Below are 57,671 nucleotides of genomic sequence, written 5' to 3' on the forward strand. Positions count from 1 at the left end.
TAGGCGTCATTATACTTGTTGGCTTTAAAAAACCAATCTTTTAAACACGCATTCTCTTGAAATCCAACAGATTTCAAGCATTTATAAGATTTAGTATTATTCACATCAACATACGCATATATTTGGTGAAGATGAAAATTCTTCTGTGCATAGTCTATTAATCTAAGAATGGCAGCATAGGCGTATCCTTTGCCCTGATATTCTTCTAAGAGAACAATTCCGAGTTCTGCACGTTGATGTTGTGGATCATAGTTTACTAAATCTAATATTCCGATATTTTGTTTTGCATTATTTTCTATTATTAATCTAACTTGATTATCAGCAAAAAAATCATTCTTTGCGTTGGCTATGTAGTTACGAAGTACATAATGGCTATATGGAACATTTGTTGCACTGATATCCCATATTCTTTCATTGTTTTCTATTTCATAAAGAAAATCTAAGTCTTCTGGCTCCATAGCACGAAGATACACTTTTCTTATTTCCATTATTTCAGAATTTCATTTTCTGTTATTATGCAACCTGTCTGACTATTATATGTTCCAATTCTAATATTATTCTGCGGTTGAGCAGCAAATATAGAAAGCATATCTTCATACGAATAGGCATCTGTATCATAAACAATATAATTCATAACTTTTGGCTCTATTAATTCTTGTTTACCGAGATGCCCATTTGGGAGACTATGTTTATTTCCTACAATATATTTACCTATAACGCCTCTATTTTTTGCAATTTCTTTGCAGCGTTCTATATTTTTTTCATTTCCAATAAAAATATAGTTTGGACCTATTGTGTGTGGGTGTGGAATAAACCCTAAAAGTTTACGCGATTTGTTACAAAGCATTTGAAACAAAGAACTTGTTGCTTTCAGATAGATGGCAATCTTAATAGGAATGCTTAGTAGGAAACTCATACCGTTATAATGTTTTCGGAAGAAGATTAGCATTGCTGCATAAAAGACATGGACATACCGAAAGCTTGAGCGTTGTGTACTTTCGCCCTTGTAGTGTAATATTTGTGTAGGGAAAAACCAATTTTCAAATCCACCCTTTAGAAGTCTGTAACTTAAGTCGATATCTTCTCCATACATAAAGAAATCTTCATCAAGCAAGCCTACTTTATTTAAAGCAGTGTGGCGCATTAAGAAGAAAGCACCACTAATAACTTCAATCTTACCTGGTTTATCCCACGACATATTACTCATATAATAGTGTCCGAATTTTGGGTGATTTGGAAAACGGTCGCATAATCCCATCATCTTATAGAACGAAACCATAGGGGAGGGGAAACCTCTACGACTTTCTTTTGCTCGTTGTCCAGTGGTTGTGAGCATTGTAACCCCTAAGCCTCCTACATTTTTATGGTTGTCCATAAAGTCTAGAGTTTCTGTTAGGGTGTTTTCTCCAATGAAAGTATCAGGATTGAGTAATAGCACATATTCACTGTCCATTTGCTTTATAGCGAGATTGTTTGCTCGTGCAAATCCTAAATTATGTAGTGATGAAATACAAGTTACCCATGGAAATAATTTTCTAATATATTCCACTGATCCGTCTTTAGAATGGTTGTCTACAACTATAACTTCTGCATCAATACCTTCAATAGCTCGTTTAACACTCAAAAGACATTGTCCAAGATAGTATTTTACATTATAACTTACAATTACGATACTTAGTTTCATGGTTTATTTTATTATTCATTCTAATTTCTCATTTTTAGGATTTCTCTCTTCTTGACATCTATGCATTGTTGGAAAAATAAAGAAAACACTAATAGTTGAGATTAATGCAAGGTAGAAAAATCCTGTTTCTTCTCCATATAAATAGTAGAAAAGCATATTGAATAAGATAGGTATACAAAGAAGACAGATACGAACTATTCCCCATTTAAGAAATCCTTTATATGAATTAGGATTTGTAACGCTTTTGTTTATGTAGGAAAATTTAAACAAATAGAGAGCTATTGGTATTAGTGCCAATGTAGAAAGTTGCATAACTATTTGCACAAATATAAGACTCTTATTTCCAGAAAGCTTTCCTGGTATAAGAATTGTTGTTTCGTATGCGATGATGATTCCAATTAATAATAGGAAAAACGATATTAATAATATCAGAAGTGTCTTTCGTGTTTGTATCATAGTTTAAGTTGTCATTATTGTTCTGTTTAATATACTTCTGCCAAGTGTAACTTCATCGGTATATTCTAATTCATCACCAACAGATATACCACGAGCAATTACAGTTAGTTTCACTTTAAAGTCTTTTAGTTTACGTGATATATAAAAATTTGTAGTATCGCCTTCCATTGTACTTGCTAAAGCCAAAATAACTTCATTAATTCCACCTGCTTTTACTCTTTCTACAAGCGAATCAATCTCTATATCGTTAGGACCAATGCCATCTATTGGCGAAATTATTCCGCCTAACACGTGGTACACTCCATTATATTGTTGCGTATTTTCTATTGCAAGCACGTCTTGAACATTTTCTACAACACATATTATAGAAGTATCTCTATGTGGATTTGTACAAATAGAGCATGTGTCGGTATCTGAAATGTTATGACAAATATGACAATACTTTATATTATGTCGCATTGCAGAAATAGTCTCAGTAAAATTATCTACATCGTCTTTTGTTTTACGCAATAAGTGTAAAACAAATCGAAGGGCAGTTTTTCTACCAACTCCTGGTAATTTGGAGAATTCTTCAACAGCCTTTTCAAGTAGTTGAGAAGGGAATTGCTGCATATAATTAAATCTTCTTTATATGAACTTAATCGTCGAAAAGATAAATACCAAGACCAAGTTTAAATCCTACAGTAGAATAATTTGCATCTTTAAAAGAATGGTCGTAATACAATGCTGGTTCAATTGTTACAGAACGATTTATAAAAAATGCATAACCTATTTCTGTTCCTACCATTATATCGTTATAACTATGGTTTGCATGTATAAATTTACACCCTGCTCCTAAATATAAACCATTTTGTGTGATATAGTAACGACCTCCTGCACCAACAGAAATATGATCTGCAACGGCTTCCGAACCATTATGTTCTGCACTTACATTTGCTAACAACATAATATTATCCCAAGCAAAATAACCTAACTTTGCTTCGAGCCCTAAATTAAATTTATCGTGTGCATTATAATGTAAATTAAATCCTGTTAACGAGGCTCCTATATAGCCTTTACCTTCTTGAAATTGTGCGTGAATGCACAAAGAAAATGTTAAGCTTAGTAAAATAAATGATAGTTTCTTCATCATAATTTTGATTGTTAAAAATATAAAGTTTACTTCTTATTGAATATCATTGACAAAGGTAGTAGAATTATTTGAATTATAAAAATTATTGTATATCTTTGTGGCGCATTCACAATCAGATGTATTTTTTGCTACAATCATTGTTTAATAAATTATGAATAAAAGAAACTTTATATTATATTTATTTCTAAATTGGTTTACAATAACTTGCTTTGCACAAAAGAACGATATTTACCCAAATTGGGATACAAATTTTACACGAAAACGTGAGACTCGAGCTGTTTGGTTAACCACTTTAAGTAATCTTGATTGGCCAAAAACTTTGGCAAATTCAAATGATGGTATAGAGAAACAAAAAGAAGAACTTATAAATATTCTTGATAAATATGTTGCAGCTAATATTAATACTGTATTGCTGCAAACACGTGTACGTGCTGCAACTATTTATCCTTCTAATATTGAACCGTGGGATAAATGTTTAACAGGTAGAGAAAATGGTAATCCAAATTACGACCCATTGGCATTTGCTGTTGAAGAATGTCATAAACGAGGATTAGAAATACATGCTTGGATTGCAGCAATGCCAGTTGGTTCTTCTACTTCTTTAGGTTGTAAGTTAATGAGAAAGAAGGGATTTAATATACGAAATTTCTCAACTGGAGCTTATGTAAATCCTGCAGATCCTAAGTTTGCAAAATATTTGGGTGATATTTGTGCAGAAATAACTAAAAATTATGACATTGATGGAATTAACTTAGACTATATAAGATATCCTGATGGTTGGCCTAATCCGTCGTATAAAAATGGAGATACTCCCGATGCACGGAGAGAAAATGTAACAAATGTGGTTAAAGAAATATACCGAAGGGTGAAAACTCTTAAACCATGGGTAAAAGTTTCTTGTTCGCCTATAGGAAAGTATGATGATTTAAGTAGATTTTCTTCAAAAAATTATAATGCAAAGCATCGTGTTTCGCAAGATGCACAGTTTTGGATAAAAACAGAAATTATGGATCAATTATATCCAATGCAATATTGGCGTGATGATAATTATTATCCTTTTTGCGCCGACTGGGTAGAAAATTCTAATGGGCATGATATTATTTCGGGGCTTGGAACTTATTTTCTTGATTCGCGAGAAGGTAATTTAAGTGTAACAGAAATTAGTAGAGAAATGTATGTAAGTAGATGGTTAGGAATGGGACATGCCCATTTTCGTTCTAAATTTTTGTTAGATAATTATCAGGGTATTTTTGATTTTGAGAAACGTTTTAATGCAACACCTTCACTTACACCGGCTTTAACGTGGATAAGCACGCTGAAACCAGAAACTCCAACCTTTTATATTGGTAATTCGGTGGTTGTTTCTATAGATGCACAAGGAACAAAAACTATAAAATGGAGGGGAAATGCACCTTATTATAATGTTTATATGAGTAACACTTATCCTGTAGATATAAAAAATCCACACAATCTTGTTGTATCAAAATTTCGGGGAACTTCTTTTGTTCATAGGGGAGCAAAACAACAACATTATGCAATTACTGCTATGGATAGATATGGAAACGAAAGCAATGTTTTGCAAAGTAATATGGAAAAAAGAAATGTTGAAAACGAATTACTTCCAAACGATGGTGTAAACTTAACTCTACCAAAGAGTTTAGACGAAATGGACATAAACTATTTTATAGTCGAATCGGCTCTTGGTACTACTGTCACAAAAATATATAATGTTCCATTTACTACTACTATAAATATAGCAGGATTAAGAAATGGGGTTTATAAACTTTATGCGCATTCTGCAAAACGCAATATTAGGCACAAAGTTGGTTTCTTCTTTATAAAAAGATAGATTGACAAAAAATCCAAACACTTCTTATCAAATATATAAAAGCTAACCTCTACTTTTGGATATGATATGATATGAGAAGTGCTTAGGATTTTCTTTTGTATTATTCTCTGATAGAGTCAGAGTGTGCTCCAACTGCAAGACCGTTAATAGGAAGTGGACGATCTATGACTGCATTATAAGAAATTAAACTAACACTTCGAGCTAAACCCAAAGTCTGAAGCTTATTATGAATAATATTTAGAAGGTGATGGTTGTTTCTAGCATAAAGTTTAATAAACAAATCGTACTCGCCAGTTGTGAAATGGCATTCTACAATTTCTGGAATTTTCTTTAATGCTTCTACTGCTTCATCGAACTTCTCTGGATTTTTCAAGTTTAAGCCCATATATGCACAAGTTTCATAACCTATTTTTTCAGGATCTATTATGAATTGTGAACCTTTGAGGATACCTAAATTTGTTAGTTTCTGAATTCGTTGGTGTATTGCTGCACCACTAACCTTACATTCGCGCGCTACTTCTAAAAAAGGAATACGTGCGTCTTCTGCGATAAGGCGTAAAATTTTTCTGTCTAATTGATCTAAACTTCTATGTGCCATTTATGTTAAATTATTTTGAGACAAAGTTACAATAATCTTCTTAAAATACCAATTACTTTTTTTCAGAACGAGTTATAATTTGTACTTTTTTCTACAACCTTAACTCTGTAATACTTTGATTTAGATTTTTTATAGATTAGGAATAGTAAAACTTTGCAAATTGTATAAAGAAAGGATAACTACAATTAATTTTAGAGGTTATGCTATATATAAGGAATAATGATACAGCCTTATTTTTTATCTTGAATGAGGCTTTTACTCCTTAGTATATTTTGTTTTATTGCTGGGCAGATAGTTCAATTTTGTAATAATGATGTAATGGGGTATAGCAAGTTTCAAAGTTAATTAAGATACCAATAAGAAAACGAAAGAGGTGGGGGAATAATAGTGTAAACAAAATATATTATGAAGTTGCGAATAATAGCCTGTTTTGTTTAATTATGTACAATTATATTTCTACTAAAAGTGTTTTCATTCTATGTTATATTTAGCTATACTTTTTTCTTGCGATACTAAGAAAAGAATAATCTATATAATAGATATCAGAACTTTATATTAGAAATAAAAAAAATGTAATTACAAATTTTATTTTTGTAATTACAAAATAAAGAAATATAATAATATTTTTTGCCGAAAGAGGGTGTGTCAAAATGTACACATCCTCTTTTTTATGCACAAAGCCCCGACTTTCTCAAGCCAGGGCTTTGCTATTTCCTAAAGTTTTTGTACCTTTAGGCATTAAAAAAATCTCATTATGACAAAGATACACTTTCGTTCTTACATACACAAGAAAATGATTCTTTTTCCTCAAAGAATTGATAAGGATATCGCAGAAGATGATCCTGTTCGTCTTTTAGACGCCTTGGTGGATAATCTTATGTTGGATAATGTCTACAAGCTTTATAAGCCCAGTGGTCGCAAGCCTTATCATCCACAAATGATGCTCAAGGTGATTCTTTACGCCTATATGAATAATATCTATTCCTGCCGTCGTATAGAGTCGCTTCTCAAGCGTGACATTCATTTCATCTATCTGGCAGGATATGAGCAGCCTGATTTTATTACCATCAATCGTTTTCGTAATCGTGCGAAAAAGGAAATCAACAATATCTTTACACAAGTCGTATTAGTACTTGCAGCCAAAGGTTTGATAAGTCTTGACGTTGAATATATTGACGGCACAAAGATAGAATCGAAAGCCAACAAGTATACCTTCGTTTGGAAGAGAACCGTGGAAAAGAACCGCGCCAAGTTGCAGGAACAAATACGCACACTCTTGCTTCAAGTTGATGATGTCATAGCGCAGGACAATGCCGCTAAGAGAGAAGGTGTCGAGTTTACTGCAGCTCTGCTCGATGAGATATCCGAGGAATTGAACAAGTCTTTGGAATCAGTCCCTGAGCCTAAGACAAAAGAAGAGAAGCAGGCTGTTAGAACCAAGAAAAAACAGCTTAAAGAGCTAGAGAAGAAACGTAATAAACTCCAGGAGTATGACCAACACCTTGAGGTTATGGGCGAGAGAAACTCCTACAGCAAGACCGATCCTGATGCCACGTTTATGCACATGAAGGAGGATGCTATGCGGAACGGACAGACTAAGCCTGGATATAATCTGCAGATAGCAACTGAGAACCAGTTTATCACCGACTTTGCACTCTATGCTAATCGTACAGATACACTCACACTACCTTCTTTCTTGGAGTCTTTCAAATCACGCTATCATCGTTATGCCAAGACAGTCGTAGCCGATTCAGGGTATGGCTCCGAGGAGAACTATCTGTTCATGGACGTACATAATATGGAAGCCTATGTGAAGTATAACTACTTCCATAAAGAGCAGCGTCCACGTTACACACCTAACCCATTCAGTCCCGCAAGCCTTTACTATAATAAGGAACAGGATTTCTACGTCTGCCCTATGGGACAGCATATGAAACGTATAGGCATGAAGCGTTCCCTAACCTCTAACGGATTCGTTACTTACAGCGTACGTTATCAGGCAGAACGCTGTGATGGTTGTCCGTTGAGAGGCTCATGTTTTAAGGCAAGAGGGAACAGAATTATAGAAGTAAACCACCAACTACAGCACTATAAACAAAAGGCACGGGAACTACTGACCTCTAAAGAAGGCATCAAGCATCGAGGACAAAGGTGCATAGAACCTGAAGCTGTTTTTGGACAAACAAAATATAATAAGACCTACAAGAGGTTTAGGCATTTTGGAAAAGACAAGGTCAATATGGACTTTGCCTTCTTTGCTATAGCCTTTAACATAGGGAAAATGTGTAGAAAAACCAATCTCAAGGAACTAAAAGACATTATGGAGGTACTTTTAGGCACCTTCAGATGCTCTATACAAGTTTATATAGGCTATTTAAAGCCCAATAAATCATTTTATATGAAATTAGCAGCATAGCTGCAGTAATTAACGAATTATGTGGTAGACAAGGTAAAGGGAGAATAAAAAGAGGATGTATCAATTTTGACACACCCCCTATTCAGTTTTATTCATAATCGTCTATTACGCTGTTCATCATATCCATCATTGGTTTTCCTATTTCCACAATATTAATTAATTTCTTTTTCCAATCGCTATTTTTAAAGAAGTTGTCTGGAACTTTTACCCAGCAACAATAATCTTTCATACGTAAATATTGGGCAAACTCATAGTCGCGTGGAAATCCTTTAGGTATTGTTTTTAATGCTGATAGTCCGAAACCTTTCTCCGAAACAGTATCGTCTTCCCATTTTCCATCGTTAGGATATCCGAAAGTTTTTATAAACTTACCATTTTCAACAATTCTGCGCCATTTTTCTATATTTACCATTATCTCGTTTCGGCACGAAGTAAGAATATTAGTAGGCAACCAATAAGAACCTACAGCTATTAAGCAGTTATTTGGTTCTAAATGAATGTAATAACCACCTCTCAATGCTTTTTTTCCTTTTGCACAAATATAAGCTCCAAAATGTCGTTTATATGGACTTTTATCTGGCGAAAATCGAATATCACGATAGAAACGATAGGTACAATCTTTTACCTTCACGTGTGCAATTTCGTCATCGATAGTTGTTATAGCAGTGATGGCTTCTTCAATGCCAGTTTCAAATTCTTTTTTAGCAACTTCGTATTCCGACTTATGTTCGTGAAACCATTCTCGGTTGTTATTAGCTGCTATACCTTTTAAGAAATTTAGTATGATGTCTGTGTTCATTTTGTTTACTTGCTTAGTTTACTATTGGTTATATTTTTTGGACAAATTGAATCGAAAGGACACTCATTACACATAGGGTGTAAGCTCTTACATATATATCTGCCATGCAAAAGAATCCAATGGTGTGCAGAAGAAACTTCGTTCAAAGGAATATTTTGCATTAAATAATCTTCTACTTTACGTGGAGTGTTGGCATTGTCGGGCACTAATCCTAATCGATGACTAACTCGATAAACGTGTGTATCTACTGCTAAAGTTGGTTTTCCAAACCATACGGCTTGCAGAACATTAGCTGTTTTTCGTCCCACTCCAGGTAATTTTATCAATTTATTTGGATCGGAAGGAATATCTCCACCATATTCCTCTTCAATCATACGTGCCATTTCAACCAAATGTTTTGCTTTTGTGTGTGGATAAGACACACTACGTACAAATTCAAAAACATCTTCTACATCAGCTGTAGCCATTGTTTTTGCATCTGGATATTTAGAAAATAAAGCCGGAGTAATAGCATTTATACGTTTATCTGTACATTGTGCCGAAAGTACAGTTGCACATAATAGCTGGAAAGCAGAACCAAACATAAGTTCTGTGGACACTTCGCCAACGTTTTTCCTGAAATAATCTAATATATACTTGTAGCGTTCTTTTCTTGTCATCTTGTCGTCTCTTATTTCTTATAATGCGAGACAAAGGTACAAAAAGTTATTGGAAATTTGGAGTTTCGGTAAACTTAACGTACTTTTGCACCACAAATAATAAAAACGTAACATTATGACAACACCTATTATAGGATTATTTGTCTTACTCGTAATAGCATTAATTGGGTGGGCAATAGCAGAAACAAAAAATAAAGTAATAAAGTTTGAGCATTCTAAAGCTGAAGAAGAAGGATATGAAGAAATGCAAGAAGCTTTTGAACACGATGGTGGTAAAGAGCTTTCTTTAAAAGATTTGTTGAAAAGAAACTATACAAAAGGTTACCAATCTATATAATAAGACCTCCTTTTTCTCTTAATTCTACATTGCTCTATTAGTAAATAGAAATACAAAGAGCCAACTCTCTACTTGGGAATTGGCTCTTTGCTATTCTGAAAAATAGATGTTCTGTGTACTAAAATCAATTAGCTTTTTCATACGCAGAGCACTATATTTAAAAACTTAAAGCTTACTTGACGTTACTTTCTCTATTAAATCTTCTGGAGAAACAAGAATCTGTTCGCCTGTTGTCATATTCTTTAACGTAACTTTTCCTTGTTCTATTTCGTTATCTCCTGCAAGAACAACAAATGGAATGTGCTTTGCGTTTGCATAAGCCATTTGTTTTTTCATTTTTACACTATCTGGAAATAGCTCAGTTCTTATATTAGCTTGACGTGCTTTTGTAACAAATGGCAATACATAGTTTGTTTCTTTTTCTCCAAAGTTAATGAATAGTAACTGTGTATTGCTGATACTTTCTTTCGGATAAAGATCTAAAGCATTAAGAACATCGTAAATTCGGTCTGCCCCGAAGCTAAAACCAACTCCAGAAAGGTTAGGCATTCCGAAAATTCCTGTAAGATTATCGTAGCGTCCACCACCTGTAATAGAACCAATTTCAACGTCTAAAGCCTTAACTTCAAAAATTGCCCCCGTATAATAATTCAGTCCGCGTGCTAAAGTCAAATCAAGCTGTATTTCGTTCTTCAGTTCTATTTGCTTCAGGGTATTAAGAATAAATCTTACTTCCTCAACTCCTTTCAATCCGATCTCACTATTAGCAAGTACTTCAGCAATTGTATTCAACTTCTCATCGTTACTACCACTTAATTGTATAATAGGTTGTAGCTTTTCGATGGAAGTTTTCAACAATCCTTCTTTTTCAAGTTCTGCATTTACGGCATCAAGCCCAATTTTGTCGAGTTTATCTATTGCAGTTGTTATTTGAACAATTTTCTCTTGTTCACCAATTACTTCTGCTATTCCAGTAAGAATTTTACGATTATTTATTTTAATCTGTACCCGTATACCAAACTTCGTGAAAACGGTATCTATAATCTGCATCAATTCCACTTCGTTAAGCAGAGAATCGGAGCCAACAATATCAGCATCGCACTGATAAAATTCACGATAACGCCCCTTTTGTGGTCTATCTGCACGCCAAACAGGTTGTATTTGGTAGCGTTTGAAAGGCATTTGCAGCTCTTCTCGATGCATAACAACATATCTTGCAAATGGAACAGTAAGATCGTAACGCAATCCTTTCTCTGAAACTTTAGTTTGAAGTTTCAATGTATTACGCGATAAAAGTTCCTCATCTGTTGTGCTTTTAAGGAAGTCGCCAGAGTTTAAAATCTTAAAAAGTAGCTTATCGCCTTCGTCTCCATACTTTCCCATTAGAGTATGGAGAGTTTCCATTGCCGGCGTTTCTATTTGTTGGAATCCATAAAGAGCATATACGTTCTTTATGGTATTGAATATATAATTTCGTTTTGCCATCTCATCGGGACCAAAATCACGTGTTCCCTTTGGGATAGAAGGTTTATTTGTCATTATTGTTATTTCCTTATTATAGTTTGTTCTCTATCTGGTCCTATTGATATAACACCAATCCTTGTTTCTAAAAATTCTTCTAGGAACTTCACATAATCGCTAAATTCTTTTGGGAATTGTGCTTCGTTAGTGAATTGTGTCATATCAGTGTTCCAACCTTTCAATTCTTTGTAAATTGGTTTTACGTCACTAATATCGTAAGGCAACTCATTAGTTGTTTCACCGTTTGGCAGTTCGTAAGCTACACAAGCTTTAATGGTGTTGAATGTATCAAGTACATCACTCTTCATCATAATAAGTTCTGTTACTCCATTCAGCATAACAGAATAACGCAATTGCACCAAATCTATCCAACCACAACGACGCTTTCTGCCTGTAACAGCACCAAATTCGTGTCCTAATTTACAGAGCTTCTCGCCAGTTTCATCGAAGAGTTCGGTTGGAAAAGGTCCTGAACCTACACGAGTACAGTATGCTTTCATAATTCCAAATACATTACCTATTTTGTTTGGAGCTACTCCTAATCCAGTACAAGCTCCGGCAGAGATGGTATTAGATGAAGTTACGAAAGGATAAGAACCAAAGTCTATATCAAGCATAGTGCCTTGTGCGCCCTCGCAAAGAATATTTTTATTTGCACGAAGTATATGGTTTATTTCATGTTCAGAATCAACAAAGCGGAAGTTTTTCATATATTCTATCCCTTCCAACCATTGTTTTTCTGTTTCTTCAAAGCCTTCAAAATCAGTCCACCCCATAGCACTTAATTGTTTAAGGTGGCGTTCTTTATGTTTCTTATATTTATTATCAAAGTCTTCAAGAATATCACCTACACGTAAGCCGTTTCTGCTGGTCTTATCAGTATAAGTAGGACCAATTCCTTTACCAGTAGTTCCTACTAATTCTTTTCCTTTAGCCGCTTCGTTAGCCTTATCCAATATTCTATGTGTAGGCAATATGAGATGCGCTTTCTTTGATATATAAAGTCGTTCAAAGAGAGGGTGTCCTGATGTAGCTAATTCCTTTGCCTCGTTCATAAACAAATCAGGTGCAAGCACAACTCCATTTCCAATAATGTTTATCTTACCGCCTTGAAATATACCAGAAGGGATAGAACGCAATACATACTTTTGTCCTTCAAATTCCAAAGTATGTCCAGCATTAGGTCCTCCTTGAAAACGTGCTACAACATCGTAATGAGGTGTAAGCACATCAACTATTTTTCCCTTTCCTTCGTCGCCCCATTGTAATCCCAATAGGACATCAACTTTACCTGTTTCCATTAGTTTTTATCTTATTTCTAACTTTGTTACGTTCACGAGATAGTTTTGCCTGACAACGCGAACAAACACCATATATATATAAGGAGAAGCCATCTTTGCGGAAACGTGTAAATTTTGTTTCTGCAATAGCTGTTGTTATAGGTGTCGATTCTATTTCTGTAACTGCACCGCAAACTGTACATATCTGATGTATGTGCTCATCGTTATTGTAGCAAGCTTCATATTTGGTTTGTCCTATGAAACGATGGCGCACCACTAAGCGTAGTTCTATAAAGAGCCGCATAGTGTTATAGAGTGTGGCACGTGATACTCTAAAATTATCTTTTGACATTTTTTCTCCTAACTCTTCGAGCGAGAAGTGTCCTTGCATATCATAAACCGCATCGAGAATCGCAAATCTCTCTGTGGTCTTCCTGTGATTGTTTATCTCTAGATAACTATCAAGTATGCCCCTAACCTTTTCTTTGACTATATCTGTAGTCACAATATACCGATTAAATTTCCACAAAGTTAAGGCTTTTTTAGTATAAACTATAAATACGAAAAACAAAAAAAGTTAAAGCAAATGATTTAAAGGAATTATAAAAGACAATGGATGTAGTTATAATAGATGTATTTTCTCTTATTTCTTAGCAGATAATATGCTATTCCCAATCTTTTTCTTACTTTTGCAAAGGCTTCTAACGCCCATAAAGATAAGAACCTATGGAACCCAACAATTCGTTTACGTTATTAGATAAGTATCAAATACCCGTAGTAGAGGCAAGTCATGGATACCATCTTGTGCTAGCATCACCAGGATGTGGTAAGACACATATACTGGCAGAGAGGATAAGATATGCAAAGGAGAAGGGTGTGAGATACGAGGATATGCTCTGTCTTACGTTCACAAATCGTGCTGCAAGAGAGATGACGAATCGTATTCAGAAGGTTGTTGGAGGCGATAGCACAGAGCTGATGGTGGGTAATGTACATCGGTTCTGCTCTAAGTTCCTTTTCGAGCAAGATAAGATTCCTGCAGACTCCGCTATTATTGACGATGAGGAAGCCGTGAGTATCATTGCAGACTATCGTAACGAAGATGAGGAAGGAGTAACAAGAGACTTCAATAGATATAAAGGCTATCAGACGATTATCTTCTTCCAGCACTTCATCTATCAGATGGAACATCAGCATCCGTGGAAGTATTACCTCCACCCAGAGAGTTTCACGGATGATGACCGAGAGGCTATTAAGCAGATATGCAAGTCGCAGAAGAGAGAATATAACGAACAAGCGGTGATTGAGATCTATCATCATGCACAGCAATACATGGACGAGGCCAACGTGCCAGGACTAGATGCAAAGACTGCCGATAGGATTCGTGTGTTGCTTTGGAAGATGTATTATGCTGCTTGTTATGCTCAATACAAAGAAGAGAACCATCTGCTCGACTTCGAAGACTTGTTACTAAAGACTTACGACATCTACAGTACCGATGATACATGTAAGCGTTATAAGTGGATTCAGGTAGATGAAGTGCAGGACCTCAATGGTATGCAGCTCGCTATCATTGACTTGCTCACTGCCAAAGATAATCCAATGGTGATGTATCTGGGAGACGAACAACAAGCAATATTCTCTTTTATGGGTGCCAAAGTGGAGACACTCACCCTGCTCAAGATGCGGTGTAAGGGCAATATTCATCACCTACAACGAAACCATCGTTCACCAAAGTACCTGCTTGATGTCTTTAACGATTACGCAGAAAAACAACTGAAGATAGACCGTGAGTTACTTCCTGCCTCTGACAATGATGTGAAAGCTAAGCCCGATGACTTACGAATTATCCATAGTAGTACGATTGACTCGGAACGACAAGAGGTTACAGATGTAGCTTGTAACCTTTATGAACAAAACAAAGAAGAACGAACGGCAGTGATAGTCAGTTCTAATTCAGATGCAGATTATATTAGCGAGACAATGGACAAAGTAGGACTGACACACTTTAAGGTATCTGGTCGCGACCTCTTTGATACACCCGATGTTAAGCTCTTACTGTCTCATCTCAGTGTTCTTGCCAACGAACATAACTCTATTGCATGGACACGTATAATGAAAGGTGTGCGTGCTTTTCCTTCACATGCTTTGGCACGACGCTTCAATTGGAAACTGAAGCAACTCGCACTTTCGCCTTCCGACTTCCTTCTTTATCCTGACACTTGCTACACAGCAGAATTTCTTAAAGCTTACGATGAAGAAGAAATGGTTGTATTCGATACTGAAACAACTGGCTTAGACGTATTTGCTGATGACATTATAGAGATTGCAGCCATGAAGATTAAAGGTGGGGAAATAGTTGGAGAGCCGCTCGACCTTTATATAACGACTGACAAGCCTATCTTACCAAAGCTTGGCGACAAAGATAATCCTATGTATGCTATCTATCATGAGAAGCTCGCTGCAGAGGAACTTATCACTCCTCAAGAGGCCTTACAACGCTTTCTTGCCTACATTGGAACACGTCCTATCCTCGGACATAACGCCAATTACGATTACAATATCATTGACAATTGTCTGCAAAGATATTGCAACGACACACTGAAAGCCCATAAGAACCCATGCTTCGACTCGCTAAAACTGATACGACTTCTCTCTCCGAGCCTTCATTCTTATAAGTTAGAATCGCTCTTAGAGACGTTTCAACTGACAGGAAAGAATAGTCATCAGGCTATTGATGACGTGGGAGCAACGATGAGCCTCGTCCGTCTTTGTGCCAAAAAGGCACGTGAGAAGCAACCACAACAACAGTCTTTTTTCCAACATCCAAAGGTAAAACCATTCATAAATACCCTTCGCAACAACTATGGAGAGCTTTATTTGAATGGTGTCCAACATCTTTATGCATTAGCTACGAACGAAGAACCTGCCCTCGTTCAGGAATTATCGTCTGCTTACAACGCCTTGCATACAGATGGATTAATCAATGAGATTCCTCGGTTAGATTACGTTTTGCGTTATCTGCGCATAGATATGCTGACGGACAATGCAATGGAAAATGCGCTTGTTCAGCAACTCTCCCAATATATTATGGATATCAACACACTGAAAGAAGCTGACTTCTGCAATAGTAAGAGTATCCGTGAGCGTGTTTATGTAACGACAGTGCATAAGGCAAAGGGACTGGAGTTTGATAATGTTATTGTGTTTGATGCTGCCGACGGACGTTATCCCAACGCCTTCAATAAGAATAAAAAGCAAGACGAAGAAGATGCTCGCAAGTTCTATGTAGCAATGTCGCGTGCCAAGCGCCGTCTCTACATTGCTTATTCTCTACAAATGATTGACCGCTATGGTCGCGTGCATAACCGTGAATTAACACCCTTTATGGATGCAATACAGAGACGTTTCAATGGGTAAAAAGATTTCTTTCGAAAAGATATTATATAATTCATAATGACCCTATGTATGGTATAGAATAATAGGCAATAATAACCTTACGTTTACAATTACTTGCCAAGTAAATTGGCTGTTTCAGATATTTAAAAGAACCGTCAAATATAGCTACTCTTATTTCAGATATCTATCGCACTCGTCTTAGATATCTATCGCGTTCGTCACAGATATCTGCCAGTACCGAATTAGATATCATACCAGATAACAACCTTTATAGTGCTATATGATGGTACTTGAGAGATATCCATTCAACTGAAGATGTATGAATCTCATTATTCGTAATCTTCCAATTTAAGCATTATTATTATCTACTGAGCCACACAATATGTTGTTTAAGATTATATTATATAGAAGTGAAAATTTATTGTAATCGTCCTCTTTACGAAATAATCTCTCCGCTTTCTTCTATTGAGTATAAAGAAATATAATGTCATATTTTTTAAGAAATAAATATTACCTAACGAGATTCTTAATATATTTATAATTACAACAACAGAAAATGGTGAAAGCGATATGGTTAATTCCAACTTTATTACTATTTTTGCAGAAAATTAGAATTGCTATGGGAGATAGGATAAGAATTAAAGATATAGCAGCGAAAGCAGGTGTAAGTGTCGGCACTGTTGACAGAGTATTACACAAGCGCCCTAATGTCTCTAAATTGGCAAAAGAAAAGGTAGAGAAGATTCTAAATGAAATTAATTATCAACCTAATGTCTATGCAAGCGTATTAGCCTACAATAAAACCTATACCTTTTATTGCGTTCTGCCTAAACACACAAGCGAGGCTTATTGGGAAGAGATAGAGTTAGGAGCAATAAAGGCAGTTGAGCTTAGATGCGATTTTCATTTAAATATAAAACTAAGGCACTTCAGCCGCTTGCACCCAGAAACCTATCTGGAAACTTGTCGTAAGTGTTTAGAAGAAAAGCCAGATGGAGTTATATTAGTACCTACCACTTTAGATGCAACAAAGGTTTTCACAGATGAGCTTCACAAGCGAGATATTCCATTTGTATTGTTAGATTCAAATATGCCAGACCTGAAACCATTATCGTTTTACGGGCAGGATTCTTTCCAAAGTGGATATTTCGCTGCAAAGATGTTTATGCTAATTGCGCAAAAGGAAAAGTCTATATTGTTGGTTCGACAAACATTCGAAGGAAAGGTTACAAGCCGACAACAAGAAAATCGCGAAGTGGGATTTCGTCGCTATATGGAACAATATTATCCACAAGTAGAAATTAAGACTCTTAATTTGCCAATGGGCGAAAGTAGGGCTACTTATAATGCTCTATTAGACGAGTTTTTTAATGCAAATCCAAATATTCATCATTGTTTCACAACCAATTCGAGAGCGTATATTATAGGTGAATTTATATTAGAAACGAACAAAAAGAATGTTCAGGTGATGGGGTACGATATGGTACCTAAGAATGCTGAATGTGTGCGACGTGGTAGCATCTCTTTTCTAATAGCACAACATGCCTATCAGCAAGGTTTCTCAAGTGTAGACGCTTTATTTCAAAAAACAGTACTGAAAAAAGATGTTCGCCCAATTAACTATATGCCAATAGAGCTCCTATCAAAAGAGAATATAGATTTCTATCATCGCACAAGAATATAGAATAGTAAACAAAACGCTATAAAGCAAAAATAGAATGGACATTATACAACGCAATTTCTTCAAGCTTATTCGTTCTGGAGCCTTCAACGATAAATCAACGATAGAGGCTATGTCGTCATTTAAATGGAGAAGACTGTACGAGATTGTGATGTTTCAAAACGTACTCGATTATTTCGTGCGAGGTGTAAACAACAATGCCAACGATAAAAATCTGAATTTACCAGCTAAACTCATAGACGAGATTCAAGCTAAGTTAGATTTACAAGACGAGAAGCAAAGTAGCAGACAAGAAGACGATAAAATTATTGGAGATGATGCGGAACTTAGTAATAAGTGGCTGAATAAGAGGTATCATAAGATAATCTATAACGAGATGCATAGTATAGATACATCTACCGAAACATTAAGAATGCTGCAACTTATTGTCTTTAATACGAACGCAATGCTTAATCGTGGTATAAATCTTGATGCCATTATAAGGTTAGGGCAGTTCTTAAGAAATAAGGGCGATAAAGTTGATTTCTTAAAGTTAGAGAAATGGCTTTCGGCACTCCATCTGCAGCGTATGGCACAACTTCAGGGGAGCATTCTTATTGCGGTATTTGGATTTGAGAAAGACGAGATAGACTTCGTGAAAAAGGAAGAACCAGTTGCTTATAAACTAACCATAAAGATTATTTCAAATTTGGTTAAGGATACCGCTGGCGAATGGCACTTTAGGCAAAATTCCGCAGGGTTTGTACAAAACAATGGGAAAATGTTGCGTAGAAACCTTCGTAGAAGCTACAAATATATAAGCTATGCGCCAATAGAAACTACTAGTAACTTTATTAATGGTTTTATTAAGGGACTATCGGAGATAGAAGAATAGACAACTATCTCTGACTACACAATATGTGCATCTAATTAAAACTTAGATTATACTTCTTCGGAAAGCTGCCAAAGCACTTCGGTTAGTCCTTTAGGAACTTTATTAAGTAAAGATGCTGCAGCCGAGAATGTAAATCCTTCGTATTCAAAGCCCATTAAATGTTTTGGAGCTGTTATTTTGTTTTGAAGAACATATCGTGTCATAGCACCGCGACAGCTTTTTGCATAAACCGTTATGTTTTTTAGCTTCGTGCCATTAAAGACTTTAAAAAGTGGCTGAACAACAGATACCTCGTTTAGCACTTTCTTCCAATCGAATATATGCTGATACTCTTCTGTAGCCAAATGCAATAGAATGCCATCGTCTGCTTTTACCGATTTTATTAGTACATCGGTTAGCAGAGGCTTCCAATAGTCGAAAACACTTCTATCATTGCTTGCGTTGAGTACAATTTTTCCTTCGAGTCTATATGGGTGTATTAAGTTATGTGGGCGTAACATTCCATACAAGAAACTTAATATCCACAAATGTTTATTAGCAAACTCCATATCGCTATTTGTAAGTGTATGTGCCTTTAAACATTTATAGGCTTGTCCGTTATATGCTAAAATTGCAGGCAGCTTATTTTCTTGATTAAAGAAATCGATAAAGTTCTGCTTAGCCACTTGGGCTAAACTTGTGCTACATTTTAGTTCCTGTTTTAGTTCTTCAATAGAATGCTGTGCTAATTCTAATGCAAAGCTTTCTGCTTTGTTTTGGAATAATGGAACTGTATATTTATTTTGTTCCATTTTTGTTACAGCCTTCATTAGTTTAGCCGATGAAAGAATAATTTGCATACGTTTGTTTTTTAAATATCAGCAAGCCAGTTTAATATGCCTTCGCAACCATCTTCTATCAAATCTAATGCAAATTCAAAGTCTTCTGCACCTCCATAGTATGGGTCGGGTACTGATTCTTCGCCTTTATACTGCGAAAAGAAATCTTTCATCTTAACCACTTTGTTTCGTTGTTCTGCATTCTTTGCCTGTGCGCATATTTCTGAATAGTTGTCGTTATCCATTACGATGATATAGTCGAACGCATCAAAATCTGTTGCTTTATTAAATTGTCGTGCTATGTGGTTAATATTATAGCCGCGTTTTGCTCCATGTTCGCGCATTCTTCTATCTGGTAGGTCGCCAACATGCCAATTGCCAATTCCTGCAGAATCGATACTAAACTTATGCGACAGTTCTTTGCTTTCTACCAAACGATGCATTACTGCATCTGCTGCTGGCGAACGACAAATGTTTCCTAAACAAATAAATAGTAATTTATAATGGTTTGCTTTATTTGATGGAGTATTCATATTCTGATATCCTTATTTGTAATCTGTATTTTTATGTATGCTAAAGTTTTCTTCCTACTTAATTTATCATTTAGTTTAGGGCTATATACAAAACTTCATAAAAGTAGTCTCTATTTAGAGCCTTCTAAACTGCGCGAAACACTGAAGTTTTTCTTATCAAGTAGAGCTTCTATTGTATAGCAAACACCTGGAACAACATCTATAGTAATAGTTTTACTGTATAGTGTGTTATGGGCAAAGCTCTTTTTAAATATATTATATTCAAAGCATTCTAACTCTATTTTGTGTTTACCTTTGGCTATTAAATAGCCTTTTGTCGATGAAAAGCAAGCGCCACGACCATTTACAATGCCATCGACACTTTGAATTGATACACATTCAATATGTTGAGACTTAAATTTTTCTGGTAGTATTAACCTACCATATTTTGGATTCTTACGTACCCAACTATTTTTTGCAACTATAAACACTATACCAATGCTACTTAGCCATAAGAGGGGCATAATGCAACTTACTATGGAGAGGAGAGATACCGTATAGCCACAAAACGAAAATGGCTGAAACGAAAAATTAGAATTTAACAGCAAATAGACGGTTGCAATAAATGCAAATGTTTCTAACAATATAGATACTATTGCCCAAATGGGAAGTGTTTTAAGGCTTGGAATGGGGAGAGGTTTCGAGTATTTAAATATTGCATAATATATAAGCCAAAGCAGAATGATCGCAAATGCGTTTGCAATTATAGATTCCATATTGTTGTAAGTTATTTCATAAAAAAATAGTATTCCCTTTTAATTTAATAAAGCAGGTTATACATTAATAGCACCTATGCCGAATGTTCAACTTTGCTTAATATTCTAATTCGGCAGTGCAAATTTATAGTTTTAATTCTATATAGCAGTATCTTTCTCTACATTTTAACGTTAATATCTATATCTTTACATAATACAGTTTAGCCAAACATTAGCTTATTATCAATTTGGCAGATTTTATTTTCTTGTTGGTGTCCTATTTCCATTTCTAACTTGCTGCGAACGCTATGTATTCGTAATAAAGTAAAACGATACTTTCGACAATAGAATTTGCTGATGTTTTAATAGTTGATTTTAATATTAATCTACACTAATGAAACATCTACACGCACGTCTCGTATCAACGAGATACTGATTAAACATTATTATTTACACGTAAGTAAAACTTTATTTACGTGTAAGTAAAACTTTACTTACGTGTAAGTAGAACTTTATTTACGTGTAAATAAAACTGCGCTTAGCATTAAAAAATAATGTATCTTGCTTATAAAAACGTTACGGATATATATTAGAAGCAAAAGAATGAAATGGAAACATTATTGCGCACTTGTATAGTAGTGCTCTATACACACTATTTAGCGGTGTGCTTTCAATATATGGTTGTTTTGTTCAGCTATTGTTATATTTCTTTTATTTACTAAGGTCTTAGTAAGTTCTCAAAACAGTTTTAGAACCAAACTATTCATAAGAATTTTGCAAAGCACCAAAATATTTGTATTTTTGCACCGGTCTAAAAAATGTAATTATGGTAATAGATTTTGATAAAATAACAGAGGAACACATAGAAGGTTTCAAAGGGGGAGAAGGAAAGTTAGATACTCGTGCTTATGTAGACAATAAGGCGCGTATTATGTATTCAACACTCCGACCGGGAGCACGAAGTGGAGAGCATCTTCATAGTGGAACATTTGAAGTGATGTATGTAATTAGTGGAGAACTAACAGCATATTGTGATGGTGTGAAAGAAATAGTTAGAGTAGGGCAGATGCATTATTGTCCTGAAGGACATAACCATTGGTTTGAAAACAATACCGACCACGATGTTGTATATCTTGCTATAGTTCCTACTTTAGGTTAAGCACCATAAAATAAGGTGAGAGACTATTTTTAATCTCTCACCTTATTTTATTATAGAACAATCTTAGTTATTTTCCACCTTCCATAACACCTTCTATATATATACGTGTCATTTCAGTTCTTGCATTAGACTTTATCGTAATGCTCTTTTTAAAATGTCCTGTAAACTTTCCTTGCCCATTATATGTTATTTCAATTGAACCTTTTTGTCCAGGAGCAATAGGACGCCTATCATATTTAGGTATTGTACAACCACAACTGGCTATTACCTCGTTTATAACTAAAGGAGCATTTCCTACGTTCGTAAAAGTAAATACAGCCTTTTTCACAGGAGAACTTGCAGGAAATGTACCAACATTAATTGTTATCTGGTCGAATTTAAACTCAGCTTGATTTTGTGCAGACACCATAGTTATGCCTATTGTCATAAACAAAATCATTAATACTAACTTCTTCATATATTTATTCTTTTTTTGGTTTTAATTATGATGCAAAAATAATGATAAAGTTTATTCTTTCTTTCGTAATTTATTTAAATTAACATTACCATCTTATAACTTAACGTCCATTAGAGATATAAGAATATATCTGAGTGCTACAATAGGACTACTTTGTTCGTGTGTATAAACAGTGGAACACTAAAAGCAAAGAAATTTGTTGTTATATGCTTTGTTACTCTTTTTTTGTACGAAGAATTATACTTGTAGCTCCAATAGTGAATAGAGTTCCATCTGAAATTCTTCTGCGCTCATTGTCAGCAAGAATTTCATTATCAACAAATGTCCCTGTATTTGAAGGACCATCTTTTAATTCATATTCTAAAATACCTCTTTTGTTTCTCGTTACATTGATACTGCAATGTGTCATATCAACACTAGGATCATCAGTTTCTATTGGACAAGTAATAGGATTTCCCTTCATATAACGACCTATTGTATTCTTTCCCAACTGCAATGGTAGCACCTGTTTATAATGAAATACATTTTCAATTACATATAATGAACCATAATCGAGTGTATCTCCATTTAAATCATCTAAAGTCTTTTTCTGAGGAAGATTGTCTTTATTTGTTGAGACTCCATATTTAATGCTAAATTGTTTATTACACGTAGGACAATTAAAAGAGAGTCTCTGTCCTATTGTGTGTTTTGTTTCATCAAAAATAATGAAGTTCTTGCATTTAGGGCAACGTATCTTTTTCATATATTGCTTCTAATCTTTAAAATCCATGCTTGCTCAAAACTGTCATTACCTCTGAGATTGCTCAGTTGGTTTGCTGCAATTTGAGCACTTTTATATCGTCCGTATATAACTTTTACACTTCCAGAACCTTTATATATGTATGCATCTTTAAATCCTTCTTGCTGAAGTTTCTTAATGAAACCATTTGCATTTTTCTCTGTTACGTGGCTTGCTAAAACTAAACTCCAATAAAAATTGGAAGTTTGAGTTGGTATTTTACTATTTAAATGTTTTGGTTTTCTCAGAGAACTTTTCTGTTTCTTAATAGATTCTGTTGAATTAAATAGTTCACAAAATACACCACTTTTTATTTCTTTAGGTATACTATTTGTGTGTTTCTCTGATGTAAATCCAACCACAAATATAAATGTAATCAGAAAAGCAGCAACCACAATATCCTTTATAAGCTTAATACTTACATTTAGTTGTTTCTCTCCATCATTATCTGTGTCAATATAAAAGGAATGTTGCCTTGTGTTTCTCCCCTTCTTTATTAAGACACTTTGCTCTTCTGTATTTTCTTTATTATGATATTTCTCTATTTCAAAATAATAAAGTCCATAGTATTTAGGAGTTAATAAGCCACCTTCGTAAGGTTCAAATGCTATTTTGTCGGTGCCTTCACGTTTAAGAACTCCAAGTCCTTTTAATTCGAAGCAACCAACTTCGGCTAAAGAATCAAGAATACTATTAACTTCTAATTCAATTTCTCGCATTGCTTCAGGATAGCTTAAGTCGTAAGTTTCAATATACGATTGAGCAAGCAGCGAATCATTCATTTTTAGCACAGGATTAAAACCGACAGTACGATAAGGTGGAAGGTATATATTTTCGGCTTCTTCGTAGTATGCTTCGCTATAATATGCAACAAATCCACCAAGTCCAGGGACAATGATACAATCATTTTCCAATAATAATATCTCAATATGTCGATCTATTCTTAGCATTGTTTGCAAATTTACGGATTTTCCTTTTAAGCAGCAAACTCTACATACAATAAAAAACTTATTACCTTTCTGATAATAAGTTTTTTATGTATTTACAGTGTTTTTTATCTTATTCTATCAGCTGCACGCACAAGAGCTTCGTCAGCTTTAATTGCTCGTCTCGCCAATATAATTAGGATAAACGAGATGCAAGGTAAAAATGATGTAACTTTAATATGAAATTCTTGTCCCTCTAACATAAATTGGCAAAGTAGCAAATATGCAAGAGACCACAAAATAATGAGTAATATAATAAGAATACAGAAAGTTATCTGCCGTTTCCTATTTTTATAATCCATTATTGTGAATAAATGTAACGGAAGTGTTACAAGTAGGATAGCAAATAATGGCCATACTTTAAAATCTTTCATTCCATTTGCACTCACTATCCATAAATTTGTCATCTCACTTGCAGGCATCATACCATTAGAACTTATTAAGCCAATTGGCATACAAAGGCAAATAATAAGAATAATGAATGATAAAAGAAGAAAGATGGTCTGTTTCCGTTGTATCATACTTGAGATGCTTCGTCTTCTATATTATCTTTTGCAGGATCGCGCCAATAGATGTTACCATCTAAAAATTCTTGAGTTGCCAATAAAGTAGGTTTTGGAAGTTTCTCATAATATCTACTAATTTCTATTTGTTCGCGATTTTCGAAAACTTCCTCTAAAGAATCACTATAAGAAGCAAACTCTGCAAGTTTTTTACTGAGGTCTTGCTTTATTTCAACTGAAATTTGATTAGCACGCTTGGCTATGATTGCAACACTTTCGTATATGTTATCAGTCTCTGTCCATAGTTCTACCATATCACGAGTTATGGTATTTACCGGTGCCTTAGATTTCTTGTAATCCATTTACTTATGTTTATTTTATGCTTATTAATTCTTTATTTTGCTTTTGCTATAAACTCTTTACACTTTTCAATGTATTTCTCGGCTGTTCCTCGTTCTTTCGAATCTGGATATTCATTTATAAAGCCGTAGCATTCATCTTCTGCGTCTTGATAGCGTTGCAATTTCTTTTCTTCGACACTCATTTGCGCTAATTCATATTTACTTTTCATAATGAGTGTTGCAAAATCTTCACGCAATGCTGAATATGGATAATCATTTAACGCATTTTGTGCGGTAATAATGCAAGCTTCATAGTTATTGCCACCATCGTTTCCGCAGTTGCCGAAGTATGAACCTAAGTTATAATAAAGCTTTGCATTTAAATATTCTTTACGAATTAATTTATCTTGCAAAGCGAATAATCGTTGCTGTGCAGTTCCTTTCATTTTCCCATTGGGATATAAATCTAAGTAATCTTGAAAAGCTGCAATAGCTGCAACAGTTGGCGTTTGGTCTAAACGTGCTTCAGGCGTTCCTTCATATAAACTTTGTCCTATATAAAATGAAGCCATTTCTGCATAATATCCTTGTGGATATGTTTGATAATACTTTTTAAAAGCTTCTGAAGCTGCTTCGTAATCACGTAGCTCATATTCTGCCATTGCTAACATATAAAGGCATTCTTGTGCATTATCAGTACCTTTCTGAATGGTTACTAAATCTTGGAGTAATGGAACTGCAGCACTATATTTCCCACGTGCAAAACATTCTTTTGCGAACTCATACTTATATGTATAGTTCGTACTTTTATACACTTGATTATATTCTTGTGCACAACTCACTACGAGGAGTGAAAGAATAAAGCTAATGAGAATATTCTTCTTCATAAATTAATTTTGAAATGCAAAGTTACATATAATTTCATAATAAACAAAGGTGATATTACTTTTTTAGTAAAAAAACACATCTAAGGGGGTTATTATATATCGTTTTTTACTAACTTTGTATTACTATATGGATTTTAAACTAACATCAAAATACAAACCTACTGGCGATCAGCCGGAGGCTATACGAGAATTAACAGAAGGTATAAAGCGTGGCGATAAAAGCCAAGTCTTGTTAGGGGTAACTGGTTCTGGAAAGACATTCACAATGGCAAATGTTATTGCGAATGTAAATAAACCCACTCTTATTTTGTCGCATAATAAAACTTTGGCAGCACAACTTTTTGAGGAAATGAAAGGCTTCTTTCCTCAAAATGCTGTTGAATATTATGTTTCATACTACGATTATTATCAGCCTGAAGCTTATTTACCATCTACAGATACTTATATAGAAAAGGATTTAGCTATAAATGATGAAATAGATAAGCTACGTCTTTCTGCTGTTTCTGCATTATTATCAGGTAGAAAAGATGTAATTGTTGTATCGTCTGTTTCTTGTATTTATGGTATGGGTGGACCTGTTGCAATGCGGAATAATGTTATACAGATAAAGAAAGGACAGATTCTTGACCGCAATATCTTCTTACGTCGCTTAGTAGATGCCTTATATGTTCGGAATGATATTGATTTACAACGGGGTAATTTTAGAGTAAAAGGTGATACTGTTGATATAGCAATGGCTTATAGCGATAATATATTGAGGGTTACTTGGTGGGACGATGAAATTGATGCAATAGAAGAAGTTGATTCTATTTCTTATCATCGATTAGGTTCTTTCGAGGAATATGAGATTTATCCGGCTAATCTTTTCGTAACGTCAAAAGAACAAACAGAAATTGCTATTAGAAACATACAAGACGATTTGGTGAAACAAATTGATTTCTTTAACGAAGCTGGAGATAGTATTAAGGCTCAACGTATTAAAGAACGCGTAGAATATGATGTTGAAATGATAAAAGAATTAGGTCATTGCTCTGGAATAGAAAACTATTCTCGCTATTTTGATGGTAGAGAAGAGGGACAACGACCTTATTGTCTATTGGACTTCTTTCCAAAAGATAATCTTATTATTATTGATGAAAGCCATGTTAGTGTTCCTCAAATCTCCGCGATGTATGGTGGAGATAGGGCGCGAAAAAAGAATTTGGTGGAATTTGGTTTCAGATTACCAGCTGCATTTGATAATCGTCCGTTAAAATTCGAAGAATTCCATAGTCTTATTCATCAAATAATTTATGTATCAGCTACTCCTGCAAATTTTGAATTAGAAGAGTCTGATGGAGTTGTTGTAGAACAACTTATTCGTCCTACAGGATTGCTCGATCCCGAAATAGAAGTTCGTTCATCTATAAATCAAATTGATGATTTAATGGGCGAAATCCTGGAGAGGGTAGAAAGGCATGAGCGTATTCTTGTTACAACTCTTACAAAAAGAATGGCAGAAGAATTAACCGAATATTTATTAAACCATAATGTAAAGGCTGCTTATATACATAGTAATGTTGCAAACTTAGATAGAATTAAAATTATAAACGATTTACGTAGTGGAATTTATGATGTTTTAGTTGGAGTAAATCTTTTACGTGAAGGATTAGATTTGCCTGAAGTTTCATTAGTGGCTATTCTTGATGCAGATAAAGAGGGTTTTCTTCGTAGTCATAGAAGTCTTACACAAACAGCGGGTAGAGCTGCTAGAAATGTAAATGGAAAAGTTATTATGTATGCTGATAGTGTAACAGAAAGTATGCGAAAAACTATTGATGAAACTTTACGAAGACGTGAAAAACAATTGGAATATAATGCGCAACATCATATTACTCCTACACAAATTAAACGTTCAATAAAGGAGATATTGCCAACAACAAAAAACATTTCGATGAGTGCTAATATTGCAAACGAAAAAATGAAGGCGCAAAAATACAATATTCAGTCTGAAGAAATTCCTATGGTGGCAGATCCTATTGTATTGAAAATGACAAAAGAGCAACTCGAAAAGAGTATTCAGAATACAACCGCATTAATGAAGGAGGCTGCAAAGAATCTTGATTTCTTACAAGCTGCACAATATCGTGATGAAATATTACGCTTACAAGCAGAATTGGAACAAAAATAGGTTTTAGGAAACGATATATAAAAAATGTCTATTGCAGGCTTCCTGTTTTTGTTTTATACGTAGCTTTCTTAAAAAAACAAAGCCTGTTTTTTCTTATTAAAATGCAAATGAAATATAATAAGAAAATTAAAAATAATAATTATATTTTTTCATTTTCTTATTATAAATTCTGAAAAATGTATTTGAAAAGGTGTTTTGTTCTTATATATGTAAACATAACCAACCTTAATGTTGTGATTTTTAGCGTCTTTCATTTTAATAATGTTACCTATAAAACTTAAATCTTACAACCCTATAGATTAAGAATGCAAACTAAAATTACAAATGAACGTTAAATGTTTAGTGAGAAAGCAACAATCAAGTATTTTTTTATAACTTTGCTGTACAAATTTATTTGTTATAACTAATTAAATAGAATTCTTTTAAACAAATGTTCTTTCTATTTATCACTTCTTTCTCTACTCTATGCGAGACAGGAGTTAATAAAAATGGAACTATATAAAAAGAGATTATGGCAGAAGAAAACGAAAGCAATTTGGTGCGTCCCCATCATAATAGACGTCCGCTACGAGAAAATAAAAATAAAGTTTCGGCACTGCGTCAATGGCTTAATATAATTTTTATGGTTGGTGCTGTTATTGGAGTTATATTCTATTTTGCTTTAGCCGATCAAACAATTGGAATTATCATTATTTTATCGTCAATGGTTTTTAAATTCGCTGAAGCTGCACTTCGATTATTTAATCAATGAAACAATATATATTCCTGATTATTAGTTTTCTTACTATATCATTGGTTTCTTCTGCGCAAGATTATAATGATATATCGGACAATGGCACGTTTGCAACAGAGAATACTAAACGTGATAAAAAATTTGGTATTTCAGACTCTATACAAAGCCAACATAAAGAAGTTCCTCGCGGGGTGAAAGTATGGACTATTGATGAACGTTTTGGAGATAGAAAAACAGCTCAACCAGATACTCTGTCGGAGATGTTTATGAATTCTTTCTTTACCACAGGACTAAGAGGCGAATACAATTCGTTAGGAAATTTAGGATCTCCCCGTCTAAATCGTATATTCATAGATAGAACTACACAGCCAGAGTTTATTTTTATTGCACCTTATGATAAATTTGTTGTTCCTCCTTCAAAATTTCTTTTTACATCAACTTTATCTCCTATAACAAATCTTTCTTATAGTACTGCTGGAAATCGCACTAATGGCGAAGACCAATTTAGAGCTTTATTTGCAGTAAACGCTGGTAAAATGTGGGGATTTGGATTTAAATTCGACTATCTTTATGGACGAGGCTATTACAGTAATCAAAGCACTTCGCTCATCGATTATGCTTTATGGGGTTCGTATACAGGTGAAAAGTATCAGGCAAATCTTCTTCTATCTCTAAATCATCAGAAAGTAGCTGAAAATGGAGGCATAACAAACGATGCATATATTACACACCCCGATATGTTTAACGAATCGTTTGAAACAAATGAAATTCCAACAGTCTTAACACGAAATTGGAATAGAAACGACAATCAGCACATTTTCTTTAATCATCGTTACAGTTTAGGATTCTATAGAAAGGTTCCAATGACGAAGGATGAAATAAAAGCAAAAGAGTTTGCCATAAAATCAAAAAAAGCACAAGAAATAAATGAAGCACGAAAGAAAGCAATAGAAGAAGCAAAGCAAAATGGCGAAACTTTTAATGAAGAAGAATTTAATGCACATATAAAAGATGAGGAGAAAGCTAATAATACAACTAATCAGACAGTATTGAATGATACTATTAATAATAGCAACCAATTGAAAGGTTTTAACATTCACGATGCGCAACAAAAAGATGTAGCCGTAAATGATTCGACAAATAAGTGGATGAAAAACGAATATGTACCTGTAACTAGTTTTATTCATACTGTACGTTTTGATAACTTCAGAAGAATTTATCAGGCATACGAAACACCAACTTCTTATTATGCAAATAATTATTATTACAATACAGTAACTGCAAATGATTCTATTTATGACCAAACAAAACATTGGTCGCTCCATAATACTTTTGCAATTGCATTATTAGAAGGATTTAATAAATGGGCTAAAGCAGGCTTAAAAGCATTTGTTTCTCACGAACTGAGACACTATGAATTGCCTGTATTGCAAACGGTAACTCCACCGTCAACAGTCTCTTTATTTGGCGGATATGAAAAAATAAACAAAAATGATGTTTCTATTGGAGGACAATTGCTAAAGACAAACGGAAAAACCTTACATTATAATATAAGTGCGGAAACATATCTAGTAGGCGATAGGGCAGGACAGCTCAAAATAGATGGTACGGCAGATCTTAATTTTCCTCTTTTAGGAGATACAGTTCAATTTGCCGCTACAGCCTTTTTTCATAGAACAGCCCCAACTTTCTATATGAATATGTTCCATTCGCGACATTTCTGGTGGGAAAATAATCTCGATAAACAAATACATTCTCGTATATTAGGGGCATTTGCGCTAAAGAAAACTAAAACACAACTTCGTGTTGGCTATGATGTATTAAAAGATTATACCTACTTTGGCTTACAAAACGACCGCATAGTAAGTGGTAATAATTATCTTGTACAGAACAATAAAGTAAATGTAAGACAACATGCAGGTGCGATAAGTTTGTTTACACTTCAATTGCAACAAAACTTTAAGTTTGGAATAGTTAATTGGCAAAACCTCATTACATATCAAAAATCAAGCAACGATATAGTTCTGCCAGTTCCTGCACTGAATGTTTATAGCAATATTTTTATTCGCTTTAAAATAGCAAGAGTTTTAGATTGCGACCTTGGTATAGATGGAAGATATTTTACCAAATATTATGCTCCAGAATATATTCCAGGTATCGGTTCATTTGGAATACAAGAAACAGAAGCTAGTAAAACAAAGATAGGTAATTATCCTATATTTAATGCTTATGCTAACTTTAAGTTACAACATACACGTTTCTTTATAATGATGTCGCATATTAATAGTGGAGATAGTGGCGATTATTTCTTTACTCCGCATTATCCACTTAATCAGAGAATATTACGCTTCGGAATAAGTTGGGACTTCTTTAATTAATTAACTAAACAAATGTCGGAAACAAAAGATTTACTATCAAAATTGGAGACAAATGTTAAGGTAAATTCGTTAAATGCATGGATTCTTGCAGCACGTCCTAAAACACTTACAGGAGCAAGTGTGCCTATAATGATAGGTATTGCTTTTGCTTTTATAGACATAGGGTGGGAGCGTTTCCAAATTATTCCTGCTGTTTTATGTGTATTCTTCGCTTTCATTATGCAAATAGATGCTAATTTTGTGAACGATTATTTCGACTGTTTGAAAGGAAACGATGATAGTGAAACGCGACTTGGACCTAAACGTGCTTGTAGTGAGGGCTGGATAACATTACGTGCAATGCGAAGAGGACTCTTTCTTACTACAATATTAGCTTGTATTGTTGGACTGCCACTTATATATTATGGTGGTTGGAGAATGATTGTTGTTGGAATGTTTTGTGTTGCTTTTTGCTTTCTTTACACCACAAAGCTGTCTTATTTAGGTTTAGGCGACTTACTTGTACTTATTTTCTTTGGCATTGTACCAGTTTGTATGACCTATTATGTTATATTACCTAAAGTGGCACAAACTGTTACTTGGCAAGTGTTTATAGCTTCTATTGCCTGTGGATTAATTATAGATACTTTGCTTGTTGTGAATAATTATCGTGATCGAACAAACGATAAGCAAGCCAATAAATACACACTTGTTGTGCGTATTGGCGAAAAAAGGACAGAAAAACTATATCTTTGGTTGGGTATAATGGGTGTATGCCTTATGGCAATAGTCTTTACTTCTACCAATGGAACTATGAATATTCTTAGCAATGCCGTAGTACTTCTCTATCTTTTGTTTCATATAAGAACGTGGAACGAAATGAAAAGAATAAAAGTTGGTAGAGAACTGAACAACGTATTAGGGCAAACAGCTCGCAATATGTTTGTTTATGGGCTATTGGCAACAATAGGAATACTTTTAATAAAGTTATAAAAAGATGGATAACAAGGTAGATTTAGATCTTATGGAATTTGTAGAACAACAAATTCTACCACGATATAATGCTTTTGGAAGGTCGCATGGGATAGGACATGTACAAAGAGTTATTAAGAATGCACTTGAGCTGGTCTCTGTAACAGGTGCTAATCCAAATATGGTATATGTTTCAGCAGCCTATCATGATTTAGGAATGGAGGGTCCACGTGCTATTCATCATATAACAAGTGGTAAAATTTTAGCTGCCGATGCACGACTAAAGAAATGGTTCTCCACAGAACAACTACGTATTATGAAAGAAGCTGTAGAAGACCATCGTGCTAGTAGTTCGCGTGTTCCACGTAGTATTTACGGAAAAATTGTTGCAGAAGCCGATAGGGAATTAGATTTTAATATAGTTTTCTCGCGTACAGTTTTATACGGATTGGAAAATTATCCGGAGAAAAATAAGGAAGAGCAATGGGAACGTTTCAATCATCATATTAATGAAAAATATGGAAGAAAAGGATACATACGTTTATGGATACCAAACTCGCCTAATGCAAAGAAACTAGAGGTTATTCGTGAATTAATAAGTAGACAATCTGAATTAAGAAAAATCTTCGATGAATTATATAATGAAATATTTAAACAATCTGAACAGAAACAGATACAATAAACAATAACAATTGTACTGTTTATATAACAAAGAAACTATGACGAAGAAAGAATTAATGCTCAGAGCTATCGAGTTATCAGAAGAAAGTGTTCGAAATGGTGGTGGTCCATTTGGAGCTTTAATAGCCAAAAACGGAGAAATAATAGCCGAAGGAAGCAATAAGGTTACTATAAACAACGATCCTACAGCCCACGCTGAAGTTTGTGCAATACGCAATGCATGCGAAAAACTGAATACATTCGAACTTACCGATTGTGAAATTTATACCTCATGCGAACCTTGTCCAATGTGTCTTGGAGCTATTTATTGGGCACATCTCGCTAAAATTTATTATGGGAACAATCGTAAAGATGCTTCCGAAATAGGTTTCGATGATGATTTTATCTATAAAGAACTAGCTATAGAACCAAAATATAGAAAGAAACCTTCCGAAATTTTACTCCATAAGGAGGCTAGTAATGCTTTCAGAATGTGGACATTAAAAGATGATAAGATGGAATATTAGATAAAAGTAGATATAATGTTACATTCTTTTATCTTGAAGGTATAATGAATTTACTTTAAAATATGGACATATAAAAAATCTATGCTCTATCTATTAGAACATAGATTTCTACTTTGATAGAATTTTTAAGTTTATAAGCTATTAAGTCTTGCTATATACTTACCAAGTATGTCGAATTCAACATTAACAACACTTCCTATTTTCATATCGCAGAAATTTGTATTTTCACGTGTATAAGGAATAATTGCCACTTTGAATGTATCAAGGGTTGGCTCACATACAGTTAACGAAACTCCATTTACAGTAACTGAACCTTTATCGACCGTAAAGTATCCTCGCTCCGCCATTTTTTTATCATTTTTATATTTAAAAGTGAAGTAGGTACTACCATCTGCATCTTCCATAGCAATACAATGAGCAATTTCATCGACATGACCTTGAACGATATGACCATCTAATCGGCCATTCATTAACATAGAACGCTCTATATTTACACGATCGCCAACCTTTAATAAACCAAGATTTGACCTGCTTAAAGTTTCTTTCATAGCTGTTACAGTGTAAGTATCGTCTTGCAGACGAACAACCGTAAGACAAACACCATTATGCGCAATGCTTTGATCTATTTTTAATTCGTTGGAAAACGAACACTTTAAAACGAAGTCTATATTTTCTTTATAACGTTCGATGGCTATTATTTCTGCCATTTCTTCAACAATTCCAGAGAACATAATTCTTTTATTTTATAATTTTTTTATTAAACAAATATAGATAACTACTTTACAAAAAATAAGGTGGAACTCCTTTAGGAACTCCACCTCTTTTATTGTCCTCGTCTTGAGAGGATTTGAGAAAGTCGCATCGATGATGTGATGAAAAGTCCGAGTATCTATGATAAGAGAGCTCTCTGCTTTTGTAATCCACTGGCTCGAAAGCTTAGTCGCTAAATGCGTTTTATGTGGCCCGCCATTGTCAAGAGAAGTCTTCTCGGTTTTTCAGATTTATTTGATGACTATCCCAATCAAATCGATACGACTATAATTTTTCCTTTCTAAGCACAAAGGTAGTACTTTTTTTTAATGTGCCAAATATTTGACTTAAATAATTGTATCATAAAGAACCTCACCGATGGTTGGGTGTATATGAATTATATTGGCAAGTTCTGTAAGTGTAGCATCATTATTCATAAGTACAGCAACTTCTTGTGTAATGTCGGCTGAATGTGCTCCAAATATATGGCAACCAAGTATTTTTCCATTTTCATCTGCCATTACCTTAACCATACCTTCTGTTTCTTCCATTGCTAATGCTTTTCCATTAGAGCGGTAAAAACCTTTCTTTACGATATATTTTATACCATCTTTCTTGCAAGAATCTTCTGACAAACCAACAGAACCAGCCTCTGGATAAGTGAATACTGCTGCAGGCATAATATCAAAACGTATTTTATCTTCCTTACCAAGAATACGATTAATAACATGTGTACCTTGGAAACTTGCAGCATGAGCAAGCATTTGTTTGCCATTTACATCGCCAACAGCATAAACACCAGAAATATTAGTCTCATAGTGTTCATTAGTTTCGATGCCTTGTTTTATACAGTTGATACCTGCAATTTCAAGTCCAAGACCTTCAATATTGGCTGCACGACCTGTTGCGACGAGTACAATGTCTGCAATAACTTTCTTTTCTTGACCTTTCTGTTCAAAAGTTACAATAGCTTGCTTCTTGTCCTCTGTAGCCACAATACTCTTTACGCCACTATTCATATTGAAATTTATACCACGTTTCTCTAATGTTTTACGCAATCGTTTTGCAATATCAGAGTCGATAGAAGGCAAGCATTCTTTCAAAAACTCAATAACGGTAACCTTACTTCCAAAAGTTTCAAACGCTGAAGCTAATTCTAGACCAATAACTCCGGCACCAATAATAGCCATTGTCTGTGGCACGTGGTCTATATCTAGTAACTCTGTTGAAGTTAGAACTTTATTCTTCAAAGCTTCTCCTTCTGGAGTATTGAAAGCTGGAATAAACGGAAGTAAACGAGCATGTGAACCTGTTGCGATAATTATATTATCGGCAGTCATCTGTGTGCCATTTACTTCTATGATCTTTTTATCTATAAACTTTGCTTCACCTTCTATATATGTAATGCCTGGCGTAGATAAAAGTCCTTTCACACCTTCGCGAAGTTGAGTTATTACATTAGTCTTGCGTTCTTGTATACGTGCGAAATCAACATTGTTGCTACTTGTGCATGACAATAAAGGATTGCGATATAAATCAGCATCGTGAGCAAAGCTTTTTGTAGGAATGCAACCTTCGTTAAGACACGTTCCTCCAGGATGTCTTTTCTCAATGATGGTAACCTTTAAACCTTCTTTCGCAGCGTGTACAGCGGTATGGTAACCACCAGGACCAGCTCCAATGATAATTAAATCGGTTTTTTCCATAATATAAAGCTAAAGATGTTATTGTTTCATCATTATTTGACGATAATTAAGAATAGGCTCTTTGGCAGCAAGAACATCATCGACGCGTCCAATTGGTGTATTGTGTGGTGCTTCCAAAACTTCTTTTGGAGTTTCACGGGCTTCGCGTGCAATAGTGTGCATAATGTTAATGAAACCATCAAGAGTTTTCTTACTTTCGTTTTCAGTAGGTTCAATCATCATTGCTTCGTGGAAGAGTAATGGGAAATAGATAGTTGGAGCATGATAACCATAATCAAGTAAACGTTTTGCAACATCCATAGTAGTTACACCAGTGCTCTTATCTTTGAGTCCATCGAAAACAAATTCGTGCATACAAAAACCTTCAATCGGTAATTCATAATCGTCTTTTAGGCATTCTTTTACATAGTTCGCATTGAGTGTAGCGTAAGGACCAACCATCTTTAGGTTCTCTCTACCTAATGTTAGAATGTAAGTATAAGCGCGTAAAGAAACTAAGAAATTTCCCATAAACAAGCCAAGATGCATATTGTTAAAATTGTATTCGGCTGTTGGTTTTGGCAAATCTATATCGTATCCTGTTTCTGTTTTTATAACATGAGGTTTTGGTAAAAATTCTACAAGATCAGCTCTTACACCAACAGGGCCACCACCAGGTCCACCACCACCATGAGGTGTAGAGAAAGTCTTGTGAATATTAATATGCATTACATCAAATCCCATATCGCCAGGACGTGCTACACCGAGAAGAGGATTAAGATTTGCTCCATCATAATACATTAAACCACCACACTCGTGAACTAATTTCGCTATCTCTGGAATGTTCTTTTCAAATAATCCTAATGTATTAGGGTTGGTCATCATCATACCAGCAATATCATCGCCAAGCAATGGTTTTAAGTCTTCAACATCAACAAGCCCATCAGCTGTACTTTTAACCTCTACTACATCAAGACCACACACTGCCGCAGAAGCAGGATTTGTACCATGTGCAGAATCAGGTATAATAATTTTCTTTCGTTTTGTATCTCCTCTTTTTTCGTGATAAGAACGAATTATCATTAAACCTGTAAGCTCTCCTTGAGCACCTGCAAATGGATTTAAAGTAAAGTCAGCAAGACCTGATATATTTGATAGAACATTTGCAAGACCATAATTAACTTCTAACGCACCTTGTACGGTACTGATTGGTTGTAATGGGTGGATATTTGTAAAACCGGGTAAAGCTGCTATCTCTTCATTAATAGTTGGGTTATATTTCATTGTGCAAGATCCTAAAGGATAGAATCCATTATCTACACCAAAGTTATTCCCACTATGATTTGTATAATGGCGTACAACTGTAAGTTCATCGCATTCAGGAAGCTCTGCATCTTTTTCACGTTTCAAATTGTTTGGGATTTCATAGTTCCCAAACTCATTTTTAGGTAGACTATAAGCTTTACAGCCTGGTTGTGAAAGCTCGAAAATCAAATTGCCATATAATCTATTATTCATTTCTTCGAAAATTTAAGTGTTATAAAACTTTGCATAAAGTCTATTTAAGTTTAAAGAAGAGCAACAAGTGCCTCTATATCTTCTTTCGTACGTTTCTCTGTTACAGCAACAAGAAGTTTATCTTCTCCAACTTTTACACCTGGAAGAATACCTTTTTCAATTGCTTTATCATAGAACATATCACGATTTTCGACCTTTAGCAAAAATTCATTAAAGAAAGGTTGAGTATAAACTAACTGTGCCTTCCCTGTTGCAATCATCTTATCGCATAGATAATGAGCAGCATCAAAACTTATTTTTGAAGCTTCTTTCACACCTTGTTTACCCATCATAGCCATATAGATAGTTACATAGAGTGCCATTAAGCTTTGATTAGAGCAAATATTTGATGTTGCTTTCTGGCGTCGAATGTGTTGTTCGCGTGCTTGTAAAGTAAGTACAAATACACGTTGTCCACGTGAATCTTTTGTTTGTCCAACGATACGACCTGGCATTTTACGCATCATTTTTTGAGTACAACTCATATATCCAGCGTATGGACCTCCGAATGCCATAGGCAAGCCAAGACTTTGAACGTCTCCAACTGCGAAGTCTGCACCCCATTCTCCTGGTGTCTTAAGAATAGAGAGATCGGCAGCTACGCTATTTACTATGAACAAAGCTTTATTTTTATGGCATACGTCAGCAAAACCAGTAAAATCTTCAACTATTCCGTAATAGTTTGGTTGTTGAACAATTACTCCAGCAACATTGCCTGATTCTATTTTTGTTTCTAAATCTTGTTTAGATGTTATACCATTCTCGTTTGCTATTGGAGCAAGATTTACGCCATTAAAATGTGCATAAGTCTTTAGCACTTCTATAATCTGTGGATTAATTGTTTCAGAATATAATACCGTATTACGTTTACTTGACTGCGCAGCGGCTACCATCATTGCTTCTGCAGTTGCAGTAGAACCGTCGTACATAGAAGCATTTGCTACATCCATATTAGTAAGTTCTGCTATCATACTTTGGAATTCAAAGATGTAGTGTAATGTTCCTTGTGATATTTCTGCTTGGTACGGGGTATATGAAGTGAGATATTCTGAACGACCTACAATTTGAGGAATAGCACTTGGTGTATAGTGATCATATACACCTGCTCCAGCAAAACAAACTAATTGTTGGTTTTTATCTGCTAATTTCTTAAAGAAGTTTCTTATTTCAATCTCGCTTTTTGCTTCAGGAATATTGTATTCCCCTTTAAAGCGTAGCACTTCAGGAATATCAGCAAAAAGGTCTTGTATATTTTCTATACCGACCTTATTAAGCATTTCCTTTGTTTCTTTTTCTGTATGTGGGAAGAATTTAAAACTCATATTTCTAATATTTAGTCGTTTGCATCTAAAAAGAATATAGCTGTTTTTCTTCTGCCAGAATCTGCTTTGAGAAGGAAAACAGCTATAAACTATTAAAGAATGCTTGTTTATAAACTATTTTGTGCAGAACTCTTCGTAGCTTTTTGCATCCATAAGATTATCAAGTTCAGCTTTGTCTGTAAGTTCTACTTTAAGAATCCAATTTGCGTATGGATCTTGGTTGATAAGTTCTGGTTGATCTTCTAAAGCCTTATTAACTTCTAGAACTTTAAAAGATACTGGTGCATTAAGATCAGAAGCAGCTTTTACACTTTCTACTGCACCGAATCCTTCTTCTGCCTCAAATTCATCATCAGTTTCTGGCATATCAACATAAACGACATTACCAAGTGCATGTTGTGCATAATCGGTAATACCAATATAAGCTACATCGCCTTCAACTTTTACATACTCATGAGACTCTGCGTAGTAGAGTCCTTCAATTACTTTAGCCATTTTATTTTGTTGTTTATTAAATTGTGATTGCTATATATATTATATAAGGTGAGAATATATTAATGTTTTTCGAATTCTATTTAACGTAATGTGGGTCATAGAACTTTTTCTTGCCTACTGTTGCTGGGAAGAACTTCTTACGAATTTGTATTTCTACACGGTCTTCCATCTTTATATCGGCATCAACCAATGCAACGGCACAGCTTTTCTCAACAGAGATAAGTTTATAACCGGTTGTAATTTCACCTATTTCCTTACCATCTTTAAAGACTTTATAGCCATTACGAGGTATTGCATTATCGTCTAACCATAAGCCACGCAGACGTTTTGTTACACCTTCAGTCTTTTGTTTTAATAATGCAGCTTTACCAAGAAAGTCTTCTTTATCGAATTTTACGAACATTGACAAACCTGCCATTACTGGAGTAATTGTCTCAGAAAGTTCGTGTCCGTAAAGTGGCATACCTGCTTCAAAACGTAAAGTGTCGCGGCAACCAAGTCCACAAGGAGTTACTCCTGCTTCCATTAATTTGTCCCATATCTTCACTATATATGCAGGTGCTCCATAAAGTTCGAAACCATCTTCACCTGTATAACCTGTACGAGAGATTATAATGTCTTCTCCCTCGTGCTGTGTCTTCTTCACTTCATAAAATTTTAGGTCAGAACAAGGTATACCAAGTTTATCTTGTATTATCTTTTCTGCTTCTGGACCTTGAATAGCAAGCTGTCCATATTTCTCACTATCATTAACGAGCTTAACATCAAAGCCTGCTGTATGTTTCTTTAGCCATTGGTAGTCTTTCTCTATATTTGCAGCATTTACTGTTAATATGAACTCGTTTTCACCTACTTTACAAATACAAGTATCGTCTACAACTCCACCGTCTTCCATACAAAACATTCCGTAAAGTACTTTGCCTACGGCTAAACCTGTAACGTCGTTTGTGAAGATGTAGTTTATGAACTTCTCAGCTTCTTTGCCTGAAACTACAAGTTCACCCATGTGAGATACATCAAAAACGCCACAATGCTTTCTTACAGCATTGTGTTCATCAATAATACTTGAATACTGAATAGGCATATCGAAACCACCAAAAGGTGACATTAATGCCCCTAATGCTACATGCTTGTCATAAAGGCATGTTCTTTTGTTCTCCATAATTGCTTTAGAAATTTATTTTTTTATGCCGTCCTTTGATATTTTATCATTGGTCGGCTATTGTTGATTTAGGTTGGGAAACCTCTTATTTTCTTGCGATGCAAATATAATGAAGTTTTTTGAATGCACAAAATTTTGGGAGAAATAATTGCATATTTCTTCTATCTCTATTCATTATATAAGCCCTAATCTAAATAAAATAAGGACTTATATGGAAAAATAACATTAAATTAGTCAGTAGAGGCTGTGCCTATTCTGTTTATAAATAATGTATGGGAGCAATACAACTAATAGACTCCGATTGATTATTAAGGCTCAACATCATCATATTTTGTTTATACCATTATAATTTTTCTGCTTTCGTTTTCTTGCCAGTCATCTTGTTTTCTTTTCTAATTTATCGTAGTCCACTATGCCTTCAGCGTAAAGTCAATCAATCTATTCAATAATAAAACAAAATCTAATAGGGCTCTAATTACCAATTGAAGGTGAAAAATAAATGGTCATTTTGCTTTAATAAACACTTGAAAGCTTAATTATTATATGCTATTAGAATTATATTTAGGTACTATTGTAAATGATGTTTAAATGCCTGTGAAAAGCGTGAATTTATACGCATCGTATATTATTATCTGAGTTTAGGTAAATAGCGTTCTTTCTGTTACGTTTGTTTCAGATATCTGTCAGTTGCATTTTAGATATCTGTTAGTTATGTTTCAGATATCTGTCAGTAGTGAATTAGATATCATAAACAACAACGCCTTTATAACTCTGTGGCTTTTATTGATTTTGTTAGCCTCTTTTTGTTGCATTAGCTACTTCTGTAGACGCCTTCTTATTATGGCTGCTGGATAGATAGACGAAGTTTAAAAACTATATTGGAATAATAGACACTTAGTTTTACAAGGCACGCAAGAATTTATATTTTTCTGTTGAAATGATATCAGCCTTTAATGAATGTTCGTGAATAGGCTTTTCGAGTAAGTATTATTCATAATTGCATTTAAAGAGAAAAAGCGAAATTTCTTTATATCCTTTTAATCGTTCTCAGTAAAAGTTAGTATCTTTGCAGGGCTAAATAATAAAAAATAATAAGAATATGTATCGAACTAAAACTTGTGGTGAACTCCGTTTAACAGATGCAGGTAAAGAAGTTGTACTTGCGGGCTGGGTCCAACGTTCACGTAAAATGGGCGGTATGACTTTCGTTGATTTACGCGACCGTTATGGCATTACACAACTTGTATTTAATGAGGCCGAAGATGCTGGTCTTTGTAATGAAGCCAACAAATTGGGTCGCGAATACTGCATTAACGTTAAAGGTATTGTAAACGAACGTCAAAGTAAAAATAGTAAGATACCAACTGGCGATATTGAGATTATTGCTAAGGAATTGACAGTATTAAGTAGCTCGCTAACTCCACCTTTTACAATAGAAGATAATACAGATGGCGGAGACGATCTCCGAATGAAATACAGATATTTGGATTTACGACGTTCAGCAGTGCGTAGTAACTTAGAATTACGCCATAGAATGACTATTCTTATTCGTAATTTCCTCGATAAACTAAACTTTATAGAGGTGGAAACACCTATATTAATAGGCTCTACTCCAGAAGGAGCACGCGATTTTGTTGTACCTTCACGAATGAATCCAGGTCAGTTCTATGCACTCCCACAAAGTCCACAAACGCTGAAACAGCTATTGATGATAGCAGGTTTTGACCGCTACTTCCAAATTGCGAAATGTTTCCGCGATGAAGACTTACGCGCTGATAGGCAACCAGAATTTACCCAAATAGATTGCGAAATGTCATACGTACATCAAGAAGATGTTCTTCAAGTTTTTGAAGATATGGCTCGCTATTTATTTAAAGAAATTAGAGACGTAGAACTTCCTGCTAAGTTAGAACAAATGACATGGCACGATGCAATGAAGCGTTATGGTTCTGATAAACCAGATGTTCGCTTCGGAATGGAATTTGTAGAACTTATGGATGTTCTAAAAGATAAAAGCGATTTCTCTGTTTTCAACGAGGCTAACTATATAGGTGGAATCGTTGTGCCTGGTTGTGCTCATTACAGCCGTAAACAACTAGATGAACTTGCCGATTTTGTAAAACGTCCACAAGTAGGTGCAAAGGGGTTAGTTTACATCAAATACGATGAAAATGGCACAGCAAAGAGCTCTGTAGATAAATTCTTCACACAAGAACAATTACAAGACGTGAAGAAAACTACAAATGCAAACAATGGCGATTTAGTACTGATATTGTCAGGCGACAATGCTAATAAAACTAGAGTACAACTATGCTCATTACGTTTAGAAATGGGAAATCGTTTAGGATTGCGCGATAAAAATACATTTAAATGTTTGTGGATAGTAGACTTCCCACTATTTGAATGGAGCGATGAAGAACAACGTCTTATGGCAACTCATCACCCATTCACTATGCCAAATCCAGAAGATCTGCATTTACTCGACGAACATCCAGAACAAGTACGAGCATTAGCATACGATTTCGTATGTAATGGAATTGAAGTTGGTGGTGGCTCTATTAGAATTCATGATACAGAATTACAAGAAAAGATGTTTGAAGTATTAGGATTTACTAAACAACAGGCAGAAGAACAATTTGGCTTCTTAATGAATGCATTTCGCTATGGTGCACCTCCTCATGCAGGTATTGCATTCGGACTAGACCGTTATGTAAGCATTATGGCAGGACTCGATACAATCCGCGATGTAATAGCTTTCCCAAAGAATAATAGTGGACGTGATGTAATGCTCGATGCACCTTCAGCTTTAGCTCCAAAACAACTTGATGAATTGCAGATAAAATTAGATATAAAAAGCTAACTTTTGTTGATGTAAATCAATAAAAAACATATTGCACTTCATTATGACTTTAAAGTTGTTTCTTTTTTGTCAATAAATTAGCTACATTAAGATATTTGATGTATATTTGCAACCCAATAAGAGTTCGTCTTTTATTAACTACAGTAGTATTTAAATGTGGACAAATAATTATGGTAGAAAAGAAAAACGTCACTAAGACAACAACAAAAAGAACAGCAACCAAGAAGGCTTGTGTGAAAAAGGCTCCAGTGAAAGTAGATCTAAGTTCAGAAAATGTAGGATTTAAAGCTGGTGATGTATATAATGCACTCGTTGCAGAGAATAGAGGTTTAGCTGTATCTGAGATAGCAAAGACTGCAAATATTAGTATTGAAGAGGCATATCTAGGAATAGGTTGGCTTCTGAAAGAAGGAAAGATTAATAGCGAAGACGAGAAATTAGTCCTTGCTTAGTAAACGAATAGAATTAAATAGGGGGTCTGTATTTAGAAGTATAGACTCCTTTTTTTATGCAATACGAAAAGGATATATTGCTGTTACTTATTGAAGCTGGCGAAAAAGGATTGTCAGTGAGTAAGATTACGCGTCATATATTTAACACATATAACTCGTTCTTTTTATCGTTAAATATCGAAGATACACATCAAGAAGTACAACAATGTCTCTTAAAAATGAGTAAGCGCCCAAACTCTATGTTAGGAAGAGTTAGGAAAGGTGTTTACTGTATAAATATTAATAATCAAGAGGTTAGGCATCTACAATTAAAATTTTCGCATGAATGCGATATTAAGAAAGATGAAAAGACACAGACAGACTTTAGTTTGAATTTGTTTGAGTAATACAGAAATATACTAAGAATATTTGTTTGTTGGATATTTATTTGTATATTTGCACTTATTCATCGAATAATAAACTAAGCCTAAAAGAGAGTTATGATACATACAAACAATCATCTTGTTATAATGGCAGGAGGGGTCGGAAGTCGTTTCTGGCCTATGAGTACAGCTGATAAACCAAAACAATTTATCGATGTGTTAGGTGTAGGCAGATCGTTGATGCAACTTACCTATGATCGACTAAAAGGTATTACAAAGCCTGAAAATGTTTGGGTTGTAACAAATGCGAAATATTGCGAATTAGTTCATGAACAATTGCCTGATATTCCAATAGACAATATTTTAAGTGAGCCGTGTAGAAGAAATACAGCACCATGTATTGCATACGTTAGCTGGCGAATAAAGAAATCCGATCCCAAAGCGAATATTATCGTAACTCCAAGCGACCATATCGTTACTAATCAAGAAGAGTTTCGTAGAGTTATAACTAATTGTCTGAAGTTTACATCAGAAACCGATGCTATTGTTACATTAGGAATGAAACCTTCTAGGGCAGAGACAGGCTATGGATATATACAAGCAGACTTAACAACTCCTTCAGCGCGTAATAAAGAGATATTCCGTGTAGACCAGTTTAAGGAGAAACCAGATGCTGAAACTGCAAAAAAGTATATCAGTATGAACAATTTCTTTTGGAATGCTGGTATTTTTATCTGGAATGTATCAACAATTGTAAATGCGTTTAGAATATATCAACCAGGAATTGCACGTATTTTCCAACAACTTTTTGATGTATTAGGTACACCTGAAGAGCAATTATATATAGATAAGATGTATCCAGAATGTGAGAGTATATCAGTAGACTATGCTATAATGGAGAAAGCTGAAGAAATATTTGTTTGTCCAGCTGATTTTGGTTGGAGCGATCTTGGTACATGGGGCGCATTATATCTACAAACACAACACGACCTTTATGGTAATGCTATTATAGGTAAGAATATACAGATGTATGATAGTAAGAATTGCATTATACATGCTACTGAAACAAAGAAAGTTGTAGTTCAAGGTCTTGACGGCTATATTATTGCTGAAGAAGATGGAATGTTGCTTATTTGTAAGTTATCAGAAGAACAAAGAATAAAACAGTTTTCTGAAGATAAATGATGTGGAGTTAAGTTCTTTAAATACTTATTTATAACTTTAGAAGAAAATAATAAATGGATAAGAAAATAGCATTAATAACAGGAATTACAGGTCAAGATGGAAGCTACTTAGCCGAGTTTCTGATAGAAAAAGGTTATGAAGTACACGGTTTGCTGCGACGTAGCTCTTCTTTTAATACAGGGAGAATAGAACATCTGTATTTAGACGAATGGGTTCGAGATATGAAGAAAGAGCGTTTAATAAATCTACATTGGGCAGATATGACAGATTCCTCTTCTTTAATTCGAATTATTGGTGAAGTAAAGCCAACTGAGATTTATAATCTTGCTGCTCAAAGCCATGTTAAAGTAAGTTTTGATGTACCAGAATATACTGCAGACACTGATGCTGTTGGCGTATTGCGATTGCTAGAAGCTGTACGTATTTGTGGATTAGAAAAAGTATGTAAAATTTATCAAGCATCGACTTCAGAATTGTTTGGTAAAGTTCAAGAAGTTCCACAAAAAGAAACAACTCCTTTTTACCCTCGTTCTCCATACGCTGTAGCAAAACTTTATGGTTATTGGATAATGAAAAACTATCGAGAATCTTACGGAATGTTTTGTTGCAACGGTATTCTCTTTAATCACGAGAGTGAACGACGTGGAGAAAATTTTGTTACTCGTAAGATTACATTAGCAGCCGCACGTATCTCACAAGGTCTGCAAGATAAACTTTACTTAGGTAATCTTAGTGCACAACGAGATTGGGGATATGCCAAAGATTATGTAGAATGTATGTGGTTAATTCTACAAGAAAAGGAACCTGATGACTTCGTTATTGCAACAGGAGAAATGTATACTGTGCGCACTTTTTGTACTGCTGCATTTAAAGAAGTTGGTATAGAAATTGAATGGCGTGGTGAAGGTATTAATGAGAAAGGATATAATAAAGCTACAAATCAACCGATAGTAGAAGTAGATCCTAAGTACTTTAGACCTGCAGAAGTAGAACAACTACTTGGTGATCCAACAAAAGCAAAAACAAAGTTAGGGTGGAATCCTCGCAAAACAACCTTTGAACAGTTAGTAAAAATAATGGTTGAACACGACATAAAGTTTGTTAAAGAACAGTCGTGGAAGGTTTAGTTGCCAAAGATTCTTAGAATAGTAAATACTAATTAGGCGATTGCTTTCTTTTATAGTCAATCACCTAATTAGTATAAATGAATTTAGTTGAATACAGAAAATATAAATCTTTTATAAATGTATTCTTAGAAAGTCTTCTAATTCTTGATATAAAAGATTTTATTTTAATACTAACAAATAGTTTATGCGCTCATCTATTTGCTTAATCCTTATGCTTCTCTCTATTCCAATTTGTGCTCAGAGTTATCCAAAATTGGTTATTATAAATAAACAGCATTATTTTAAAAGAACTGTTCCAAAAGGAAATTATAGTGGAATAACATGGTTAGAGAATAATAGCTATGCTATTGTTTCCGATAAAGCAGAATATAGTGGTTTCTATCTATTTAAGATAGAGATAAACCCTAATACTGGCGATATAAAACAAATTAAGTCTGATGGATTTTTTGGTTCATCTATATTGGGTGCTGATGAAGAAGGTATTTGTTTTTATCCTAATCGGAATAGTGTTTTTATTGCACACGAAGCTGATAATAGTATTTGTGAATATAACTTATCTGGCAATTTTATTGGAACCCAATTATTTGTTCCATCTTATTTTCGCTCCGCATCGACGAACTATGGTTTAGAATCTCTTACTTACAATCCAAAAACACATTTATTTTGGACAACAACTGAATCAACATTAAAGAATGATGGGAAACAGGCAGCACCAATGTTATTAATAGAAAATCGTCTGCGACTTCAAGCTTTCGATGAGAATTTTAATCCAATAGCACAATATGCATATAAAATGGATAAAAGCACTGTAAACAAGCCTGCACGAAATTATGCAATGGGTGTATCAGATATAGTTGCATTAGATAATGGTATGCTTCTTATTATGGAAAGAGAACTTTATGTTGCACCTTTGATATTCGGTTCATTTGTAAAAAATAAGATTTATTGTGTTGATACTAATAGTTCTCAAGAAATATCAACTAATAGTTCTCTCATAGATACAAGTCCATATATGAAAAAGCAACTACTTGCAGAATGGAAAACATCATTAACATTATTCCATCAAGATTTTGCGAACTATGAAGGAATGTGTCTTGGTCCTAAATTACATAATAGTACACAAGTTTTGGTTTTGTGTGCCGATAGTCAAAATCAGTATAGAGGTATACTGCGTGATTGGTTTCGCACAATTGTTTTCCGCTACTAAGACTATTTATTTATATTATTTTAGATACTTTTGTAGCTTACGTAATGCTTTATTACGTATTTGGCGCACACGTTCACGTTTTATTCCTATCTTTTTAGCTATTTCTGCCATTGTGTAAATTTCGCCATCTTTTAATCCAAAAATCAGTGTAATAACTTCTTTCTGTCTTTCGTCGAGGATATTCATTCCCTTTGCTATTTTCTCTGCTATAATCTGACGAGTTAGATGCTCATCTGCCTGTGGAGAATTTTTATTCTCTATTACACTTTGCAATGTAAAATTCCCATTACTACCAATTGGCAGAGGTTGATCTATAGATAATGTATGTATACTATGCTTTTTTTCTCCATTATCCTGAGCATTATTTATATCAATCTGTTCATTTATTGCTTCTTCCATTGCTTTGCGTATATAAGTAGCAGCAAATTTCACAAATCGTATTCCTCTTGTCCCATCAAACTTTTGTGCTGCATACATCATACCAATATTTCCTTCACTTATTAAATCATCTTCGCTTAATCCACGATTTTTATATTGATGTGCCAATGAAACTACAAATTTTAAGTTTGCTTTTGTTAGTTTTTCTAAAGCACTTGCATCTCCTATTTTTATCCTAGCTGCAAGTTCTTGTTCCTCTATATCTGTTAGCGGTTGCTGATTAGCAATCTCTTCTATATATCTATTGTTTATAGCCATAATATTTTCTCTTTTGTGTTATTTTTTTCTTAAAATGGGAAAGTGCTATTATTAAAATTACTATTTGTACCTACATTTCGTTCTTTAGGAGAAAGCTGTGGATATTCTTCGGGCTTACTACCTTCTGGATATAAGTCAGCTAGTACTTCTTCTGTTTCTATTAAATTTTTCTTGATAGCTATTTCTAAGATTTTTTTATATTTTTCCATTAACCCTAACTCAAAACAGCATCGTGCATAACAGGCATAACCAATATTCCAATCTTCCGACATATTTTCCATATAATCAGAAAAAATTTGATAAGCCTCACGTATATACCCGTTCCCCATTAAAGAAATTGCCATTTTTATATATATCTCTTCTTTCTTTTCAGAATAATCAATAGCTTTTGTAAAGTACTTAAATGCTTCCTCAATATTATTTTCGCTTAAATAAGCATTTGCAATTGATATATTTAACGATTTTCTAAGTCCGCCTACAGTAATCTTTTGTAGTCGTTTATAATAGTTTATAGCCTCTTTATAGTTGCCAATACTGTATAATGCATTTGCCTTATTAGATAGTGCATCTTCATCTTTTGGGTTTATTGCTAAGGTGTATTCACTTGCCGTTATAGATTTTTCATACTTTTCATTTAAGAAATAGTATTTTGCTAATTCATTCCAATATGTAGTAGAGTAGGGGTTAGTATCTATTAGACTATTTAGAATCTCCTCACTTTCGGTGCCTCCTCCATTCCAAAGAAGTATTCTTACCTTTAATTCTTTATATTCTGGTGATTCTACATCTTCATATAGACTTAACCACTTTTGTGCAAATTCTACTAAAGCATAATCGCAAAATAGAGAAGCGACATCGAAAATATAGTTTTGTTGTTCTTCTATAGCAACATAGCTAAAACGTTCTAAAAGATAAATATTAGCCTCTTCAGTTTTCATCTGCACTATCATTATCTCTGCATTTAGATAATAATAGTCTAAATCTGTTTTGTCTAAGATTTCTTCTGCAATAGATTTTGCTTTATCAATGTTTTTATCTATAAACATTGCACAACGTGCCATAAAACAAAGTGGAGCTATTGCTCCAGGAAAGATATTTATTGCATATCTTGCAGCAGCTTTAGCTTCTTCGTCTTTACCTATTATATGGTAATATTCTGCAATATCAGCAAGTTCCTCTGAATCGAGGAAACTGCTGACATTATTTTTGCATAGCTCTTCATATTTATGAAGAATATGCTTAAAACTATCGCTTTTAAAATATTCGTCCAATATTATTTTATCCTTTATTTTGAGCTTTTGCCCATGCATCTTTTAGACCTACTGTTTTATTGAAAATAAGTTTTTCGGTAGTAGAATCTGGATCAAGCATAAAGTAACCTGTACGTTGGAATTGCAAATAGTCTCCCGGCTTCTTTTCTGAAAGATATTTTTCAACGTAGCAGTTATTATGAATTTTTAAACTGTTTGGATTCAGCAGTTCTCTAAAGTCACTTTCTTCAGCCGATGGATTTTCTACTTTAAAAAGTCGGTCATATTCGCGAACTTCTGCTTTTAAACAATGCTCTGCACTTACCCAATGCAAGGTTCCTTTTACTTTGCGATTTGCTCCTTCCATTCCACTTTTACTTGTAGGATCATATTCTGCTTGGATTTCTATAATATTACCATCTTCATCTTTTGTGCATCCTGTGCATTTAACAATATATGCACTCTTTAAGCGTACTTCTTTCCCCGGAGTCATACGGAAGAATTTTTTAGGTGCATCTTCCATAAAATCGCCACGTTCTATCCATAAATTCTTAGAGAAAGTAATAGTGTGTACACCCTCCTCTTCATTTTCTGGATTGTTTATGCTTTCCAATTCTTCTGTTTTATCTTCGGGATAATTGGTAATTACGAGTTTTACAGGATCTAAAACTGCACTTACACGAGTTGCTTTCTTATTTAAATCGTTACGTACAGCAGCTTCAAGTAAAGCCATATCATTAAGTGCATCGAACTTTGTATAACCGATAGAATCAATAAATGCACGGATAGATTCGGGAGAATAACCACGACGACGCATTCCGCAAAGTGTCGGCATACGAGGATCGTCCCAACCATTTACAAGTTTCTCGTCTACAAGAGTATGTAGTTTTCGTTTCGACATTACTGTATAAGTAAGATTAAGTCGATTAAATTCAATCTGTCGTGGTCGGTTATCGTTTAATACATCGGCAGTATTGTCCGATTCTTTTAGCAAATCTATAAATTTATCGTAGAGTGGGCGGTGAGGAACAAATTCTAAAGTGCATATAGAATGAGTAACTCCTTCAAAATAATCGCTTTGTCCGTGTGCGAAATCGTACATAGGATAACAATTCCATTTTGTACCAGTACGGTGATGTGGCGTATGTATTATACGATATATAATAGGATCACGGAAGTGCATATTTGGATTTGCCATATCTAATTTCGCACGTAACACCATACTTCCTTCGGGAACTTCGGGAGTATTCATTTTTTCAAAAAGAGTAAGGCTCTCTTCTATAGGGCGATTTCTATATGGCGAAGGAATACCTGGTTCGGTTGGTGTTCCTTTTTGTGCTGCTATTTCTTCTGCGCTCTGTTCATCAACGTATGCTAATCCTTTTTTTATTAGCCATATAGCAAAGTCCCAAAGTTTTTCGAAATAGTCGCTTGCATAGTAAATATTCCCCCATTTAAAACCTAACCAGTTAATATCGTGAAGAATATTTTCTACATATTCGTTATTTTCTTTTGATGGATTTGTATCATCAAAACGTAGATTACAAACACCGTTATATTTTTCTGCTACACCAAAGTCCATACAAATAGCTTTTGCATGTCCAATATGTAAATATCCGTTTGGTTCTGGTGGAAAACGAGTTTGAATGCGTCTGCCGTTCTTTCCTTCTGCAATATCTTCTTCGACTATTTGTTCTACAAAACTCAAACTACGTTTCTCTTCATTAGTGTTACTTTCTATTGTGTTCATAAGCTATAATTTTTCTTCTGCAAAGATAGTTATTTTTTTCATTCTATAAATATGTTTTCCTTACTAATAATAGTTCTTGCCTATAATATTGTCTTATATAACTACCTGTTTTCAATAGTTTCGGTCTGCTTTCATTATGGCAATGTATATTTTTGAAAAATAATTAAAGAAAAATTTGGTGGGTTATAGAAATTAATATATCTTTGCACTCGTTATCCTGAATACAATCTTTTTACCTTAAATGACTAATACCTATTGAGGTTGAGTGCCCGTCGCTGCGAAGCGTTGGGCATTTCTTTTTTATATTAATTATAATACTCTCTATTAGCGAATTATAAATGTGTAATTATATAGGCATAAAAAATGCTAATAAGTTTGGAAATATATTTCTAATTATCTATTTTTGCAAAGAGTATATATATTCTTTATTTTCATCAAGTGGTGGAAACAAAAATGTAAATAGGAAATTTTCTACGAGCACTTTGCCGTTACTGATTTTCTATGAGAGTAAAGATTAATAGTATAATAGAATAAATAGAAAGTGAATGAAAAGTTTTGGTAAAAAGGCATGGATTCTTCCACAACCAGTGTTAATTATTGGAACATACGATGAAAATGGTATGCCAAATGCTATGAATGCTGCGTGGGCAGGTCAATGGGATAATCAACAAATTATGATTTCAATGGGAATTCACCAAACAACCAAGAATTTAAATATTAATGGAGAGTTTACTGTTGCTTTTGCTACTGTAGATACAATGGCTGCTGCCGACTATGTTGGCATTGTAAGTCAGAAAAATGTTCCAAATAAAGTAATGAATACTGGTTGGACTTTTGTTGATTCTAAGAATGTAAATGCCCCCATTTTTATTGATTTTCCAATGACAATGGAATGTCGTATCAAAGAAAAGCTAAAAGAAACAGAAACGGGATATTATATGATAGCTGAGATAGTGAATATAATTTGTGATGAAAAATATCTTGGCAATAATGGGAAACCAGATGTAGAGAAAATGAATCTTATAACTTTCAATCCTATTGCTCTCGAATATATAAGAATGGGAGAAAAAGTAGGGAAAGCATTCTCTATAGGCAAAGAATTAAAGTAGACACGTAAGACATAAAAATAATATAAAAACAGCATTATTATGTTTGATCACATTGCCGATTTTACAGCGTGGCCAATATTAACTGGAATATTAATCGGTTATATTGCTAATCGTATAATGAGTGGAGAAGGTAAAGGTTGTTGTATGAATCTTTTTATCGGAATAGTAGGAAGTTATGCTGGTTCCTTTATTAGTTATCTTCTAAATATTGATTTGTTTGGTAAAGGGTATATTACTAATCTCATATTTTGTGTAATTGGTTCTGTATCTGTTTTATGGATATGGAAGAAATTATCAGATTAACGCTTGGATAACCATTAATAAAGCAGAATAAGGAAAAAAGTTTTCTGCAAAATACAGATATACTGTAAGAACGAGAATACAATAAGAAAGCTAATGTATTGAAGTTTCTTATTATCGATTAATAGCCCATAAAGAAATTGTAATTACAATTTTTTATTTTGTAATTACAATTTCAAATTTTATAATAATATTTTTCTCTATTTCTTATTAAAATTTCTGAGAACTTTATTTTTTGTATCAATACTTATTCATTCTTTTTATCTAAAACAGAATATTTACTATTATTGCTTATATATTCAGGAACAATCTCTTTCATTTTTTCTACGATAGCCATATCGTTGTATGTATGACTTAAAGCAATAAGTTCGTCTATTTGTTTAGAAACTTCATCATAATCGTATTCACAAACTTTTGCAATACGAATTTTCTTATGGAAACTGGGCAGTGTGTTTTCTGTTGTACTCAATACTTCTTCGTAAAGTTTTTCTCCTGCACGCAACCCTGTATATTCTATTTCTACATTTTCTGCACCCGAAAGTTTTATCATTCGTTTCGCCAAATCGGCAATTCTTACAGGTTTACCCATATCAAAAACAAAAATTTCTCCACCTTTTCCATGTGTTCCAGCTTCGAGAACCAGCTTACATGCTTCTGGAATTAGCATAAAGAAACGAATAATATTAGGGTCGGTTACTGTTACTGGTCCACCACTTTTAATTTGTTTTTCGAATAAAGGGATAACTGAACCATTTGAACCCAATACATTTCCAAAGCGAGTAGTAACGAACTGTGTAGACTTTTCAGCTTGTTTTCCTTGATTTGTTTTTGTATTTAAACTTTGGCAATAAATTTCACAAATACGTTTAGAACAACCCATTACGTTTGTTGGATTAACAGCTTTATCAGTAGATACCATAACAAACTTCTTTACTCCATATTTCACACTTAAGTCGGCTATAACTTTTGTTCCCCATACATTATTCTGTATGCTTTCTGATGGATTATTCTCCATCATAGGAACGTGTTTATATGCAGCCGCATGGAAAACATATTCAGGTTTATATTGCTTAAAAATGCTTTCCATTCTATCAATATTTGTAATATTTGCCACGATGGTTTCTACTTTTATAGTAGGATAATTAAAATGCATCATTAATCTTATATCATGTTGTGGCGTTTCAGCCTGATCTATAAGAATTAATTTATCGGGTTTATATATAGATATTTGTCGAACTATTTCAGAACCAATAGAACCTGCTGAACCTGTAATCATAATACACTTACCATTTAGCAAGTTTCCAATAGCATCCATATCTACTATTATCTCATCGCGTGGGAGAAGATCCTCAATATTTATTTCTTTAAACTGTACATGCTCTAAATCGTTCTCACCTGTCCATTCTTTTGTATGCTCTGTAAGGTAAATTTTGACATTAGCATTTATAAGCAAATCTTGCAATCTTGTATCAGCCCTAAATTTATCTACTTGAATAGGCGAAACAAGTACAGCCTTTATTCTTTTCTGTTTAATAACTTCTTCTAATTTTGCATCAATAGAATATATTTTTTCGCCTAATAATGTTTTATTATGGTATAGATTATCGTGAGAGATAAATCCTTTTAACGAAAATCTAGAACTTCTATCGTTACAAATATTATTAGCTATTCCTATTCCACCTTCTTTAATGCCATATATAAGTGTTTCTATTTTACGATTTGGACTTAAATATAAATCGTACATAGTTTTTACTATTATTCGGAAAATAACCATTCCTACGGTTGCAACAAGATACATTGCGGCAATTTGTCGTCCTTCAAGACGTACAAATTTAATGTTAAAAAAGATTGGTTTTGTATCCCAAATGGAGATAGCATAATGTACAAGTTCTGCAATGGCAAACGATAAAAACATAGCAAAACCTACACGTTGTAAATCAACAAAAGAAGAATATCGAATTATTCCTGAATAAGTTTTGAAAACTCGAAAGCCAATAAGCACAAATGTCATAAAAATGAAGATAGTGGCTGTTATTAGCGATAAATTTGAAAATTCAATAGCCCCATGGTAATAAAACCAAAAAACAAGGAGTCCAGATAAATAACAAATAAAAATATCAATAGCCAACACGGTCCAATATGGAAGTGCATTTTTTGTTAGATACCATTCAAAAATTTTATTTAGTATTTTCATCTTCGATATATTGTCAAATAATTATTCTGTTATCACTACTAATAATGCAAAAGTACTAATTTATTTTATAAAGCGATTAATTCTATTAATTACAATTAATATTTTAGTATTATTTTGTTTCTAATTTATAATTTGCAATCTGTTTGAATCCATTTAGAAACGAAATGCTGTCCATTCGTTTCTTTCCAGAGAGTTGTAATTCCTTTAGCTCTAATAGAAAATCGTTAGAGTTAATATATATTGTTTTATTTTCAATGAAAAAAGTTCCTGGTTTTCCTATTGCTGGTTTATTAGTTTTAGACATTTTAAAAATCTTCAAGACCATTTCTTTTGTGTCTTTTGCCGAAGACAATTTTTTATTTAATAAAATCATCTTAGACCATGCTCCAGGATAGGGTGAAAGTCCACGAACGAAATTATAAATGGTGTTAGAGTTTTTATTCCAATCTATCTCACACGTTTCATTAAATATCTTTGGTGCATAATGCAAATCGTCCGGTTCTTGTTGTGCTTTCGTTATATTGTTTAAAACAATTAATATTTTCTCAGCGGTTAAAACTTCGTTTGCACTAAAATTTTCTGAAATCTTTGTGCATAAAAGTTCAATTGTTTCTATAGTCAATTGTGCACCTAATTTCATTAATCCATTATATACATATTCAACATCTACATCTTCTGGAATTATGAAATTCTTTTGTTTAATAATCCGTCCAGTATCAATATTCTTATCGAGGAAAAAAGATGTTACTCCTGTCTCGGTTTCTCCATTTATAACAGCCCAATTTATAGGAGCTGCGCCACGATATTGTGGCAATAATGCTGCATGGATATTGAAAGTTCCAAAACGTGGCATTGACCAAACTATTTCTGGTAACATGCGAAATGCAACAACAACTTGCAAATCTGCTTTTAAACCACGTAATTTCTCAATAAATTCAGCATCTTTCATTTTAGATGGCTGTAAAACCTGTAATCCTACAGTTTCAGCATATTTTTTTATAGGAGAAGGTTGAAGTTTTTCCTGATGACGTCCTACAGGTTTATCTGGTTGAGTTACAACACCTACTATATTATAACCATTTTCTACCAAAGCTTTCAACGATTCTACAGCAAACTCTGGAGTACCCATAAAGACAATTCTGAGTTCCTTCTTATCCATACAATATTTTTTTGAATATAATTATGCTATCTTTCTTTTTATTATTCCTCACTAAAGTCGGCAACTAATTGGCGATACATATTATAAAGTCGCGCACGAGATATATAACCAACGAGTCTTCTATCAATTTCCACAACAGGAAGTACTTGTGCTCCTGTTTTTTCAAACACTTTCATAACACTTTCCATAGGATCATTTACTCCAATTGTAGCTGGAGGTGGAGTCATTAATTGTTCTACCGAAAAGCGATGGTATAATTCTGTACGGAAAATTATATGTCGAAGTTTTGTTATATCAATTTCTCCTAATAAAATACCACCATCATTAAGGACTGGAATATAATCGTTGCGACTTGAACTAATAGCATGAACCAGTTTTCCCATATTCATATTTGGATCTACAGAAGTATAATCGCGATCAATAATGTTTTTCATATTCATCATTGTCATTACCGCTTTATCTGTATGATGTGTTAAAAGTTTTCCTTGTCGTGCCAAACGTACTGCATATATACTATGTTGTTCAAATATATTTATTGTAAGATACGAACTAATAGTTACTATAATTAGTGGAATAAAAAGATGATATCCACCAGTAAGCTCTGCAATTAGAAATACTCCTGTTAAAGGTGCGTGCATTACAGCTGCCATTACAGCTGCCATTCCATAAAGGGTAAAATTCTTTTCAGGAATATACTCGCCAATTTGTTGTATATTCCAAAGGCGTGCAAAGAAAAATCCGCCAAACCCACCTATAAATAATGATGGTGCAAATGTTCCGCCACACCCTCCAGCACCATTAGTGGCACTAGTTGCAAATACTTTTGTTAGTGCTACTAATCCTACATATAGAATTAAGAATTTTGTTTGTCCTGCAAACATAGAACCTTGCAACACTTTATCCCAATCGGTTGTAGAATTACCTTCTATAAAAATTCTTAAGCTATTATAACCTTCTCCATATAATGATGGAAACAAAAATATTAATGATGATAAAACGAGCCCTCCTGCCATTAGTTTTAAATAAGGATACTTAGATAAACTTGCATATTTATCTTCGCACCAAGACATAACACGCATAAAATAAAGTGAGAGAAAACCACAACAAACACCTAAAAGGATAGTTGGTGGAACCTTACTAAGACTCCATAAATAGTCTATCTTAAAGTTATACATAGGTTCTCCACCAGTAAAGAAGTAAGAAAAACAAGTTGCAGTAACCGAAGCTATTAGGATAGGTAATAGAGAAGCCATAGTAAGATCTACCATTAAAATCTCTAAAGTGAAAACTAATCCTGCTATAGGAGCTTTAAAAATACCCGAAACCGCTGCTGTTGCTCCACAACCAACTAACAACATTAATGTTCGGCGATCCATATTGAAGAGTCTTCCTAAGTTACTTCCAATTGCCGATCCTGTTAAAACAATAGGAGCTTCAGCTCCAACAGAACCTCCAAATCCGATAGTAATTGCTGATGCAACGATAGAAGTCCAGGTATTATGTGCTTTTAATTTAGACCGTTTTGTTGAAATGGCATATAATACACGTGTAATACCATGTGAAATTTGGTCGCGAACAATATACTTTACAAACAAACTTGTTAGCCAAATACCAATAACTGGGTAAAGAAGGTATAGCCAGTTAATAGTGGTTATGCGAAAACCTGAAGTAATAAGAGTTTCTATTTCTTCAATTATAAAATGGAGAATATATGCTGCCACAGCTGCTAGAAATCCTACAATAAAT

General features: G+C 34.1%; 53 protein-coding genes (2 of these 53 running past the window's edge). 21 read left to right on the plus strand and 32 right to left on the minus strand.

The window, feature by feature from the left end; genetic code table 11:
- The 5 genes in view from DX009_RS04475 to DX009_RS04495 are tightly spaced (at most 25 nt apart) and all read right to left on the minus strand, a layout consistent with a single transcriptional unit that may run on beyond the window.
- Positions 1 to 488, minus strand: partial view of a GNAT family N-acetyltransferase gene (locus DX009_RS04475; RefSeq protein WP_115083149.1) — the 5' portion only. The gene continues 22 nt to the left of window position 1, outside the view; the window shows 488 of its 510 coding nt (coding positions 1-488); it begins with the start codon at positions 486 to 488; its stop codon lies off the left edge, out of view.
- Complete coding sequence (locus DX009_RS04480; RefSeq protein WP_006045085.1) at positions 488 to 1,684, minus strand: glycosyltransferase family 2 protein; 1,197 nt, start codon at positions 1,682 to 1,684, stop codon at positions 488 to 490. Before DX009_RS04480 ends, DX009_RS04475 begins: the two co-directional genes overlap by 1 nt.
- A 15-nt stretch (positions 1,685 to 1,699) precedes the next feature.
- Positions 1,700 to 2,140, minus strand: a complete 441-nt coding sequence (locus DX009_RS04485) for a hypothetical protein (protein WP_006045084.1) — start codon at positions 2,138 to 2,140, stop codon at positions 1,700 to 1,702.
- 3 nt (positions 2,141 to 2,143) lie between these two features.
- Entirely contained in the window at positions 2,144 to 2,752 is a 609-nt protein-coding gene (recR, locus tag DX009_RS04490; protein WP_115083150.1) for a recombination mediator RecR, read from the minus strand.
- A 25-nt stretch (positions 2,753 to 2,777) separates the two neighbouring features.
- On the minus strand, positions 2,778 to 3,272 hold the full coding sequence (locus DX009_RS04495; RefSeq protein ID WP_006045082.1) for a hypothetical protein: 495 nt from the start codon (positions 3,270 to 3,272) through the stop codon (positions 2,778 to 2,780).
- A 151-nt stretch (positions 3,273 to 3,423) separates the two neighbouring features.
- Here DX009_RS04495 and DX009_RS04500 point away from each other — a divergent pair, with 151 nt between their 5' ends.
- Complete coding sequence (locus DX009_RS04500) at positions 3,424 to 5,121, plus strand: family 10 glycosylhydrolase (RefSeq protein WP_115083151.1); 1,698 nt, start codon at positions 3,424 to 3,426, stop codon at positions 5,119 to 5,121.
- Between the two features lie 100 nt (positions 5,122 to 5,221).
- On the opposite strand, the gene DX009_RS04505 is transcribed toward DX009_RS04500, so the two are convergent.
- Positions 5,222 to 5,719, minus strand: coding sequence for an Lrp/AsnC family transcriptional regulator (locus DX009_RS04505; protein ID WP_006045080.1), 498 nt, complete (start codon positions 5,717 to 5,719; stop codon positions 5,222 to 5,224).
- Positions 5,720 to 6,473: 754 nt separating this feature from the next.
- Here DX009_RS04505 and DX009_RS04510 point away from each other — a divergent pair.
- Positions 6,474 to 8,135 (plus strand): IS1182 family transposase, encoded by a 1,662-nt coding sequence (locus DX009_RS04510; protein ID WP_115083120.1) that lies wholly within the window; start codon positions 6,474 to 6,476, stop codon positions 8,133 to 8,135.
- Positions 8,136 to 8,223: 88 nt separating this feature from the next.
- Here the strand turns inward: DX009_RS04510 and DX009_RS04515 are convergent, their stop codons facing one another.
- Together DX009_RS04515 and nth are read right to left on the minus strand one after the other, a co-directional pair.
- A complete protein-coding gene (locus DX009_RS04515; protein WP_115083152.1) occupies positions 8,224 to 8,934 on the minus strand; it encodes a DUF2461 domain-containing protein in 711 nt (236 codons plus the stop codon).
- Positions 8,935 to 8,939: 5 nt separating this feature from the next.
- On the minus strand, positions 8,940 to 9,593 hold the full coding sequence (nth, locus tag DX009_RS04520; RefSeq protein WP_115083153.1) for an endonuclease III: 654 nt from the start codon (positions 9,591 to 9,593) through the stop codon (positions 8,940 to 8,942).
- A gap of 115 nt (positions 9,594 to 9,708) precedes the next feature.
- Between nth and DX009_RS04525 the strand changes: the two genes are divergently transcribed.
- The gene (locus tag DX009_RS04525; RefSeq protein ID WP_006045077.1) at positions 9,709 to 9,930 is read left to right on the plus strand and encodes a hypothetical protein; all 222 of its coding nucleotides are present in this window, start codon (positions 9,709 to 9,711) and stop codon (positions 9,928 to 9,930) included.
- A 165-nt stretch (positions 9,931 to 10,095) separates the two neighbouring features.
- On the opposite strand, the gene hisS is transcribed toward DX009_RS04525, so the two are convergent.
- The 3 genes from hisS to DX009_RS04540 are packed head-to-tail and all read right to left on the minus strand — an operon-like array spanning position 10,096 to position 13,236.
- Positions 10,096 to 11,469 carry a histidine--tRNA ligase gene (gene hisS, locus DX009_RS04530; protein ID WP_115083154.1) on the minus strand — a complete coding sequence of 458 codons (1,374 nt, stop codon included), beginning with the start codon at positions 11,467 to 11,469 and terminating at the stop codon, positions 10,096 to 10,098.
- Between the two features lie 5 nt (positions 11,470 to 11,474).
- Complete coding sequence (locus DX009_RS04535) at positions 11,475 to 12,752, minus strand: adenylosuccinate synthase (protein WP_115083155.1); 1,278 nt, start codon at positions 12,750 to 12,752, stop codon at positions 11,475 to 11,477.
- Positions 12,739 to 13,236: a Fur family transcriptional regulator gene (locus tag DX009_RS04540; RefSeq protein WP_040595406.1), complete on the minus strand. Its 498-nt coding sequence runs from the start codon at positions 13,234 to 13,236 to the stop codon at positions 12,739 to 12,741. The genes DX009_RS04535 and DX009_RS04540 overlap by 14 nt, the downstream gene beginning before the upstream one ends.
- Positions 13,237 to 13,457: 221 nt before the next feature.
- On the opposite strand from DX009_RS04540, the gene DX009_RS04545 reads away from it, so the two are divergent.
- The 3 genes from DX009_RS04545 to DX009_RS04555 all read left to right on the plus strand — a co-directional run bounded on the left by DX009_RS04545 (position 13,458) and on the right by DX009_RS04555 (position 18,685).
- On the plus strand, positions 13,458 to 16,151 hold the full coding sequence (locus DX009_RS04545) for a 3'-5' exonuclease (protein ID WP_115083156.1): 2,694 nt from the start codon (positions 13,458 to 13,460) through the stop codon (positions 16,149 to 16,151).
- 598 nt (positions 16,152 to 16,749) lie between these two features.
- Positions 16,750 to 17,814: a LacI family DNA-binding transcriptional regulator gene (locus DX009_RS04550; RefSeq protein ID WP_040595405.1), complete on the plus strand. Its 1,065-nt coding sequence runs from the start codon at positions 16,750 to 16,752 to the stop codon at positions 17,812 to 17,814.
- A gap of 34 nt (positions 17,815 to 17,848) precedes the next feature.
- Positions 17,849 to 18,685, plus strand: coding sequence for a hypothetical protein (locus DX009_RS04555; protein ID WP_006045070.1), 837 nt, complete (start codon positions 17,849 to 17,851; stop codon positions 18,683 to 18,685).
- A gap of 47 nt (positions 18,686 to 18,732) precedes the next feature.
- Here the strand turns inward: DX009_RS04555 and DX009_RS04560 are convergent, their stop codons facing one another.
- The 3 genes from DX009_RS04560 to DX009_RS13510 all read right to left on the minus strand — a co-directional run bounded on the left by DX009_RS04560 (position 18,733) and on the right by DX009_RS13510 (position 20,539).
- The gene (locus DX009_RS04560; RefSeq protein WP_115083157.1) at positions 18,733 to 19,524 is read right to left on the minus strand and encodes a YaaA family protein; all 792 of its coding nucleotides are present in this window, start codon (positions 19,522 to 19,524) and stop codon (positions 18,733 to 18,735) included.
- A gap of 11 nt (positions 19,525 to 19,535) precedes the next feature.
- Complete coding sequence (locus tag DX009_RS04565) at positions 19,536 to 20,036, minus strand: low molecular weight protein-tyrosine-phosphatase (protein ID WP_004363914.1); 501 nt, start codon at positions 20,034 to 20,036, stop codon at positions 19,536 to 19,538.
- 110 nt (positions 20,037 to 20,146) lie between these two features.
- Positions 20,147 to 20,539 (minus strand): hypothetical protein, encoded by a 393-nt coding sequence (locus DX009_RS13510; protein WP_245944586.1) that lies wholly within the window; start codon positions 20,537 to 20,539, stop codon positions 20,147 to 20,149.
- Positions 20,540 to 21,596: 1,057 nt separating this feature from the next.
- On the opposite strand from DX009_RS13510, the gene DX009_RS04575 reads away from it, so the two are divergent.
- Positions 21,597 to 21,929 (plus strand): cupin domain-containing protein, encoded by a 333-nt coding sequence (locus DX009_RS04575; RefSeq protein ID WP_006045067.1) that lies wholly within the window; start codon positions 21,597 to 21,599, stop codon positions 21,927 to 21,929.
- Between the two features lie 67 nt (positions 21,930 to 21,996).
- On the opposite strand, the gene DX009_RS04580 is transcribed toward DX009_RS04575, so the two are convergent.
- From DX009_RS04580 to DX009_RS04605, 6 genes are all read right to left on the minus strand, one after another.
- Entirely contained in the window at positions 21,997 to 22,386 is a 390-nt protein-coding gene (locus DX009_RS04580; RefSeq protein WP_006045066.1) for a DUF1573 domain-containing protein, read from the minus strand.
- Positions 22,387 to 22,600: 214 nt separating this feature from the next.
- Positions 22,601 to 23,131 (minus strand): FHA domain-containing protein, encoded by a 531-nt coding sequence (locus DX009_RS04585; RefSeq protein WP_115083159.1) that lies wholly within the window; start codon positions 23,129 to 23,131, stop codon positions 22,601 to 22,603.
- Positions 23,128 to 24,117 (minus strand): HU domain-containing protein, encoded by a 990-nt coding sequence (locus DX009_RS04590; RefSeq protein ID WP_115083160.1) that lies wholly within the window; start codon positions 24,115 to 24,117, stop codon positions 23,128 to 23,130. Before DX009_RS04590 ends, DX009_RS04585 begins: the two co-directional genes overlap by 4 nt.
- 104 nt (positions 24,118 to 24,221) lie before the next feature.
- Positions 24,222 to 24,674, minus strand: a complete 453-nt coding sequence (locus DX009_RS04595) for a DUF4293 domain-containing protein (protein ID WP_115083161.1) — start codon at positions 24,672 to 24,674, stop codon at positions 24,222 to 24,224.
- Positions 24,671 to 25,018, minus strand: coding sequence for a DNA-directed RNA polymerase subunit omega (locus DX009_RS04600; protein WP_006045062.1), 348 nt, complete (start codon positions 25,016 to 25,018; stop codon positions 24,671 to 24,673). Before DX009_RS04600 ends, DX009_RS04595 begins: the two co-directional genes overlap by 4 nt.
- A gap of 32 nt (positions 25,019 to 25,050) precedes the next feature.
- Entirely contained in the window at positions 25,051 to 25,884 is an 834-nt protein-coding gene (locus DX009_RS04605; protein WP_115083162.1) for an outer membrane protein assembly factor BamD, read from the minus strand.
- 127 nt (positions 25,885 to 26,011) lie between these two features.
- Here DX009_RS04605 and uvrB point away from each other — a divergent pair, with 127 nt between their 5' ends.
- The 6 genes from uvrB (at position 26,012) to DX009_RS04635 (ending at position 33,303) form a co-directional block, all read left to right on the plus strand.
- Positions 26,012 to 28,054, plus strand: a complete 2,043-nt coding sequence (uvrB, locus tag DX009_RS04610; protein ID WP_006045060.1) for an excinuclease ABC subunit UvrB — start codon at positions 26,012 to 26,014, stop codon at positions 28,052 to 28,054.
- Positions 28,055 to 28,565: 511 nt separating this feature from the next.
- Entirely contained in the window at positions 28,566 to 28,805 is a 240-nt protein-coding gene (locus DX009_RS04615; protein ID WP_006045059.1) for a hypothetical protein, read from the plus strand.
- Positions 28,802 to 31,165, plus strand: a complete 2,364-nt coding sequence (locus DX009_RS04620) for a putative porin (protein ID WP_115083163.1) — start codon at positions 28,802 to 28,804, stop codon at positions 31,163 to 31,165. The genes DX009_RS04615 and DX009_RS04620 overlap by 4 nt, the downstream gene beginning before the upstream one ends.
- Positions 31,166 to 31,177: 12 nt before the next feature.
- Positions 31,178 to 32,137, plus strand: a complete 960-nt coding sequence (gene menA / locus DX009_RS04625) for a 1,4-dihydroxy-2-naphthoate octaprenyltransferase (RefSeq protein WP_115083164.1) — start codon at positions 31,178 to 31,180, stop codon at positions 32,135 to 32,137.
- Between the two features lie 4 nt (positions 32,138 to 32,141).
- A complete protein-coding gene (locus DX009_RS04630) occupies positions 32,142 to 32,798 on the plus strand; it encodes an HD domain-containing protein (protein WP_115083165.1) in 657 nt (218 codons plus the stop codon).
- Positions 32,799 to 32,835: 37 nt separating this feature from the next.
- Positions 32,836 to 33,303 carry a nucleoside deaminase gene (locus tag DX009_RS04635; RefSeq protein WP_006045055.1) on the plus strand — a complete coding sequence of 156 codons (468 nt, stop codon included), beginning with the start codon at positions 32,836 to 32,838 and terminating at the stop codon, positions 33,301 to 33,303.
- A gap of 131 nt (positions 33,304 to 33,434) precedes the next feature.
- Here the strand turns inward: DX009_RS04635 and DX009_RS04640 are convergent, their stop codons facing one another.
- From DX009_RS04640 to gcvT, 6 genes are all read right to left on the minus strand, one after another.
- Positions 33,435 to 34,034: a riboflavin synthase gene (locus DX009_RS04640; RefSeq protein ID WP_115083166.1), complete on the minus strand. Its 600-nt coding sequence runs from the start codon at positions 34,032 to 34,034 to the stop codon at positions 33,435 to 33,437.
- Between the two features lie 366 nt (positions 34,035 to 34,400).
- Entirely contained in the window at positions 34,401 to 35,759 is a 1,359-nt protein-coding gene (gene lpdA, locus DX009_RS04645; RefSeq protein WP_115083167.1) for a dihydrolipoyl dehydrogenase, read from the minus strand.
- An 18-nt stretch (positions 35,760 to 35,777) separates the two neighbouring features.
- Positions 35,778 to 37,256 carry an aminomethyl-transferring glycine dehydrogenase subunit GcvPB gene (gcvPB, locus tag DX009_RS04650; protein WP_006045052.1) on the minus strand — a complete coding sequence of 493 codons (1,479 nt, stop codon included), beginning with the start codon at positions 37,254 to 37,256 and terminating at the stop codon, positions 35,778 to 35,780.
- 50 nt (positions 37,257 to 37,306) lie between these two features.
- Positions 37,307 to 38,617, minus strand: a complete 1,311-nt coding sequence (gene gcvPA, locus DX009_RS04655; protein ID WP_115083168.1) for an aminomethyl-transferring glycine dehydrogenase subunit GcvPA — start codon at positions 38,615 to 38,617, stop codon at positions 37,307 to 37,309.
- 114 nt (positions 38,618 to 38,731) lie between these two features.
- On the minus strand, positions 38,732 to 39,112 hold the full coding sequence (gcvH, locus tag DX009_RS04660; protein ID WP_115083169.1) for a glycine cleavage system protein GcvH: 381 nt from the start codon (positions 39,110 to 39,112) through the stop codon (positions 38,732 to 38,734).
- 76 nt (positions 39,113 to 39,188) lie between these two features.
- Positions 39,189 to 40,274 carry a glycine cleavage system aminomethyltransferase GcvT gene (gene gcvT / locus DX009_RS04665; protein WP_006045049.1) on the minus strand — a complete coding sequence of 362 codons (1,086 nt, stop codon included), beginning with the start codon at positions 40,272 to 40,274 and terminating at the stop codon, positions 39,189 to 39,191.
- Positions 40,275 to 41,373: 1,099 nt separating this feature from the next.
- Here gcvT and aspS point away from each other — a divergent pair.
- The 6 genes from aspS to DX009_RS04695 all read left to right on the plus strand — a co-directional run bounded on the left by aspS (position 41,374) and on the right by DX009_RS04695 (position 47,467).
- Positions 41,374 to 43,134, plus strand: a complete 1,761-nt coding sequence (gene aspS / locus DX009_RS04670) for an aspartate--tRNA ligase (protein ID WP_115083170.1) — start codon at positions 41,374 to 41,376, stop codon at positions 43,132 to 43,134.
- Positions 43,135 to 43,304: 170 nt separating this feature from the next.
- Complete coding sequence (locus DX009_RS04675) at positions 43,305 to 43,586, plus strand: winged helix-turn-helix domain-containing protein (RefSeq protein WP_006045047.1); 282 nt, start codon at positions 43,305 to 43,307, stop codon at positions 43,584 to 43,586.
- A gap of 56 nt (positions 43,587 to 43,642) precedes the next feature.
- Positions 43,643 to 43,972, plus strand: coding sequence for a hypothetical protein (locus tag DX009_RS04680; RefSeq protein WP_115083171.1), 330 nt, complete (start codon positions 43,643 to 43,645; stop codon positions 43,970 to 43,972).
- 93 nt (positions 43,973 to 44,065) lie between these two features.
- A complete protein-coding gene (locus tag DX009_RS04685) occupies positions 44,066 to 45,133 on the plus strand; it encodes a mannose-1-phosphate guanylyltransferase (protein WP_006045045.1) in 1,068 nt (355 codons plus the stop codon).
- 53 nt (positions 45,134 to 45,186) lie between these two features.
- On the plus strand, positions 45,187 to 46,260 hold the full coding sequence (gene gmd, locus DX009_RS04690) for a GDP-mannose 4,6-dehydratase (protein ID WP_006045044.1): 1,074 nt from the start codon (positions 45,187 to 45,189) through the stop codon (positions 46,258 to 46,260).
- A gap of 184 nt (positions 46,261 to 46,444) precedes the next feature.
- Entirely contained in the window at positions 46,445 to 47,467 is a 1,023-nt protein-coding gene (locus tag DX009_RS04695; protein ID WP_115083172.1) for an esterase-like activity of phytase family protein, read from the plus strand.
- 15 nt (positions 47,468 to 47,482) lie between these two features.
- Here DX009_RS04695 and DX009_RS04700 read toward each other — a convergent pair whose 3' ends face one another.
- The 3 genes from DX009_RS04700 to DX009_RS04710 are packed head-to-tail and all read right to left on the minus strand — an operon-like array spanning position 47,483 to position 51,163.
- The gene (locus tag DX009_RS04700; RefSeq protein ID WP_115083173.1) at positions 47,483 to 48,163 is read right to left on the minus strand and encodes a sigma-70 family RNA polymerase sigma factor; all 681 of its coding nucleotides are present in this window, start codon (positions 48,161 to 48,163) and stop codon (positions 47,483 to 47,485) included.
- A gap of 29 nt (positions 48,164 to 48,192) precedes the next feature.
- On the minus strand, positions 48,193 to 49,473 hold the full coding sequence (locus DX009_RS04705) for a tetratricopeptide repeat protein (protein ID WP_181792313.1): 1,281 nt from the start codon (positions 49,471 to 49,473) through the stop codon (positions 48,193 to 48,195).
- Positions 49,442 to 51,163, minus strand: coding sequence for a glutamine--tRNA ligase/YqeY domain fusion protein (locus DX009_RS04710; RefSeq protein ID WP_115083174.1), 1,722 nt, complete (start codon positions 51,161 to 51,163; stop codon positions 49,442 to 49,444). The genes DX009_RS04705 and DX009_RS04710 overlap by 32 nt, the downstream gene beginning before the upstream one ends.
- Before the next feature lie 545 nt (positions 51,164 to 51,708).
- Here DX009_RS04710 and DX009_RS04715 point away from each other — a divergent pair.
- Together DX009_RS04715 and DX009_RS04720 are read left to right on the plus strand one after the other, a co-directional pair.
- A complete protein-coding gene (locus DX009_RS04715; RefSeq protein ID WP_006045037.1) occupies positions 51,709 to 52,272 on the plus strand; it encodes a flavin reductase family protein in 564 nt (187 codons plus the stop codon).
- Positions 52,273 to 52,311: 39 nt separating this feature from the next.
- Positions 52,312 to 52,575, plus strand: coding sequence for a GlsB/YeaQ/YmgE family stress response membrane protein (locus tag DX009_RS04720; protein ID WP_006045036.1), 264 nt, complete (start codon positions 52,312 to 52,314; stop codon positions 52,573 to 52,575).
- A gap of 244 nt (positions 52,576 to 52,819) precedes the next feature.
- On the opposite strand, the gene DX009_RS04725 is transcribed toward DX009_RS04720, so the two are convergent.
- The 3 genes from DX009_RS04725 to DX009_RS04735 all read right to left on the minus strand — a co-directional run.
- A complete protein-coding gene (locus tag DX009_RS04725) occupies positions 52,820 to 54,766 on the minus strand; it encodes a polysaccharide biosynthesis protein (RefSeq protein ID WP_115083175.1) in 1,947 nt (648 codons plus the stop codon).
- Positions 54,767 to 54,875: 109 nt separating this feature from the next.
- The gene (fmt, locus tag DX009_RS04730; protein ID WP_115083176.1) at positions 54,876 to 55,925 is read right to left on the minus strand and encodes a methionyl-tRNA formyltransferase; all 1,050 of its coding nucleotides are present in this window, start codon (positions 55,923 to 55,925) and stop codon (positions 54,876 to 54,878) included.
- A 41-nt stretch (positions 55,926 to 55,966) separates the two neighbouring features.
- Positions 55,967 to 57,671: the 3' portion of a chloride channel protein gene (locus DX009_RS04735; RefSeq protein WP_115083177.1), read on the minus strand. Its footprint extends 92 nt past the window's final position; only the last 1,705 of its 1,797 coding nucleotides appear in the window; its start codon lies off the right edge, out of view; the stop codon is at positions 55,967 to 55,969.

The sequence above is a fragment of the Prevotella pallens genome (assembly GCF_900454935.1).
Lineage (GTDB): Bacteria > Bacteroidota > Bacteroidia > Bacteroidales > Bacteroidaceae > Prevotella > Prevotella pallens.

What these genes read in the sequence shown, in the direction of transcription:
- DX009_RS04710 (WP_115083174.1), bottom strand. Translation starts at nt 51,163, where the DNA reads ATGAACACAATAGAAAGTAACACTAATGAAGAGAAACGTAGTTTGAGT.
- DX009_RS04630 (WP_115083165.1), top strand. Translation starts at nt 32,142, where the DNA reads ATGGATAACAAGGTAGATTTAGATCTTATGGAATTTGTAGAACAACAA.
- DX009_RS04685 (WP_006045045.1), top strand. Translation starts at nt 44,066, where the DNA reads ATGATACATACAAACAATCATCTTGTTATAATGGCAGGAGGGGTCGGA.
- gmd (WP_006045044.1), top strand. Translation starts at nt 45,187, where the DNA reads ATGGATAAGAAAATAGCATTAATAACAGGAATTACAGGTCAAGATGGA.
- DX009_RS04500 (WP_115083151.1), top strand. Translation starts at nt 3,424, where the DNA reads ATGAATAAAAGAAACTTTATATTATATTTATTTCTAAATTGGTTTACA.
- DX009_RS04595 (WP_115083161.1), bottom strand. Translation starts at nt 24,674, where the DNA reads ATGATACAACGGAAACAGACCATCTTTCTTCTTTTATCATTCATTATT.
- DX009_RS13510 (WP_245944586.1), bottom strand. Translation starts at nt 20,539, where the DNA reads ATGCCCCTCTTATGGCTAAGTAGCATTGGTATAGTGTTTATAGTTGCA.
- DX009_RS04585 (WP_115083159.1), bottom strand. Translation starts at nt 23,131, where the DNA reads ATGAAAAAGATACGTTGCCCTAAATGCAAGAACTTCATTATTTTTGAT.
- DX009_RS04640 (WP_115083166.1), bottom strand. Translation starts at nt 34,034, where the DNA reads ATGTTCTCTGGAATTGTTGAAGAAATGGCAGAAATAATAGCCATCGAA.
- DX009_RS04635 (WP_006045055.1), top strand. Translation starts at nt 32,836, where the DNA reads ATGACGAAGAAAGAATTAATGCTCAGAGCTATCGAGTTATCAGAAGAA.
- DX009_RS04700 (WP_115083173.1), bottom strand. Translation starts at nt 48,163, where the DNA reads ATGGCTATAAACAATAGATATATAGAAGAGATTGCTAATCAGCAACCG.
- fmt (WP_115083176.1), bottom strand. Translation starts at nt 55,925, where the DNA reads ATGGATAAGAAGGAACTCAGAATTGTCTTTATGGGTACTCCAGAGTTT.
- hisS (WP_115083154.1), bottom strand. Translation starts at nt 11,469, where the DNA reads ATGACAAATAAACCTTCTATCCCAAAGGGAACACGTGATTTTGGTCCC.
- DX009_RS04680 (WP_115083171.1), top strand. Translation starts at nt 43,643, where the DNA reads ATGCAATACGAAAAGGATATATTGCTGTTACTTATTGAAGCTGGCGAA.
- uvrB (WP_006045060.1), top strand. Translation starts at nt 26,012, where the DNA reads ATGGATTTTAAACTAACATCAAAATACAAACCTACTGGCGATCAGCCG.
- DX009_RS04705 (WP_181792313.1), bottom strand. Translation starts at nt 49,473, where the DNA reads ATGCATGGGCAAAAGCTCAAAATAAAGGATAAAATAATATTGGACGAA.
- DX009_RS04525 (WP_006045077.1), top strand. Translation starts at nt 9,709, where the DNA reads ATGACAACACCTATTATAGGATTATTTGTCTTACTCGTAATAGCATTA.
- DX009_RS04725 (WP_115083175.1), bottom strand. Translation starts at nt 54,766, where the DNA reads ATGAAAATACTAAATAAAATTTTTGAATGGTATCTAACAAAAAATGCA.
- DX009_RS04565 (WP_004363914.1), bottom strand. Translation starts at nt 20,036, where the DNA reads ATGAATACTCCATCAAATAAAGCAAACCATTATAAATTACTATTTATT.
- DX009_RS04580 (WP_006045066.1), bottom strand. Translation starts at nt 22,386, where the DNA reads ATGAAGAAGTTAGTATTAATGATTTTGTTTATGACAATAGGCATAACT.
- DX009_RS04615 (WP_006045059.1), top strand. Translation starts at nt 28,566, where the DNA reads ATGGCAGAAGAAAACGAAAGCAATTTGGTGCGTCCCCATCATAATAGA.
- DX009_RS04575 (WP_006045067.1), top strand. Translation starts at nt 21,597, where the DNA reads ATGGTAATAGATTTTGATAAAATAACAGAGGAACACATAGAAGGTTTC.
- DX009_RS04590 (WP_115083160.1), bottom strand. Translation starts at nt 24,117, where the DNA reads ATGCTAAGAATAGATCGACATATTGAGATATTATTATTGGAAAATGAT.
- DX009_RS04485 (WP_006045084.1), bottom strand. Translation starts at nt 2,140, where the DNA reads ATGATACAAACACGAAAGACACTTCTGATATTATTAATATCGTTTTTC.
- aspS (WP_115083170.1), top strand. Translation starts at nt 41,374, where the DNA reads ATGTATCGAACTAAAACTTGTGGTGAACTCCGTTTAACAGATGCAGGT.
- DX009_RS04675 (WP_006045047.1), top strand. Translation starts at nt 43,305, where the DNA reads ATGGTAGAAAAGAAAAACGTCACTAAGACAACAACAAAAAGAACAGCA.
- DX009_RS04695 (WP_115083172.1), top strand. Translation starts at nt 46,445, where the DNA reads ATGCGCTCATCTATTTGCTTAATCCTTATGCTTCTCTCTATTCCAATT.
- DX009_RS04495 (WP_006045082.1), bottom strand. Translation starts at nt 3,272, where the DNA reads ATGATGAAGAAACTATCATTTATTTTACTAAGCTTAACATTTTCTTTG.
- DX009_RS04555 (WP_006045070.1), top strand. Translation starts at nt 17,849, where the DNA reads ATGGACATTATACAACGCAATTTCTTCAAGCTTATTCGTTCTGGAGCC.
- DX009_RS04560 (WP_115083157.1), bottom strand. Translation starts at nt 19,524, where the DNA reads ATGCAAATTATTCTTTCATCGGCTAAACTAATGAAGGCTGTAACAAAA.
- DX009_RS04480 (WP_006045085.1), bottom strand. Translation starts at nt 1,684, where the DNA reads ATGAAACTAAGTATCGTAATTGTAAGTTATAATGTAAAATACTATCTT.
- gcvH (WP_115083169.1), bottom strand. Translation starts at nt 39,112, where the DNA reads ATGGCTAAAGTAATTGAAGGACTCTACTACGCAGAGTCTCATGAGTAT.
- menA (WP_115083164.1), top strand. Translation starts at nt 31,178, where the DNA reads ATGTCGGAAACAAAAGATTTACTATCAAAATTGGAGACAAATGTTAAG.
- DX009_RS04545 (WP_115083156.1), top strand. Translation starts at nt 13,458, where the DNA reads ATGGAACCCAACAATTCGTTTACGTTATTAGATAAGTATCAAATACCC.
- nth (WP_115083153.1), bottom strand. Translation starts at nt 9,593, where the DNA reads ATGACAAGAAAAGAACGCTACAAGTATATATTAGATTATTTCAGGAAA.
- DX009_RS04535 (WP_115083155.1), bottom strand. Translation starts at nt 12,752, where the DNA reads ATGGAAACAGGTAAAGTTGATGTCCTATTGGGATTACAATGGGGCGAC.
- gcvPB (WP_006045052.1), bottom strand. Translation starts at nt 37,256, where the DNA reads ATGAATAATAGATTATATGGCAATTTGATTTTCGAGCTTTCACAACCA.
- gcvPA (WP_115083168.1), bottom strand. Translation starts at nt 38,617, where the DNA reads ATGAGTTTTAAATTCTTCCCACATACAGAAAAAGAAACAAAGGAAATG.
- DX009_RS04620 (WP_115083163.1), top strand. Translation starts at nt 28,802, where the DNA reads ATGAAACAATATATATTCCTGATTATTAGTTTTCTTACTATATCATTG.
- DX009_RS04605 (WP_115083162.1), bottom strand. Translation starts at nt 25,884, where the DNA reads ATGAAGAAGAATATTCTCATTAGCTTTATTCTTTCACTCCTCGTAGTG.
- recR (WP_115083150.1), bottom strand. Translation starts at nt 2,752, where the DNA reads ATGCAGCAATTCCCTTCTCAACTACTTGAAAAGGCTGTTGAAGAATTC.
- DX009_RS04505 (WP_006045080.1), bottom strand. Translation starts at nt 5,719, where the DNA reads ATGGCACATAGAAGTTTAGATCAATTAGACAGAAAAATTTTACGCCTT.
- lpdA (WP_115083167.1), bottom strand. Translation starts at nt 35,759, where the DNA reads ATGGAAAAAACCGATTTAATTATCATTGGAGCTGGTCCTGGTGGTTAC.
- DX009_RS04600 (WP_006045062.1), bottom strand. Translation starts at nt 25,018, where the DNA reads ATGGATTACAAGAAATCTAAGGCACCGGTAAATACCATAACTCGTGAT.
- DX009_RS04510 (WP_115083120.1), top strand. Translation starts at nt 6,474, where the DNA reads ATGACAAAGATACACTTTCGTTCTTACATACACAAGAAAATGATTCTT.
- DX009_RS04550 (WP_040595405.1), top strand. Translation starts at nt 16,750, where the DNA reads ATGGGAGATAGGATAAGAATTAAAGATATAGCAGCGAAAGCAGGTGTA.
- DX009_RS04715 (WP_006045037.1), top strand. Translation starts at nt 51,709, where the DNA reads ATGAAAAGTTTTGGTAAAAAGGCATGGATTCTTCCACAACCAGTGTTA.
- DX009_RS04720 (WP_006045036.1), top strand. Translation starts at nt 52,312, where the DNA reads ATGTTTGATCACATTGCCGATTTTACAGCGTGGCCAATATTAACTGGA.
- gcvT (WP_006045049.1), bottom strand. Translation starts at nt 40,274, where the DNA reads ATGGAGAACAAAAGAACATGCCTTTATGACAAGCATGTAGCATTAGGG.
- DX009_RS04515 (WP_115083152.1), bottom strand. Translation starts at nt 8,934, where the DNA reads ATGAACACAGACATCATACTAAATTTCTTAAAAGGTATAGCAGCTAAT.